Annotated in this window: 59 protein-coding genes, 1 tRNA gene and 1 pseudogene (2 of these 61 cut by a window edge); 32 read left to right on the top strand and 29 right to left on the bottom strand. The window is 75.6% G+C overall.

What is annotated here, in order from left to right; genetic code table 11:
* Both D1781_RS05900 and ychF read right to left on the bottom strand, forming a co-directional pair.
* Positions 1-298: the start of an L-serine ammonia-lyase gene (locus D1781_RS05900; RefSeq protein WP_119481278.1), read on the bottom strand. 1,118 nt of this gene lie to the left of the window's left edge; 298 of the gene's 1,416 nt are visible here — the first part of the coding sequence; its start codon is at positions 296-298; the stop codon falls past the left edge of the window.
* Between the two features lie 152 nt (positions 299-450).
* Positions 451-1,521, bottom strand: a complete 1,071-nt coding sequence (ychF, locus tag D1781_RS05895) for a redox-regulated ATPase YchF (protein ID WP_119481277.1) — start codon at positions 1,519-1,521, stop codon at positions 451-453.
* Positions 1,522-1,565: 44 nt separating this feature from the next.
* Between ychF and D1781_RS05890 the strand changes: the two genes are divergently transcribed.
* Both D1781_RS05890 and D1781_RS05885 read left to right on the top strand, forming a co-directional pair.
* Positions 1,566-2,891, top strand: a complete 1,326-nt coding sequence (locus tag D1781_RS05890) for an MATE family efflux transporter (RefSeq protein WP_233551035.1) — start codon at positions 1,566-1,568, stop codon at positions 2,889-2,891.
* Positions 2,892-2,951: 60 nt separating this feature from the next.
* Positions 2,952-3,557: an exonuclease domain-containing protein gene (locus D1781_RS05885; RefSeq protein ID WP_119481768.1), complete on the top strand. Its 606-nt coding sequence runs from the start codon at positions 2,952-2,954 to the stop codon at positions 3,555-3,557.
* Here the strand turns inward: D1781_RS05885 and D1781_RS05880 are convergent.
* Both D1781_RS05880 and D1781_RS05875 read right to left on the bottom strand, forming a co-directional pair.
* Complete coding sequence (locus tag D1781_RS05880) at positions 3,554-4,747, bottom strand: MFS transporter (RefSeq protein ID WP_158590014.1); 1,194 nt, start codon at positions 4,745-4,747, stop codon at positions 3,554-3,556. The genes D1781_RS05885 and D1781_RS05880 overlap by 4 nt on opposite strands.
* Positions 4,744-5,328 (bottom strand): ArsR/SmtB family transcription factor, encoded by a 585-nt coding sequence (locus D1781_RS05875; RefSeq protein WP_158590013.1) that lies wholly within the window; start codon positions 5,326-5,328, stop codon positions 4,744-4,746. The genes D1781_RS05880 and D1781_RS05875 overlap by 4 nt, the downstream gene beginning before the upstream one ends.
* Positions 5,329-5,419: 91 nt before the next feature.
* Between D1781_RS05875 and rmuC the strand changes: the two genes are divergently transcribed.
* Positions 5,420-6,700, top strand: coding sequence for a DNA recombination protein RmuC (rmuC, locus tag D1781_RS05870; RefSeq protein ID WP_119481274.1), 1,281 nt, complete (start codon positions 5,420-5,422; stop codon positions 6,698-6,700).
* Positions 6,701-6,820: 120 nt separating this feature from the next.
* Here rmuC and glpX read toward each other — a convergent pair whose 3' ends face one another.
* Positions 6,821-7,798 (bottom strand): class II fructose-bisphosphatase, encoded by a 978-nt coding sequence (gene glpX / locus D1781_RS05865; protein ID WP_119481273.1) that lies wholly within the window; start codon positions 7,796-7,798, stop codon positions 6,821-6,823.
* 118 nt (positions 7,799-7,916) lie between these two features.
* On the opposite strand from glpX, the gene fbaA reads away from it, so the two are divergent.
* Positions 7,917-8,945: a class II fructose-bisphosphate aldolase gene (gene fbaA / locus D1781_RS05860; protein WP_119481272.1), complete on the top strand. Its 1,029-nt coding sequence runs from the start codon at positions 7,917-7,919 to the stop codon at positions 8,943-8,945.
* A gap of 6 nt (positions 8,946-8,951) precedes the next feature.
* On the opposite strand, the pseudogene D1781_RS17880 reads toward fbaA, so the two are convergent.
* Both D1781_RS17880 and D1781_RS05850 read right to left on the bottom strand, forming a co-directional pair.
* Positions 8,952-9,386: pseudogene (locus D1781_RS17880) on the bottom strand (DUF6264 family protein); the annotation flags it as partial.
* Positions 9,332-10,384: a 4-hydroxy-3-methylbut-2-enyl diphosphate reductase gene (locus tag D1781_RS05850; protein WP_119481270.1), complete on the bottom strand. Its 1,053-nt coding sequence runs from the start codon at positions 10,382-10,384 to the stop codon at positions 9,332-9,334. The pseudogene D1781_RS17880 and the gene D1781_RS05850, both read right to left, overlap by 55 nt.
* A 23-nt stretch (positions 10,385-10,407) precedes the next feature.
* Between D1781_RS05850 and xseA the strand changes: the two genes are divergently transcribed.
* The 7 genes from xseA (at position 10,408) to D1781_RS05815 (ending at position 16,842) form a co-directional block, all read left to right on the top strand.
* Positions 10,408-11,664 (top strand): exodeoxyribonuclease VII large subunit, encoded by a 1,257-nt coding sequence (gene xseA / locus D1781_RS05845; protein WP_119481269.1) that lies wholly within the window; start codon positions 10,408-10,410, stop codon positions 11,662-11,664.
* A 10-nt stretch (positions 11,665-11,674) separates the two neighbouring features.
* Entirely contained in the window at positions 11,675-11,887 is a 213-nt protein-coding gene (locus D1781_RS05840; protein ID WP_119481268.1) for an exodeoxyribonuclease VII small subunit, read from the top strand.
* Positions 11,884-12,543 carry a DUF4245 domain-containing protein gene (locus D1781_RS05835; protein WP_158590012.1) on the top strand — a complete coding sequence of 220 codons (660 nt, stop codon included), beginning with the start codon at positions 11,884-11,886 and terminating at the stop codon, positions 12,541-12,543. Before D1781_RS05840 ends, D1781_RS05835 begins: the two co-directional genes overlap by 4 nt.
* Positions 12,540-13,151: a carbonic anhydrase gene (locus tag D1781_RS05830; RefSeq protein ID WP_119481266.1), complete on the top strand. Its 612-nt coding sequence runs from the start codon at positions 12,540-12,542 to the stop codon at positions 13,149-13,151. The genes D1781_RS05835 and D1781_RS05830 overlap by 4 nt, the downstream gene beginning before the upstream one ends.
* Positions 13,152-13,188: 37 nt before the next feature.
* On the top strand, positions 13,189-14,589 hold the full coding sequence (locus D1781_RS05825) for a class II fumarate hydratase (protein ID WP_119481265.1): 1,401 nt from the start codon (positions 13,189-13,191) through the stop codon (positions 14,587-14,589).
* Between the two features lie 154 nt (positions 14,590-14,743).
* The gene (locus D1781_RS05820; protein WP_119481264.1) at positions 14,744-16,063 is read left to right on the top strand and encodes a Mur ligase family protein; all 1,320 of its coding nucleotides are present in this window, start codon (positions 14,744-14,746) and stop codon (positions 16,061-16,063) included.
* A complete protein-coding gene (locus D1781_RS05815) occupies positions 16,060-16,842 on the top strand; it encodes a hypothetical protein (RefSeq protein WP_158590011.1) in 783 nt (260 codons plus the stop codon). The genes D1781_RS05820 and D1781_RS05815 overlap by 4 nt, the downstream gene beginning before the upstream one ends.
* Before the next feature lie 29 nt (positions 16,843-16,871).
* On the opposite strand, the gene D1781_RS05810 is transcribed toward D1781_RS05815, so the two are convergent.
* The 7 genes from D1781_RS05810 to uppS all read right to left on the bottom strand — a co-directional run bounded on the left by D1781_RS05810 (position 16,872) and on the right by uppS (position 23,349).
* Complete coding sequence (locus D1781_RS05810; RefSeq protein WP_119481262.1) at positions 16,872-17,633, bottom strand: hypothetical protein; 762 nt, start codon at positions 17,631-17,633, stop codon at positions 16,872-16,874.
* A 122-nt stretch (positions 17,634-17,755) separates the two neighbouring features.
* Positions 17,756-18,280 (bottom strand): prepilin peptidase, encoded by a 525-nt coding sequence (locus tag D1781_RS05805; RefSeq protein WP_119481261.1) that lies wholly within the window; start codon positions 18,278-18,280, stop codon positions 17,756-17,758.
* Between the two features lie 58 nt (positions 18,281-18,338).
* A complete protein-coding gene (locus D1781_RS05800) occupies positions 18,339-18,659 on the bottom strand; it encodes a hypothetical protein (protein WP_119481260.1) in 321 nt (106 codons plus the stop codon).
* Between the two features lie 297 nt (positions 18,660-18,956).
* Positions 18,957-20,291, bottom strand: coding sequence for a PhoH family protein (locus tag D1781_RS05795; protein ID WP_233551139.1), 1,335 nt, complete (start codon positions 20,289-20,291; stop codon positions 18,957-18,959).
* A gap of 229 nt (positions 20,292-20,520) precedes the next feature.
* The gene (locus D1781_RS05790) at positions 20,521-21,378 is read right to left on the bottom strand and encodes an HAD family hydrolase (RefSeq protein WP_119481259.1); all 858 of its coding nucleotides are present in this window, start codon (positions 21,376-21,378) and stop codon (positions 20,521-20,523) included.
* The gene (locus D1781_RS05785; protein WP_119481258.1) at positions 21,375-22,502 is read right to left on the bottom strand and encodes an aminotransferase class V-fold PLP-dependent enzyme; all 1,128 of its coding nucleotides are present in this window, start codon (positions 22,500-22,502) and stop codon (positions 21,375-21,377) included. Before D1781_RS05785 ends, D1781_RS05790 begins: the two co-directional genes overlap by 4 nt.
* Positions 22,503-22,572: 70 nt before the next feature.
* Positions 22,573-23,349, bottom strand: a complete 777-nt coding sequence (gene uppS / locus D1781_RS05780) for a polyprenyl diphosphate synthase (protein WP_233551033.1) — start codon at positions 23,347-23,349, stop codon at positions 22,573-22,575.
* 60 nt (positions 23,350-23,409) lie between these two features.
* On the opposite strand from uppS, the gene trhA reads away from it, so the two are divergent.
* The gene (gene trhA / locus D1781_RS05775) at positions 23,410-24,159 is read left to right on the top strand and encodes a PAQR family membrane homeostasis protein TrhA (protein ID WP_119481257.1); all 750 of its coding nucleotides are present in this window, start codon (positions 23,410-23,412) and stop codon (positions 24,157-24,159) included.
* Between the two features lie 2 nt (positions 24,160-24,161).
* On the opposite strand, the gene D1781_RS05770 is transcribed toward trhA, so the two are convergent.
* Complete coding sequence (locus D1781_RS05770; protein WP_119481256.1) at positions 24,162-24,383, bottom strand: hypothetical protein; 222 nt, start codon at positions 24,381-24,383, stop codon at positions 24,162-24,164.
* A 65-nt stretch (positions 24,384-24,448) separates the two neighbouring features.
* On the opposite strand from D1781_RS05770, the gene D1781_RS05765 reads away from it, so the two are divergent.
* Positions 24,449-24,853 (top strand): DUF4307 domain-containing protein, encoded by a 405-nt coding sequence (locus D1781_RS05765; protein WP_119481255.1) that lies wholly within the window; start codon positions 24,449-24,451, stop codon positions 24,851-24,853.
* Between the two features lie 121 nt (positions 24,854-24,974).
* A complete protein-coding gene (gene greA, locus D1781_RS05760; protein WP_119481254.1) occupies positions 24,975-25,463 on the top strand; it encodes a transcription elongation factor GreA in 489 nt (162 codons plus the stop codon).
* A 90-nt stretch (positions 25,464-25,553) separates the two neighbouring features.
* On the opposite strand, the gene ilvA is transcribed toward greA, so the two are convergent.
* Positions 25,554-26,789 carry a threonine ammonia-lyase gene (gene ilvA / locus D1781_RS05755; protein ID WP_119481765.1) on the bottom strand — a complete coding sequence of 412 codons (1,236 nt, stop codon included), beginning with the start codon at positions 26,787-26,789 and terminating at the stop codon, positions 25,554-25,556.
* Positions 26,790-26,832: 43 nt separating this feature from the next.
* Entirely contained in the window at positions 26,833-28,035 is a 1,203-nt protein-coding gene (locus D1781_RS05750) for an AI-2E family transporter (RefSeq protein WP_119481253.1), read from the bottom strand.
* A gap of 78 nt (positions 28,036-28,113) precedes the next feature.
* Between D1781_RS05750 and D1781_RS05745 the strand changes: the two genes are divergently transcribed.
* Positions 28,114-29,316 (top strand): winged helix-turn-helix domain-containing protein, encoded by a 1,203-nt coding sequence (locus D1781_RS05745; RefSeq protein WP_233551032.1) that lies wholly within the window; start codon positions 28,114-28,116, stop codon positions 29,314-29,316.
* Positions 29,317-29,342: 26 nt separating this feature from the next.
* Here D1781_RS05745 and D1781_RS05740 read toward each other — a convergent pair whose 3' ends face one another.
* Entirely contained in the window at positions 29,343-30,287 is a 945-nt protein-coding gene (locus D1781_RS05740) for a glycosyltransferase family 9 protein (RefSeq protein ID WP_119481252.1), read from the bottom strand.
* A gap of 84 nt (positions 30,288-30,371) precedes the next feature.
* Between D1781_RS05740 and D1781_RS05735 the strand changes: the two genes are divergently transcribed.
* The 7 genes from D1781_RS05735 (at position 30,372) to D1781_RS05705 (ending at position 36,935) form a co-directional block, all read left to right on the top strand.
* On the top strand, positions 30,372-30,905 hold the full coding sequence (locus tag D1781_RS05735; RefSeq protein WP_119481251.1) for a D-glycero-alpha-D-manno-heptose-1,7-bisphosphate 7-phosphatase: 534 nt from the start codon (positions 30,372-30,374) through the stop codon (positions 30,903-30,905).
* Positions 30,902-31,918, top strand: a complete 1,017-nt coding sequence (locus D1781_RS05730) for a glycosyltransferase family 9 protein (RefSeq protein WP_119481250.1) — start codon at positions 30,902-30,904, stop codon at positions 31,916-31,918. The genes D1781_RS05735 and D1781_RS05730 overlap by 4 nt, the downstream gene beginning before the upstream one ends.
* Positions 31,915-32,943, top strand: coding sequence for a glycosyltransferase (locus tag D1781_RS05725; protein WP_119481249.1), 1,029 nt, complete (start codon positions 31,915-31,917; stop codon positions 32,941-32,943). Before D1781_RS05730 ends, D1781_RS05725 begins: the two co-directional genes overlap by 4 nt.
* Positions 32,940-34,187 carry a glycosyltransferase gene (locus D1781_RS05720; RefSeq protein ID WP_119481248.1) on the top strand — a complete coding sequence of 416 codons (1,248 nt, stop codon included), beginning with the start codon at positions 32,940-32,942 and terminating at the stop codon, positions 34,185-34,187. The genes D1781_RS05725 and D1781_RS05720 overlap by 4 nt, the downstream gene beginning before the upstream one ends.
* Positions 34,184-34,792 carry a D-sedoheptulose-7-phosphate isomerase gene (locus D1781_RS05715; protein ID WP_119481247.1) on the top strand — a complete coding sequence of 203 codons (609 nt, stop codon included), beginning with the start codon at positions 34,184-34,186 and terminating at the stop codon, positions 34,790-34,792. The genes D1781_RS05720 and D1781_RS05715 overlap by 4 nt, the downstream gene beginning before the upstream one ends.
* Positions 34,789-36,147, top strand: a complete 1,359-nt coding sequence (rfaE2, locus tag D1781_RS05710) for a D-glycero-beta-D-manno-heptose 1-phosphate adenylyltransferase (RefSeq protein ID WP_119481246.1) — start codon at positions 34,789-34,791, stop codon at positions 36,145-36,147. Before D1781_RS05715 ends, rfaE2 (D1781_RS05710) begins: the two co-directional genes overlap by 4 nt.
* 80 nt (positions 36,148-36,227) lie before the next feature.
* Positions 36,228-36,935: an SDR family NAD(P)-dependent oxidoreductase gene (locus tag D1781_RS05705; RefSeq protein ID WP_119481245.1), complete on the top strand. Its 708-nt coding sequence runs from the start codon at positions 36,228-36,230 to the stop codon at positions 36,933-36,935.
* Positions 36,936-37,015: 80 nt separating this feature from the next.
* Here the strand turns inward: D1781_RS05705 and pnuC are convergent, their stop codons facing one another.
* Positions 37,016-37,681: a nicotinamide riboside transporter PnuC gene (gene pnuC / locus D1781_RS05700; protein WP_119481244.1), complete on the bottom strand. Its 666-nt coding sequence runs from the start codon at positions 37,679-37,681 to the stop codon at positions 37,016-37,018.
* On the opposite strand from pnuC, the gene D1781_RS05695 reads away from it, so the two are divergent.
* The gene (locus D1781_RS05695; RefSeq protein ID WP_267899785.1) at positions 37,641-38,495 is read left to right on the top strand and encodes a 3-keto-5-aminohexanoate cleavage protein; all 855 of its coding nucleotides are present in this window, start codon (positions 37,641-37,643) and stop codon (positions 38,493-38,495) included. The genes pnuC and D1781_RS05695 overlap by 41 nt on opposite strands.
* A 274-nt stretch (positions 38,496-38,769) precedes the next feature.
* Positions 38,770-40,209: an HNH endonuclease signature motif containing protein gene (locus tag D1781_RS17460; RefSeq protein WP_158590010.1), complete on the top strand. Its 1,440-nt coding sequence runs from the start codon at positions 38,770-38,772 to the stop codon at positions 40,207-40,209.
* A gap of 1 nt (position 40,210) precedes the next feature.
* Here the strand turns inward: D1781_RS17460 and D1781_RS17455 are convergent, their stop codons facing one another.
* Both D1781_RS17455 and D1781_RS05685 read right to left on the bottom strand, forming a co-directional pair.
* Positions 40,211-40,369 (bottom strand): hypothetical protein, encoded by a 159-nt coding sequence (locus D1781_RS17455; RefSeq protein WP_158590009.1) that lies wholly within the window; start codon positions 40,367-40,369, stop codon positions 40,211-40,213.
* An 84-nt stretch (positions 40,370-40,453) separates the two neighbouring features.
* The gene (locus tag D1781_RS05685) at positions 40,454-41,548 is read right to left on the bottom strand and encodes a glycosyltransferase family 9 protein (RefSeq protein ID WP_119481243.1); all 1,095 of its coding nucleotides are present in this window, start codon (positions 41,546-41,548) and stop codon (positions 40,454-40,456) included.
* A 131-nt stretch (positions 41,549-41,679) separates the two neighbouring features.
* Here D1781_RS05685 and D1781_RS05680 point away from each other — a divergent pair, with 131 nt between their 5' ends.
* Genes D1781_RS05680 through D1781_RS05660 form a run of 4 tightly spaced genes read left to right on the top strand, consistent with a single transcriptional unit; the run spans position 41,680 to position 45,610 of the window.
* Positions 41,680-43,059: an aldehyde dehydrogenase family protein gene (locus tag D1781_RS05680; RefSeq protein ID WP_119481242.1), complete on the top strand. Its 1,380-nt coding sequence runs from the start codon at positions 41,680-41,682 to the stop codon at positions 43,057-43,059.
* Entirely contained in the window at positions 43,056-44,516 is a 1,461-nt protein-coding gene (gene rfaE2, locus D1781_RS17450) for a D-glycero-beta-D-manno-heptose 1-phosphate adenylyltransferase (RefSeq protein WP_158590008.1), read from the top strand. Before D1781_RS05680 ends, rfaE2 (D1781_RS17450) begins: the two co-directional genes overlap by 4 nt.
* Positions 44,509-45,381, top strand: coding sequence for a glycosyltransferase family 2 protein (locus D1781_RS05665; protein WP_119481240.1), 873 nt, complete (start codon positions 44,509-44,511; stop codon positions 45,379-45,381). The genes rfaE2 (D1781_RS17450) and D1781_RS05665 overlap by 8 nt, the downstream gene beginning before the upstream one ends.
* A gap of 31 nt (positions 45,382-45,412) precedes the next feature.
* The gene (locus tag D1781_RS05660) at positions 45,413-45,610 is read left to right on the top strand and encodes a DUF2795 domain-containing protein (protein ID WP_119481239.1); all 198 of its coding nucleotides are present in this window, start codon (positions 45,413-45,415) and stop codon (positions 45,608-45,610) included.
* 79 nt (positions 45,611-45,689) lie between these two features.
* Here the strand turns inward: D1781_RS05660 and D1781_RS05655 are convergent, their stop codons facing one another.
* A complete protein-coding gene (locus D1781_RS05655) occupies positions 45,690-46,262 on the bottom strand; it encodes a LemA family protein (RefSeq protein ID WP_119481238.1) in 573 nt (190 codons plus the stop codon).
* Between the two features lie 79 nt (positions 46,263-46,341).
* Here D1781_RS05655 and D1781_RS05650 point away from each other — a divergent pair.
* A tRNA-Leu gene (locus D1781_RS05650) sits at positions 46,342-46,415 on the top strand.
* A 39-nt stretch (positions 46,416-46,454) separates the two neighbouring features.
* Here the strand turns inward: D1781_RS05650 and D1781_RS05645 are convergent.
* Positions 46,455-47,045: a GNAT family N-acetyltransferase gene (locus tag D1781_RS05645; RefSeq protein WP_119481237.1), complete on the bottom strand. Its 591-nt coding sequence runs from the start codon at positions 47,043-47,045 to the stop codon at positions 46,455-46,457.
* Between the two features lie 268 nt (positions 47,046-47,313).
* Positions 47,314-47,559, bottom strand: coding sequence for a hypothetical protein (locus D1781_RS05640; RefSeq protein WP_119481236.1), 246 nt, complete (start codon positions 47,557-47,559; stop codon positions 47,314-47,316).
* 301 nt (positions 47,560-47,860) lie between these two features.
* Between D1781_RS05640 and D1781_RS05635 the strand changes: the two genes are divergently transcribed.
* Both D1781_RS05635 and D1781_RS05630 read left to right on the top strand, forming a co-directional pair.
* Positions 47,861-48,433: a hypothetical protein gene (locus D1781_RS05635; RefSeq protein WP_119481235.1), complete on the top strand. Its 573-nt coding sequence runs from the start codon at positions 47,861-47,863 to the stop codon at positions 48,431-48,433.
* Positions 48,434-48,606: 173 nt separating this feature from the next.
* Positions 48,607-49,209, top strand: coding sequence for an amidase domain-containing protein (locus tag D1781_RS05630; protein ID WP_119481234.1), 603 nt, complete (start codon positions 48,607-48,609; stop codon positions 49,207-49,209).
* A gap of 15 nt (positions 49,210-49,224) precedes the next feature.
* Here the strand turns inward: D1781_RS05630 and D1781_RS05625 are convergent, their stop codons facing one another.
* From D1781_RS05625 to D1781_RS05615, 3 genes are all read right to left on the bottom strand, one after another.
* Positions 49,225-49,908, bottom strand: coding sequence for an NADPH-dependent F420 reductase (locus D1781_RS05625; protein WP_119481233.1), 684 nt, complete (start codon positions 49,906-49,908; stop codon positions 49,225-49,227).
* On the bottom strand, positions 49,905-51,110 hold the full coding sequence (locus D1781_RS05620) for an MFS transporter (protein WP_199706400.1): 1,206 nt from the start codon (positions 51,108-51,110) through the stop codon (positions 49,905-49,907). Before D1781_RS05620 ends, D1781_RS05625 begins: the two co-directional genes overlap by 4 nt.
* 136 nt (positions 51,111-51,246) lie before the next feature.
* Positions 51,247-51,969 carry an SDR family oxidoreductase gene (locus tag D1781_RS05615; RefSeq protein ID WP_119481232.1) on the bottom strand — a complete coding sequence of 241 codons (723 nt, stop codon included), beginning with the start codon at positions 51,967-51,969 and terminating at the stop codon, positions 51,247-51,249.
* A gap of 130 nt (positions 51,970-52,099) precedes the next feature.
* Between D1781_RS05615 and D1781_RS05610 the strand changes: the two genes are divergently transcribed.
* Positions 52,100-52,588 carry a MerR family transcriptional regulator gene (locus D1781_RS05610; protein ID WP_119481231.1) on the top strand — a complete coding sequence of 163 codons (489 nt, stop codon included), beginning with the start codon at positions 52,100-52,102 and terminating at the stop codon, positions 52,586-52,588.
* Here D1781_RS05610 and D1781_RS05605 read toward each other — a convergent pair.
* Both D1781_RS05605 and cofG read right to left on the bottom strand, forming a co-directional pair.
* Positions 52,519-54,024, bottom strand: a complete 1,506-nt coding sequence (locus tag D1781_RS05605) for a flavin-containing monooxygenase (protein WP_119481230.1) — start codon at positions 54,022-54,024, stop codon at positions 52,519-52,521. The two genes, D1781_RS05610 and D1781_RS05605, sit on opposite strands and share 70 nt — an antisense overlap.
* On the bottom strand, positions 54,021-55,289 hold the 3' portion of the coding sequence (gene cofG / locus D1781_RS05600; RefSeq protein WP_119481229.1) for a 7,8-didemethyl-8-hydroxy-5-deazariboflavin synthase CofG. It continues 1,155 nt past the right edge of the window; 1,269 of the gene's 2,424 nt are visible here — the last part of the coding sequence; the start codon falls outside the window, past its right edge — the gene reads right to left on this strand; the stop codon is at positions 54,021-54,023. Before cofG ends, D1781_RS05605 begins: the two co-directional genes overlap by 4 nt.

The raw sequence follows: 55,289 nt of genomic DNA, 5'->3' as shown, positions 1-55,289 counted from the left end.
CCTGCAGCCGCGCGTACTCCTCGGGCAGGACCGTCTCCGGGTCGGTGCCGGCGAGGCCGGCGAGCACGGCCTCGAAGGTGCCGTGCCCGCGCCCGGTCGCCGCGAGCGAGCCGTGGAGGTGGACCGCGACCGTCGCGACCCGGTCGAGCACCCCGTCGGCGGTCAGGCGTGCGGCGAACGCGGCGGCGGCCCGCATCGGGCCGACCGTGTGGGAGCTCGACGGCCCGATCCCGACCCGGAACAGGTCGAACACGCCGAGCCGCGCAGGGGCGGCGGCGTCGACCGCGATGTCGGACATCCCGTCAGTCCAGCACGATTCCGCGTCCGCGGCTGCGCCCCGACCGGAGGCCGTCAGGCCCCGCGCAGGTCCGGAGGACCGCTCTGCTCACGCTTCTGGACGCCGCAGCGGCGATGCCGCGTCCAGAAGCGTGAGCACGACGACAGGCGGGGTCAGCCGTGGCGCCACTCGACGACGTCGCCGTCCTGCATGACGTACTCCTTGCCCTCGATGCGGGCGCGGCCCCGGGCGCGCGCCTCCGCGATCGACCCGGCGTCGACGAGGTCCTGGAAGCCGATGACCTCCGCCTTGATGAACTTCTTCTCGAAGTCGGTGTGGATCACGCCGGCGGCCTCGGGCGCGTGCGCGCCGCGGCGGATCGTCCACGCGCGGGACTCGTCCGGCCCGGCGGTCAGGTACGTCTGCAGCCCGAGGGTGTCGAACCCGATGCGCGCGAGCTGGTCGAGCCCGCTCTCCTCCTGGCCCGTGGAGGCGAGCAGCTCGGCGGCGTCCTCCGGGTCGAGGTCGATCAGCTCGCTCTCGATCTTCGCGTCCAGGAACACGGCCGGCGCCGGGGCGACGAGCGCCGCGAGCGCGGCCTTGCGGGCGTCGTCGGTGAGCACGGCCTCGTCGACGTTGAAGACGTAGAGCACGGGCTTCGCGGTCAGCAGCCCGAGGTCCTTGATCGGCGCCGTGTCGATGCCGGAGGCGCTGAGCCGGGTGCCCGCGTCGAGCGCCTTCCGCGCGGCGCGGATGGTGTCGAGCACCTCCTGCGGGGTCTTCTTCCCGCGCACCTCCTTCTCGACCCGCGCCTCGGCGCGCTCGAGCGTCTGGAGGTCGGCGAGGATCAGCTCCGTCCCGATCGTCTCGAGGTCGCCGGCCGGGTCGACGCCGCCCGCGACGTGGACGACGTCGGGGTCGGCGAACCCGCGCACGACCTCGGCGATCGCGTCGGCCTCTCGGATGTTCGCGAGGAACTGGTTGCCGAGCCCCTCGCCCTCGCTCGCGCCCTTCACGATCCCGGCGATGTCGACGAAGGACACCGCGGCGGGCACGACCTTCTTCGAGTCGAACAGCCGGGCGAGCACGGCGAGCCGCGGGTCCGGCAGGTCGACGACGCCGACGTTCGGCTCGATCGTCGCGAACGGGTAGTTCGCCGCGAGCACGGTGTTCTTCGTCAACGCGTTGAAGAGCGTCGACTTGCCGACGTTGGGCAGGCCGACGATGCCGATGGTGAGAGCCACGGCCGACAACCGTAACCGGGCGGCGGGGTCGGTACGGTCGGCGGGTGGTCGTGCTGCGCTCCCCGCACGACCGGTCGATCGCCGCGCTCGCGGTGCCGAGCCTCGGCGCGCTGCTCGCCGAGCCGCTGTTCGTCGCGACGGACACCGCCCTCGTCGGGCACCTGGGGGCCGCGCAGCTCGGCGGCCTCGGCGTCGCGGGCGCGATCGTGCAGACGGCGGTCGGGCTGCTCGTGTTCCTCGCGTACGCGACGACGCCCGCGGTGGCGCGGCGGCTCGGCGCGGGCGACCGGGCGGGGGCGATGCGCGCGGGGGTCGACGGCCTGTGGCTCGCGCTGGGGCTCGGGGTGCTCCTCGCCCTCGCGGGGGCGGTCGGCGGCCCGGCGCTGATCGGGCTGTTCGGGGCGTCGGCGGCGACCTCGGCCGCGGCGGCGGCGTGGCTCGGCATCGCGGTCTGGGGCCTGCCCGGGATGCTCGTGGTCGTCGCGGCGACCGGGTTCCTCCGCGGCCTGCAGGACGCGCGGACGCCCCTCGTGGTGGCGGCCGCAGGGTTTGCGGCGAACGCCGTGCTGAACGCCCTGCTGATCCACCCCGACGGGCTCGGGGTCCGCGGCTCGGCGCTGGGCACAGTGCTCGCACAGACCGCGATGGGCGTCGTGCTCGCCGCCGTCTGCGCGGCGCGGGCGCGGCGGGAGGGCGCCGGGCTCGGACCCGGGCTCGGCGGGGTGGTCGGGGCGGCGCGGGCCGGCGGGTGGCTGCTGCTCCGCACGCTCGCGCTCCGCATCGCCCTCGTCGGCACCGTGGTCGCGGCGACCGCGCACGGCACGAGCGCGCTCGCGGCGACCCAGGTCGTCTTCTCCCTCTCCTCCGTGCTCTGGCTCGCGCTCGACGCGCTCGCGATCGCCGGGCAGGCGCTGATCGCGCACGCCCTCGGCTCGGGGGACGCGGCGGAGGCGCGGGCCGTGCTGCGCCGGCTGCTCGAGCTCTCGGCGGCGGCCGGGGTCGTCCTCGGGCTCGGCACCGCGGCGGTCGCGCCCGTGGTCGGCCGGGTCTTCACGGCCGACGCGGCCGTGCTCGCCGCGGTGCCGGCCGGCGTGCTGGTGCTGGCGGTCGCGATGCCGCTCGGCGCGGTCGTGTTCGCGCTGGACGGCGTGCTGATCGGCGCGGGCGACGGCAGATACCTCGCCCTCGTCGGGCTCGCGAACCTCGTCGTCGCCGTGCCGCTGCTCGTCCTCGTCGCGGCGCTGCCGCTGGCGCCGGCGGCCGCCGTCGCGGCCGTGCAGGCCGTGTTCGCGGTCGCGTACATGGCGGCGCGCGCCGTGACCCTGCTCCTCCGCGTCCGCACGGGCCGCTGGGCGCGCGTCGGCGCGTGAGGCGGCGCCGCGGCGGGGCGGATGACACCGGTGTCGGAGGGCGCTGCCAGCATCCCGTCCGTGCCACTGGACTTCGCCGCGATCGACTTCGAGACGGCGGGCCCCTCCGCCGCGTCCGCCTGCTCCGTCGGGGTGGCGGTCGTGGAGGACGGCCGGGTGGTCGACCGCGTCGGCTGGCTGATCCGGCCGCCGGCCGGGCACGACGTGTTCAGCGACTGGAACATCCGCATCCACGGCATCACGCCCGACCGCGTCGTCGACGCGGCCGGCTGGGCCGAGCAGCTCGACGACCTGCTCGGCGCGATCGGGGATCGGCCGGTGGTCGCGCACAACGCGCGCTTCGACATGGGCGTCGTCCGCGCCGCCTGCTTCGCGTCCGGCGTCCGCACGCCGCCGCTCGACTACTTCTGCAGCCTCCGGGTCGCGCGCCGCACGTACGCGCTCACCTCCTACCGGCTGCCCGTCGCCGCGATGGCGGCGGGGTTCGAGGACTTCGCGCACCACGACGCCCTCGCGGACGCCGAGGCCTGCGCCGCGATCGTCGTGCACGCCGCCCGCCGCCACGAGGTCGACACCGTGGACTCCCTGCTGACGGCGGTGGGCGACCGGCTGACGCGGCTCGAGCCGCAGGCGCCGCAGTCGCACGTGCCGATGGCCTTCGCCTAGGCCGGCAGCGGGACCGGCCGCTCCCGGCCGCGCAGCAGCCACAGGCCCGTGGCCGCGCAGACGACTGCCACCGCGGCGACGACCCACCCGTAGGGCACGGCCGCGACGAGCCCGGCGCCGACCGCGATGGAGACCGTCTGCGGCACCGATGACGCGACCTCGACCGCGCCGAACGCGCGCCCGAGCAGCGCCCGCGGCGTGCGCAGCTGCACGAGCGTCTCGGCGCCGATGATCAGCCACGGCAGGGCGGCGCCGAGCAGGACGGCGCCGCCGAGCGCGCCGGGGACGCTCGCCGGCAGGGCCCAGCACGCGCAGCCGAGTCCGAGGCCGACCCCGCCCACGGCGGTCAGCGCCGTCTCCCCGATCCGCGGCAGGAGCCCGATGGCCAGGACGCCGCCGATGACGGCGCCGACGCCCTGCGCCGCCTGCGTCACGCCGACGAACGCGGCCGGCCGGTGCAGCCCCTCCACGATGAGGGCGAACCCGGCGCTCTCGAGGAAGCCGACGACGAGCAGCACGAGCCCGAGCGCGACCGTGGTCCGCCGCAGCGCCGTCGTGGTCGCGAGGTGGTGGAACCCCGCGCCGAGCGATCGGAGGGGGTGCGCGGCCGGCGCCTCCCGCGGCGACTCCTGCACCCGCAGCGCCAGCAGCGCCGCCGCGGCGAGCACGAAGGTGACGGCGTCGAGCACCGCGACCGCGCCGGCGCCGAGGACCGCGAAGAGCCCGGTCCCGACCGCCGGCGCGACGATCCGGAGCCCCTCGCGCAGCGACCGGGCGAGCGCGTTCGCGCGGCCGAGCAGGGGCGCCGGCACGACGTCGGGCAGCAGGGCGGACGAGCCGGCGCCGAGCAGCACGGCGGAGCACCCGTAGCCGGTCATCACCAGCCAGACCAGCCACACGTCGTCCGCGTCGCGGACGAGCAGCAGGAGGAGCACCAGCGCCGCGCTGACGAGGTTGCCGGCCACGAGCAGCGGGCGCCGCGGCAGCCGGTCGACCGCCCACCCGGCGAGCGGCGCGAGCACGGCGGGCAGCGAGAGGAAGAAGAAGGTGAGCCCGGCCAGCGACACCGAGCCGGTGAGCTGCTGCACCCAGACCGCGGCGACGAGCCAGAGCGCCGAGTCGCCGAACGCGGACACCGTCTGGCCGCCGATGACGAGCCGGGCGTCGCGGTCCCCGAGCAGCGCCCTCACCGCTCCTCCTCCATCGGGTACGCGAAGAGCAGCAGCTCGACGGGGACGGCTCCCGCCGGACGAGCACCGGGATCGGCGAGCCGCTCGCGCCGGAAGGCGAGCAGCCGCTCGGCGAGCTCCTCGTGGAGGGCGTCGAGCTCCTCGGCCGTCAGCCAGTAGAGGTACTCGTCGTCGATGGAGGCGCGCCGCCAGTCCTCGGCCCAGGTCGCGCGTGTGGCGCGCCAGCGGTCGTAGCGGGCGAGCTGCGCGGAGCGCAGCAGCCGGGCCACCTCGGCGCCGGCGCGGCGGGTCGCGGGGTCGCCCTCGTCCGGGTCGAGGCTGAGGCCGAGCCGGGTCATCCGCCAGGGCCGACGCCGCCCCGTGCCCTCCCCCGTCTCCTCGACGAACCCGTGCTTCGCGAGCTGCCGCAGGTGGAAGGAGCACGAGCTCGGCGACTCCCCCACGAGCTCGGACGCCTCGGTCGCCGTCAACGGGCCGCGCAGGGTCAGCTGCTCGATCAGCGCGAGCCGGACGGGATGCGCGAGCGCGCGCAGGGTGCCCACGTCGTCGACCAGCCGGGGCCGCTCCTGCTCATCGGTCATGCGGGCCACCGTACTCTCGAAACGACTCTTTCGAAAGACTCGCTTCGACGTTCGGCTTTTGATGTCGGCGGCCGCTGCCACGATCCGTCGCATGGAACCGCTGCTCGCGCTCGGCGCGCTCGTCGTCGGCCTCGTGGTGGGCGCGCTCGTCGGCCTCCTCGCGGCTCGCCGGCGCCCGGGCGAGGACCCGGCCGTCGTCGCCGGCCGGCACGAGGCGGCGCTCCTCCGCGCGCGGGCGGAGGGCGACGCCGTCGCCGCCGACCTGCGGACGGAGCTCGCCGCGTACGAGGCGACCATCGACGGGCTGCAGCGCGAGCTCGCGGCCGCCGAGCGGCGGGCGCAGGAGGAGCGGGCGTCGCGGTCGGCCGAGGCGGAGGCGCGGCGGCAGCGCGAGCAGGAGGAGTCCCGCGTGCTCGCGGCCCTCGCGCCGGTGCAGGAGACGCTGCGCACGGTGCAGGGCAAGGTGAGCGAGCTGGAGCAGCAGCGCGCAGCGCAGTACGGCGCGCTCGAGCAGCAGCTGCTCGCGACGCGCGCCTCCAGCGAGCAGGTGCGCTCGACCGCGGAGTCGCTCGCCGCGGCGCTGCGGCACAACTCCATGCGCGGCGCCTGGGGCGAGACGCAGCTGCGGCGCCTCGTCGAGAGCGCCGGCCTCACGAACCGCGTCGACTTCGACCTGCAGGTGTCGACGACGACCGACGAGGGCACGCGCCGACCCGACCTCGTCGTGCGCCTGCCCGAGGGCAAGGCGATCGCCGTGGACGCGAAGGTGCCGCTCGCCGCCTTCATCGAGGCGAACGAGATCCCGCCCACCGCCGTGGGCGCCGAGGCCGCGCGCCGCGACGCGCTCATGAAGGAGCACGTGAAGGCGGTCCGCGCGCACATCGACGCCCTCGCCTCGAAGGGCTACTGGACCGACTTCCACTCCCCCGAGTTCGTGGTCGCATTCCTCCCCTCCGAGTCGCTGCTCTCGGCGGCGCTCGCGGCGGACCCGTCGCTGCTCGACCACTCGTTCTCGAAGCGGGTCGCCCTCGCGTCGCCCGTGAACCTCTGGGCCGTGCTGAAGACGGTCGCCTACACGTGGACGCAGCAGGAGCTGACGGAGGACGCGCACCGCCTCTTCACGCTGAGCCGCACGCTCTACGACCGCCTGGCGGTGCTGGCGCAGCGCGCCGAGAAGCTGCGCGGCGCGCTCGAGCGCACGGTCACGACCTACAACGAGTTCGCGGCGACGCTCGAGTCCCGGGTGCTCGTCACCGGGCGGCAGATCAACCGGATGGACGAGTCGAAGATCCTCGGCGAGGCCGCGCCGCTCGACGCGGTGCCGCGCCCCTTCACCGCGCCCGAGCTCGCGGCCGCGGGCGACGCCGCCTGAACCGCCTCGGAGCGATCGAGCAGGACGATCTCGCTCCAGCAGGACCGGATCGCCCGTGCGGTCCTGCTGGAGCGACGAGGTCCTGCTCGATCGCTCGGGCTCGGGCTCGGGCCCGCGGGCTCAGAGCCAGCGGTCGGCGAGGTGGTCGGAGGTGATGCGGCGCAGGGTGCCGGAGCGGCTGCGGAGCAGGATCGACTCGGTCCGGATGATCGGGCCCTTCCGGCGCACGCCCTCCACGAGCCCGCCGTCGGTCACGCCGGTCGCGATGAACATCGTGTTCCCGCCCTTGACCAGGCCCTCCGCGTCGTAGATCCGGTCCATGTCGAGCCCCGCGGCGATCCCGCGCTGCCGCTCCGCGTCGTCCTTCGGGGCCAGCTTCGCCTCGATGAACCCGCCGAGCGCCTTGATCGCGCAGGCGGTGACGACCGCCTCCGGGCTGCCCCCCACGCCGATGCACAGGTCGATCCGGGTCTCGTAGCGGGCCGCGTTGATGCCGCCGGCGACGTCCCCGTCGAGCAGGATCCGGGTGCCGGCGCCGGCCGCGCGGATCTCCTCGATCAGCTCCGCGTGCCGGGGCCGGTCGAGCACGGCCACGACCATGTCGGCGACCGGCTTGCCCTTCGCCTTCGCGAGCTCGCGGATGTTCTCCGCGACGGTCTGCTCCATCGAGATCACGCCGATGCCGTGGTGGTCGGCGACGAGCTTGTCCATGTAGAAGACGCTGGAGGCGTCGAGCATCGTGCCGCGGTCGGAGACCGCGATCATCGACAGCGCGTTCTGCCGCCCCTGCGCCGTCATCGACGTGCCGTCGATCGGGTCGACGGCGATGTCCGCCTGCGGGCCGCGCCCGGTGCCCACGTGCTCGCCGTTGAAGAGCATCGGCGCGCGGTCCTTCTCGCCCTCGCCGATCACCACGACGCCGTCGAACTCGACCGTGCCGAGGAACGCCCGCATCGCGTCCACCGCGGCGCCGTCGGCGGCGAGCTTGTCGCCCTTGCCGATGAACGGCACCGCGCGGATCGCCGCCGCCTCCGTCGCCCGCACCAGCTCCATCGCCAGGTTGCGATCCGGGCGTGCCACCAGGTCCGACTCAGCCATCGTCCGCTCCCTCCACATCGGCCTCCGACGCTACTCGCCGGGGCCGTGCGGCAGCCGATCACTAGAGTGAGGGCGGCCAGCCGCGCTGCCGCGGCACGATCGAAGGCAGGAGCGCCCGATGCCCGTCGCCACCCCCGACCAGTACGCCGAGATGCTCGACCGCGCGAAGGCGGGCGGCTTCGCCTACCCCGCCGTCAACGTGTCGTCCTCGCAGACGATCAACGCCGTGCTGCAGGGCCTCACGGAGGCCGGCAGCGACGGGATCATCCAGGTCACGACGGGCGGCGCGGACTACTTCGCCGGGCACACGGTGAAGAACCGCGCGGCCGGCGCCCTGGCGATGGCGCGCTTCGCGACCGAGGTCGCGAAGAACTACCCGATCACCGTCGCGCTGCACACGGACCACTGCCCGAAGCCGGCGCTCGAGGGCTTCGTGCTGCCGCTCATCGCGGCGAGCGAGGAGCAGATCAGGGCCGGCGGCGAGCCGATCTTCCAGTCGCACATGTGGGACGGCTCGGCCGTGCCGCTCGACGAGAACATCGAGGTCGCGAAGGACCTCCTCCCCCGCATGAAGGCGATCAACGCGATCCTCGAGGTCGAGATCGGCGTCGTCGGCGGCGAGGAGGACGGCGTCCAGCACGAGGGCACGAACGACGCGCTCTACACGACGCTCGGCGACGTCGAGAAGGTCGTCGACGCGCTCGGCCTCGGCGAGGACGGGCGCTACATCGCGGCGCTCACCTTCGGCAACGTCCACGGCGTCTACAAGCCCGGCAACGTGAAGCTGCGGCCCGAGCTGCTCGGCGAGATCCAGGCCGGGCTCGCGGACCGGTACGGCCACGGCCCGAAGCCGCTCGAGCTCGTCTTCCACGGCGGGTCCGGCTCGACGGACGAGGAGATCGCGCAGGCCGTCGCGAACGGCGTCGTGAAGATGAACATCGACACGGACACGCAGTACGCGTTCACCCGCTCCATCGCCGACACGATGTTCCGCAACTACGACGGCGTGCTCAAGGTCGACGGCGAGGTCGGGAACAAGAAGGTCTACGACCCGCGCGCCTGGGGCAAGACCGCCGAGACCGCGATGGCGGCCCGGGTCGTCGAGGCCACGCGCCAGCTCGGCTCCGCGGGGCAGTCGCAGGGCTGAGCGGGGTCAGCCCGCGCGGAGGTGGGCGGTGAACGCCGGGTCGAGCGCCGCGGCGACCACCACGAGGATCAGCGTCAGGACGGCGCACGAGAGCCCGAGGACGAGCGGGATCCAGAACGCCGTCCGGTGCGCGCGCAGGCGCGGCACGGCCAGCGCGATCGCCAGCACGAGGCCGAGCACGTTCACCGCGGCGACGACGAGGCCGACGGTCGTGGCGACGCCCGTGCTCGTGTACTCGCCGTAGCCGGCCTCCCGGAAGACGCCGTCGAGCACCGACCCGAGGTCGCGGGAGAGCGCGACCGTCCGCGTGACGTCGATCAGCCCGATGACGAGCAGGCCGACGGTGGCGACCGGGTCCCAGGTCGGCGCGCGCCGCGCCTCCCCGGTCAGCTGCGGCCGCCGAGCGCCCGGGGGTCGCGGTTGCCTGAGGCGTCGCGGCGCAGCTCGCGGGGCAGGGAGAAGACGAGGTCCTCCTCCGCGGTGCGCACCTCCTCCACCGTGCCGTAGCCGTGCTCGGCGAGCACCGCGAGCAGGTCGCGGACGAGGCGCTCCGGCACGCTCGCGCCGCTCGTCACGCCGACGGTCGAGGCGCCCTCGAGCCAGGCGGGGTCGAGCTCGCTCGCGTCGTCGATGCGGTAGGAGGCGCGGGCGCCGCCGTCGAGCGCGACCTCGACGAGGCGCACCGAGTTCGAGGAGTTGGCGCTGCCGACCACGAGCACGACGTCCGCGTCGCGGGCGATCTTCTTCACCGCGACCTGGCGGTTCTGCGTGGCGTAGCAGATGTCGTCCGAGGGCGGGTCGGCGAGGTTCGGGAAGCGCGTGCGCAGGCGGCGGACCGTCTCCATCGTCTCGTCGACGGAGAGGGTCGTCTGCGAGAGCCAGACCAGGTTGTCCGGGTCGGCGACCTCGACGGTGTCGGCCTCCTCCGGCGAGCCCACGAGCGTGGTGCGCTCGGGCGCCTCCCCCATCGTGCCCTCGACCTCCTCGTGGCCGTGGTGGCCGATGAGGAGGATGTGCCGGTCGTCGCGCGCGAAGCGCACGGCCTCGCGGTGGACCTTGGTGACCAGCGGGCAGGTCGCGTCGATCGCCTGCAGGCCGCGGTCGGCGGCCGCGCGGACGACGGCCGGGGCGACGCCGTGGGCGCTGAAGACGACGTGGGAGCCGGTCGGCACCTCGTCGACCTCGTCGACGAACACCGCGCCCTGCTCCTCGAGGCGCTTCACGACGTGCACGTTGTGCACGATCTGCTTGCGCACGTAGACGGGCGAGCCGTAGCGCTCGAGCGCCTTCTCGACGGCGACCACGGCGCGGTCGACGCCGGCGCAGTAGCCGCGCGGGGCGGCGAGCAGCACACGACCGGACCCGGTGACGGACCCGTCGACTACCGTGGACGCGGTCGACGGACTCGCGGGAAGACCGAGCTCGACCGGGGGGACCACGCGAGGATTCTAGGAGCGTGCGCATGAGCGACGGCGTCGGGACGGCGGAGACGCCCTGGTCGGTGGGCGTGCTCGGCGACAAGCTGAAGGGCTGGATCGACCGGCTCGGGCAGGTCTGGGTCGAGGGCGAGATCACCCAGTGGGGCGTCCGCGGCGCGAACGTCTACGGCAAGCTCAAGGACCTCGAGCGGGACGTGACCGTCTCCTTCCAGATCTGGTCGAGCGTGAAGTCGCGGCTGCCGGCGGACCTCAAGCAGGGCGACCGCGTGATCGCGCTCGTCAAGCCGGACTACTGGCTGAAGGCCGGCTCGATCTCGATGCAGGTCTTCCAGATGAAGCACGTCGGGCTCGGCGACCTGCTCGAGCGGCTCGAGCTGCTGCGGCGCACGCTCGCGGCGGAGGGCCTGTTCGACCCCGCGCGCAAGCGCCGGCTCCCGTTCCTCCCGCACCGGATCGGCCTCATCACGGGCAAGGACTCCGACGCGGAGAAGGACGTGATCCGCAACGCGCAGCTGCGCTGGCCGAGCGTCGACTTCCGCGTCGTGCACGCCGCCGTGCAGGGCGACCGCACGGTGCCGGAGGTGCTCGCCGCGCTCGCGGCCCTCGACGCGGACCCCGAGGTCGACGTCATCGTCATCGCCCGCGGCGGCGGCGACTTCCAGAACCTGCTCGGGTTCAGCGACGAGCGGCTGCTCCGCGCGGTCGCCGCGGCCCGGACGCCGGTCGTCAGCGCGATCGGCCACGACAACGACCGGCCGCTGCTCGACGACGTCGCCGACCTGCGCGCCTCCACCCCGACCGACGCGGCGAAGCGCGTCGTGCCGGACGTGACCGACGAGCTGAACGGCGTCAGCCAGGCCCGCGCGCGCATCCGCAACCGCCTGACGCAGACGGTGCGGATGGAGGCGGACCGGGTCGCGTCGCTGCGGCAGCGTCGCGTGCTCGCGGACGGCGGCTGGATCGTCGACAGCCGCGCCGACGAGCTGACCCGCTGGGCCGCGCGGTCCGCCGAGCTGGTCGACCGCGCCGTCGACGCGGCCGAGCGGCGGCTCGCGGAGGCCCGCGGGCACCTGCGCGCGCTCTCCCCCCTCCGCACGCTCGAGCGCGGCTACGCGATCGTGCTCGGCGGCGACGGCGCGGCGCTGCGGCACGTCGCCGACGCCCCGACCGGCACGCCGCTGACCGTGCGCGTGGTCGACGGGGCGGTCGCCGCGACGAGCGAGGGCGCCGTCGACCGGGAGCCCGCCGACCGGGCCGAGCCGGTCGGAGCCCGCTCGTAGACTGCCGGGCATGACCGACCCGGCACCCACCGACATCGACTCGCTGTCGTACGAGGCCGCCCGGGACGCGCTGATCGCGGTCGTCGATCAGCTCGAGCGGGGCGGCGCCACCCTCGAGGAGTCGCTGGCGCTCTGGGAGCGCGGCGAGGCGCTCGCGACCCGCTGCGAGACGTGGTTGACGGGCGCGCGGGCGCGGCTCGACGCCGCGCGCGCCGAGTCGTGAGCGACCCCTCCGGCCGGGTCGTCGCGGAGCTGGGCCGGCCCGAGACCCCCGAAGAGACCGCCGAGCGCAAGGCGCGCGACCGCGTCCTGCGGCGGTCGCGGCAGAACTGGCGCAACCTCGTCGGCTCGCTCGTCGCGTGCGTGCTCCTCGTCGCCGCGATCGTGCTGATCGTGCCGCGCGGCGACCAGCCCGTGCAGCGGGACGTCGACGTGCAGCAGGTCGCGCAGCAGTACGGCGACACCGCCGGCCGGCCGCTGATCGCCCCCGCGGTGCCCGCCGGCTGGAAGGCCAACGCGGCGGAGCTGCGGGGCAGCGGCGACGGCTCCTCCTGGTACGTCGGCTGGGTGATCGACGGCGCCGAGTACGCCGGGCTCACCGAGGGGCTGCCCGGCACCGACGACCTGCTGGCGACGACGATGCAGCGCGCCCGCCCCACCGGCACGACCACGATCGGCGGCCTGCCGTGGCGGGTGTACGACCGCAGGGAGCTCGGCCGCGACGCCGGTAACGTCGCCTACGGCCTCGCGACGCGGATCGGCGGCGTGCTCGTCGCCGTGTACGGCACGGCACCGGAGCGCGAGATCCGCGACCTCGCCGCGAAGGCCGCCGCGAGCGCCGAGGCCCGTGGACTGGAAGGCGGAGGGACCCTGCCGTGAGCACCGAACGAGCGGCGACCGCGGCCTGGCAGCGCCTCGCCGACGGCAACGAGCGCTTCGTCGCCGACCGGCCGGAGCACCCGCGGCAGGACGCGCACCGGCGCGCCGAGCTCGCCGAGGGCCAGCGACCGGTCGCGACGATCCTCGGGTGCAGCGACTCCCGCGTCGCGGCGGAGGTGCTCTTCGACCAGGGGCTCGGCGACCTGTTCGTGATCCGGAACGCCGGCCAGGTGGCGAGCGCCTCCGCGATCGCCTCGGTCGAGTACGCGGTCGGCGTGCTCGGCGTGCCGCTCGTCGTCGTGCTCGCCCACGACCGCTGCGGGGCCGTGCAGGCGGCGATCGACGCCTCCGCGCCCGACGCGCCGCCGCTGCCGCCCCTGATCGCGGCCCACATCCAGGCGATCCGGCCGGCCGTGCGCGCGGCGCACGACGGCGACGCGGCGGCCGTCGGCGAGGCGCACCTCGAGTCCACGGTGGCGTCGCTGCTCGCCGCCTCCGACCTGCTGTCCGCCACGGTGGCGGACGGTACCGTGGACGTGGTCGGTGCGAACTACCGCCTGGCGGAGGGCCGCGTCGAGCGGCGCTTCGCGGTGGGCGCCACGTCCTGACCCGACCGGTCGACCCTCCCCACGGCGAAGGAGCCTGATGACGTCCGACGACGCTGCCTACCGCATCGAGCACGACACGATGGGCGAGGTGCGCGTCCCCCGCGACGCGCTCTGGGCGGCGCAGACGCAGCGCGCCGTCGAGAACTTCCCGATCTCGGGGTCACGGCTCGAGGACGCGCAGGTCGTCGCGCTCGCGCGCATCAAGCGGGCGGCGGCGATCGTCAACGGCCGCCTCGGCGTGCTGCCGACGGACGTCGTCGACGCGATCGTCGGCGCCGCCGACGAGATCGTCGCGGGCGAGCACCTCGACCAGTTCCCGGTCGACGTCTACCAGACGGGCAGCGGCACCTCCTCGAACATGAACATGAACGAGGTGCTCGGGTCGCTCGCGACGCAGCGCCTCGGCCGCCCCGTGCACCCGAACGACGAGGTGAACGCCTCCCAGTCGTCGAACGACGTGTTCCCGACCTCGGTGCACCTCGCGGCGACGGAGGCCGTGCAGACCGTGCTCGTGCCGGCGCTCGAGCACCTCGCGACGGCGCTCGAGGAGAAGGCGACGGCGTGGGCGCAGCTCGTGAAGGCGGGCCGCACGCACCTGATGGACGCGACGCCCGTGACCTTCGGCCAGGAGTTCGGCGGCTACGCGCGCCAGATCCGGCTCGCGCTCGACCGCATCGCCGCCATGGTGCCGCGCCTCGCGGAGGTGCCGCTCGGCGGCACCGCGACCGGCACGGGCATCAACACGCCCGCGGGCTTCTCCCCCGCCGTCATCGAGATCCTCGCCGAGACCACCGGCCTGCCGATCGTCGAGGCCGCGGACCACTTCGAGGCGCAGGGCGCCCGCGACGGACTCGTCGAGGCGTCCGGCGCGCTGAAGGTCCTCGCCGTCAGCCTGACGAAGATCTCGAACGACCTCCGCTGGATGGGCTCCGGGCCGAACGCCGGGCTCGGCGAGCTGCACATCCCGGACCTGCAGCCGGGCTCCTCGATCATGCCGGGCAAGGTGAACCCGGTCATCCCGGAGGCGACCCTCATGGTCGCCGCGCGGGTGATCGGGAACGACGCGACGATCACCTGGGCGGGCGCCTCCGGCGTCTTCGAGCTCAACGTCGCGATCCCGGTGATGGGCACCGCGCTGCTCGAGTCCGTCCGCCTCCTCGCCGCGGTCTCGCACCTGCTCGCGGACAAGGTCCTCGCGGGCCTGGCCGTGAACGAGGAGCGCGCCCGCGCCCTCGCCGAGTCCTCCCCCTCGATCGTGACGAAGCTGAACCGGGCGATCGGCTACGAGGCGGCCGCGAAGGTCGCGAAGCACTCGGTGGCGCAGGGCATCACCGTGCGGCAGGCCGTGATCGACCTCGGCTTCGTCGAGCGCGGCGAGGTGACGGAGGAGCAGCTCGACACGGCGCTCGACGTCCTGTCGATGACGCGCCCCGGCTGACCTGCATCCCGCTCGTGCCCTCGATCCGACCGGCGTGAACACGACCTGACCGGCCGGGGCACGCGCGGCGGGTCGGCCGTCAGGGCGGGCCGACCTCCGCTACACGCCGTGCGGAACGGCGACGCGGCGCTCCTCCTCGGGTAGAACGGCGGGCATGGCGCACCGGCGAGCCCCGCTGCTCCGCCGCGCTCGGCGCCGGAGCGGCCCCGTGCGCCGCCGGGCGGCGGTGCTCGCGGGCCGGGCGACGGCACTGCTCGTGCACCTCGTCCGCCCCGGCGGCGGCACCGCGATCCCCGGCCGCGTCGCCCTGCGGCTCGCCCCCGACCTGGTGGGGCACGTGCTCCGGCAGCCGCCGCTCGGCGTGGTGGTCGTGTCGGGCTCCAGCGGGAAGTCGACGACCGCGGCGCTCGTGCGGGCGATCCTCGAGCGGCACGGCCTGACCGTGCTCGCCAACCGGCGGACCGCGAACATCCCGCACGGCATCACCGCGGAGCTGCTGCCGCAGATCGACGGTGCTGCGCGGACCACCGCCGACGTCGCGGTCGTGGAGGTCGACGAGGGCTACGCGGGCGCGGTCGCCGCGGACGCCGCCGCACGAGTGGTCGTGCTGCTGAACGTGATGATCGACCAGCTGCACCGCTGGCAGGAGCCGGAGCTCGTCGCCGCCTACCTCCGCCGGGCCGCCGAGGCGGCGACGGGCGCGCTCGTGGTGAACGCGGACGACCCGCTCGTCGCCGCGATCGGCCGGGACCGGGAGTTGGCCGGGGCGGTCGTCCGCCGCTTCGGGCTCTCGGCCGCGGTCCGCGCGGCGCTGCCGCATCCGCCCGGCTCCGCGCCCGACTTCTCCGGCCCCGCGGTCGAGACGGCGGCCGACGCGGTCGTCGAGCGCGTGGACGGCGACCGGGCCGAGGTGCGGACCGAGCGCGGGCGCGACGTCCTCCGCCTGCCCGGTCGCGGCGCCCACGTCGCCGTGGACGCGGCCGCCGCGCTCGAGGCCGCGGCGGCCGTCCTCGGCGAGCGCTACGACGAGCGGCTGGCGCGCACCGCGATCGACGCCTCCGCCGCCGTGTTCGGGCGGGAGGAGACCGTGACCGCGCTCGGCGCCGAGGTGGAGCTCGTGCTGACGAAGAGCCCCGCGACGATGCAGGCGAACCTCGACCTGCTCGACCCGCGCGGCGTCTCCACGATGGTCGCCGTCGGCCGCGACATCTTCGACGCCTCGCAGCTATGGCTCGCGGACTGGCGCCCGCTCGAGCACGTGGACCTCGTGTCCGGGTGGCAGGCGTGGGACACCGCGCTCCGGCTCGCCTACGACGAGGTCGCGGTGGGCCGCGTCGACGAGGACCTGGACCGCGCGGTGGTCGCGCACCTGACCGCGCCGCTGCCGGACGGCGTGCGGCGCCGCATCGTGATGACGCCGGAGAGCATGCGCGTCATCCGGCGCCGCCTGCGGCTCGACCGGAGCGCGTCGTGAGCCGTGTCGTCCTGCTCGACCTGCTGCCCGGCGGCATGGACGTCAACGGCGACCGCGGGAACGTGCTGGCGCTCCGGCGCCGGCTCGACTGGGCCCGGATCGACGCGGCGGTGGTCACCGGCGACGACCGGCGCTGGTGGGCCGCCCGCCCGGACCTCGTGCACGTCGGCGGCCCGTCGGTCGCCGGGCAGCGCGCCGCGCTCGCCCGCCTCGCCGGGCAGCGGGCGGTGCTGCACGAGTGGGTCGCGGACGGCGTGCCGGTGCTCGGGGTCGCCGGCGGGTTCCACCTGCTGCTCGACCGCCTCCTGCTGCCGGGCGACCGGGTGCCGGTCGCCGGGCTCGGCCTGCTGCGCGGCAGCAGCCGACCCGCCGCGCGCGTGAGCGGGTTCGCCGTCGTGGAGACCGCGATCGGCCGGGTGCACGGCTACCACAACCTCGGTCAGGAGGCGGAGCTCGACGAGGGGACGGAGCCGTGGGGCCGGGTGCTGCTCGGCGCGGGCAACGCGCCGGGGCGGCCCGACGAGGGCGCCGCGTCCGGCCGGGTCGTCGGCACGAACCTCCACGGCCCGCTGCTCCCCCGCAACCCTCGGGTCGCGGACGAGCTGCTCGGCGTCGCGGCCGCTCGCCGCGGGCTCGACTACCGGCCCGGGGAGCGGCACCGCGCGGTGGACCGCATCGCGGAGCGGGCGAACGCGGTGCTGCACGCCCGCGCGGCCGGCCGCGGCTCCCGCTCCTACGTGCCCGCGAGCGCGGGCACCGGGCTCCGCCGCCCGGTCTGACCGGGCGGGCGCGCGGTCCGCGCCGCCGGTCAACGCACGACGGGGGCGCCCTCCGCCCGCACTCGGCGGCCGCCGTGCTCGGGCTCGTCGTGGACCGCGATCCCGCTCGGCCCGACGGCGACGCGGAGCCCTCCGAGCACGGCGCGGAGCGCGAGGAGCACCCCGGCGACCTCGGCCGCCTCCTCGAGCGTCACCTCGAGGATGAAGAGCGGTGCCGTCTTGCTGAGCCCCCAGGTCTCGACGAGGGTTCCCGCGACGGCCTCGAGCCCGAGCGAGCCGCCGAGGAACACGAGGGCCGCGATCCCGAGCCGCCGCCGGAGCAGCGGTTCGGTGCGGCGGGAGACGAGGACGAGCGCGACGACCCCGACGATCGCGACGGGCAGCCCGAGCGCGACCCACTCGAACGTCCCGCGCACGCCGACCGCGCGAGCGAGGGTGCCGAGCCGCTCGTGGAGGGCTGCGGCCTCGTCGATCGACAGCCAGGCGGCGACGCACGCGAAGACGACGACGTCGACGTGCGGACGGCGGGCGGCGCGGCGGAGGAGCGCGGTGACCGCGAAGGCCGCGGCCAGCGCGGCGAGCAGCACCGTGGAGTACCAGGACCAGACGTTGAGCTCCTGGTTGGCCCAGAACACGCCCTTGGCGTCGACGAGCGCGGAGCCGACCGCCCCGCGTTCGCCGACCGCGTCGCTCGCGAGCGCGAGCACCGAGCCGAGCAGGAGGAGCAGGGCGCCGACGACCGCGACCGGTCGGAGCACCGCGGTGGGGGTCGTCGCCTCGTCGCGATCCATGCGCTGCACCGTAGAGGACCGCCGCGCCGGTCGGCGAGCGCGACGCGGCGCTCGTGCGACGCCGCGCGGCTCGTGCACCGGCGCGCGGCGTCGCACCGGCCGCGGCGGGGTGCACGAGCGGGTCAGGCGAGCAGCAGCACCGTCCAGGCGGCGAGGAGCATCGGCGGACCGAACGGCATCCGGGCGCCCGGGCCGCGGCGGACGAGGACGACGACCGCCGCGATCCCGCCGACGAGGAACGCGAGCACGAGCCAGAGGACGGCGGCGCCGGGAACGGCGGCGCCCGCGAGCGCGCCGAGCAGCGGCGCGAGCTTCACGTCGCCGAGCCCGAGCCCGCCCGTGAGGTGGAGCAGCAGCAGCACGAGCCCGCAGGCGAGCCCGGCGAGGACCGGGCCGGCGGCTGCGGTGCCGTCCGACCACGCCTGCAGCAGCACCGCTGCGAGCACGACCGGGTAGCCGGGCAGCACGAACCGGTCCGGCAGGCGGTGCTCGGCGAGGTCCACCGCGACGAGCCGGGGCGTGACGAGCGCGAGCCAGACGAACCCGAGCAGCACCGGCCGCGCGCCGATCGCCGCGACGGCGACGACGATCAGGCCCGCGACGGGCAGGAGCTCCTCCCGCGGGAGGCGGCGGACGACGGCGAGCACGCCGGGAGGCTAGAGCGCGCGTCGCAGCGGCGGCGCGCGTTCTCCACAGCCCGGCCGATCAGGCCGGTGCGCTCCGCCTCGCCGCGCGGACCAGGACGACGACACCGAGCACGGCACCGATGACGCCCGCGAGCAGCCCGCCCAGCACGATCAGCATGCCGAGGCCGGTGGTTCCTCCGGCGCCGGGCGGCAGCTCGTCCGACACCGACATGGCCGTCGCGAACGCGCTCCACCAGTGGAAGAAGCCCGCTCCGCCGAGCAGGAGGGCGCCGAGCGCCGCTGCGGCGAGCGGTCCTGTGGGCTCGACGACGGAGCGGAGGCGCGGATGCGCCGGCAGCAGCACGGCGAGGTGGCCGATGCTCATGAGCGCCCGCAGCACCGCCCAGACGACCGCGTCGCCGACGCAGTGGGGCAGGTCCCCCGGAGCGCTCGAGCGTCCGGGAGATCTCGGCGAGCGGCGTCGTGGGCGCGAGCTCCTGCGGCAGCCGCACGAGCGTGTCCAGGGTGCCGAGACGACGAGACGACGGGCCAGGGCGAAGGCGAGCGAGCCGCCCGTCCTCCACAGGCCTTCACGGATCCGCAGTTCTGCCGCGACACGCCGGGCCGGAGGGTGCCGGCTGCGGCGTGTCGGGCGAGAACTGCGGATCCGCGGAGGAAGTGCGGATCCGCGACGGGGTCAGGAGAGCTCGTTCGACTCCAGCATCTCCGTGACGAGGGCCGCGATCGCGCTGCGCTCCGAGCGGGTGAGCGTGACGTGGCCGAACAGCGGGTGGCCCTTCAGCGTCTCGATCACGCTCGCGACGCCGTCGTGCCGACCGACCCGGAGGTTGTCGCGCTGGGCGACGTCGTGGGTGAGCACGACCCGCGAGTTCTGCCCGATCCGCGACAGCACGGTGAGCAGCACGTTGCGCTCGAGCGACTGCGCCTCGTCGACGATCACGAACGCGTCGTGCAGGCTGCGGCCGCGGATGTGGGTCAGCGGCAGCACCTCGAGCACGCCCCGCTCGACGACCTCGTCGATCACGTTCTGCGACACGACCGCGCCCAGGGTGTCGAAGACCGCCTGCCCCCAGGGGTTCATCTTCTCGGCGGCGTCGCCCGGCAGGTAGCCGAGCTCCTGCCCGCCGACCGCGTACAGCGGCCGGAACACCATGATCCGGCGGTGCTGCTGCCGCTCGAGCACGGCCTCGAGCGCGGCGCAGAGCGCGAGCGCGCTCTTGCCCGTGCCCGCGCGCCCGCCGAGCGAGACGATGCCGACCTCGGGGTCGGTGAGCAGGTCGATCGCGAGCCGCTGCTCGGCGCTGCGGCCGTGCAGGCCGAACACGTCGCGGTCGCCTCGCACGAGCTTCAGCTCGCCGCGCCTGCCGACCACGCGGGCGAGCGCGCTGCCGCGCTCGGAGGAGAGCACGACGCCGGTGTTGATCGGCAGGCCCTCGGCCTCGGGCGCGGAGGCCCGGTGCTCGTCGTACAGCGCGTCGAGCGCGTCGGCGCCGACCGCGAGCTCCGCGACGCCGCTGTAGCCGGTGTCGACCGCCTGCTCGGCCGTGTACTCCTCGGCGGTGAGGCCGATGGAGGCCGCCTTCACGCGCATCGGCAGGTCCTTCGACACCACCGTGACCTCGAGGCCGTCGTTCGCGAGGTTCTGCGCGACGGCGAGGATGCGCGCGTCGTTGCCGCCGAGCTGCAGGCCGTTCGGCAGCACGCTCATGTTCGAGTGGTTCAGCTCGACGCGGAGGGAGCCGCCCTCGCCGACCGGCACCGGGAAGTCGAGCCGCTCGTGCTGGACGCGGAGCTCGTCGAGGTTCCGCAGCGCCTGCCGCGCGAAGTAGCCGATCTCCGGGTCGTTCCGCTTGCCCTCGAGCTCGGAGATCACCACGACCGGGAGCACGACCGCGTGCTCCGCGAAGCGGAACGGGGCCTTCGGATCGGACAGCAGCACCGAGGTGTCGAGCACGAAGGTGCGCGTCCCGGTGCTCGCCGCCGTGGCGGGCTCGGCCGGGCTCGCCGGCAGGGACTGGGCGGACAGCGCGTCAGGCACGTGGCCTCTTTCCCCCGGGAGAGATCAGCCGACCTCCCCGGATCGCCTTCCCACCGGGACCATGCGCGCCTCCTGTCGTCGCGAGCCGCAGATGCCGTCCCGGACCGGGTGAGGTACCCGATGCGGCACACCGTACGGCACGCCTCCGACGGCCGGTGGACGACGCGAGGACGACGCGAGGACGAGGGATGGACGCGGGGCGTCAGACCTCGGCGCGCGCCGCCGCCCGCTCGGCGAGGAAGGCGACGACCGCGTCGGGGCGGTCGTCGAGGACGCCCGTCGCCGCGGCCTTCACCTCGTCGTCCGCGCCCGCGACGGCCCACGACTCGTCGGCCTCCGCGAACAGCGGCAGGTCGTTGGCGCCGTCGCCGAACGCGACGATCCGGGTGAAGCCGTGCTCCTCCGCGACGCGGCGGACGCCGGTGCCCTTCGTCGCGGTCGACGGCGTGACGTCGAGGACGCCGACGCCGCTCTCGCGGCTGCCCGCGAGCGCCAGCGAGCAGCCCGTGCCCCACGAGATCGCGCGGATCATCCGGGACAGCCGCCGCACGACCGGGTACTCGCCGCGGATGCTGACGAAGAAGCCGCGGTCGTGGTCGACCTCGTCCCAGCCGTCGACCGGCGCGAGCCGCGGGTCGCCCTGCCGGGTCTCGAGGAAGGCGTCCACGCCGCTGGTCTCGGCGCCGCGCACCCAGCTGACCTTGTCCCGGTCGCCGTCGAGCCAGAACACGAGCGGGGTCACGCCCGCCGCGAGCGCCGCGCCGACGAGGGGCGCGAGCGACCGCGCGTCGAAGTGCTCCCACCACAGCGGGCCGCGCTCGGTCGGGTCGACCGCGGTCGCGCCGCCGTAGGCGACGAGCGGCAGCGCGAGCGGCACGCCGTCGAGGGCGGAGAACGCGGTGTGCGGCGAGCGGGCCGTCGCGACGGTGAAGTCGACGCCGTCGGCGATGAGCCGGGCGAGGGCGTCGCGCGTCGCGGGCTCCAGCAGCCCGTCCGGCCCGAGCAGGGTGTCGTCGAGGTCGCTCACCCAGAGGGTGCGGCCGGGCCCGGTGATCGTCATCGGACGGGCCGCACGGCGGTCGCGTAGGCGGACAGGGCGGTGCGGAGCATGGCGATCGTCTCCTCCGTGGTTCCCGCGTGCGGGGAGATCCGCACGCGCCCGTCCCGGATGGTCACCGAGACGCCGTGGTTGAACAGGGCGGCCGTGAGCGCCGTCAGCCGCTCGGGCAGCGGCTCGAGCACGACGATGCCGGCGCGGTCGCCGTCGGCGCGCGGCGAGACCACCGGGACCCCGAACTCGTCGGCGAGCGCGATGACGCGTGCGGCGCGCTCGGCGACGGCGGCGGCCACGGCCGCGGGGCCCGCGTGCGTCAGGTCCTCGAGCGCGGCGGCGAGCCGCGCGGCCGCGACGGGGTCGGGGCGGGAGACCTGCATGCCGGCCGCGCCCTCGGCGGGCGGCAGCACCTCGTCGTACACGACGTCCTCGCCGGTGCCGCCCTCGCCGGAGAGCACCGGGGTCAGCCGGTTCGCGGCGCGGTCGGAGACGGCGAGGAAGCCGGCGCCCCAGCCAGCCCGCAGCCACTTCTGGCCGCCGCACGCGATCACGTCGGCCGCGGACCACGGCAGGTCGACCGCGCCGAGCGCCTGCACGGCGTCGACGATCAGCAGCCGGTCGCCGATCACCTGCCGGATGCCGTCGAGGTCCGCGACCGCGCCCGTGCGCGCGTCGACGGCGCTGACGAGCACCGCCATCGTCGTGCCGGTCAGCGCGTCGCGGACGGCGCCCGGCGTGACGCGCCCGTCGTCGGGCTCGAGCCGCACCGGCGTGACGACCTGCATCGCCTCCGCCGCCCGCTGGGCGGTGAGCGGCAGGGCCGGGTAGTCGGCGCGCGACACGAGCAGGCCGCCCGCGAGGCCGTACACGGCCTGCAGGATCCCCTGCCCGGTCGACGGCTGGAAGGCGATCTGGTCGGCGCGGAAGCCGGTCGCGACCGCGGCCGCGTCGCGCAGCCGCAGGGCGCCCTGCTCGAGCCGCTCCCGCGCGCCGTAGCGGGCGCGCCGCACGAGGTCCTCCTGCGCCGCCGTCTCCGCCAGCACCGCGGCGGAGATCGGGCCGAACGCCGCGAAGTCGAGGTACCCGGGCTCCTCCCCGAAGCCGTCGAGGTAGTCGGTGAGGGCGTCCATGGCGATCACCGAGCGTAGCGGCGCCCGGAAGGCCCCGGTGTCCGGTCGGGCCCGGTCGCGCGGGGCGCCGTCAGGCGCCGTAGCGGCGCTGCCGCTGGGCGTAGGAGCGGAGCGCGCGCAGGAAGTCGACCTCGCGGAGGTCGGGGCCGAGCGCCTCCACGAAGTAGAACTCGCTGTGCGCGCTCTGCCAGACCATGAAGTCGGACAGCCGCTGCTCCCCCGACGTCCGGATCACGAGGTCCGGGTCCGGCTGCCCGGTCGTGTAGAGGTGCGCGGCGATCAGCTCGGGGTCGAGGCGGTCGGAGAGCGTGTCGAGCGTGCCGCCCTCCGCGGCGTGCTCCGCCACGATGCTCCGCATCGCGTGCGCGATCTCGGTGCGGCCGCCGTAGCCGACGGCGAGGTTGATGTGGAGGCCCGGCTTCCCCGCGCCCTGCGCCTCGGCCGTGCGGAGCGCGGCGAGCAGCGCCTCCGGCAGCCCCTCCGTCGTCCCCACGTGCTGGATGCGCCAGCGCGCCGACAGGTCGAGCGCGAGCGTGCCGATGATGTCGAACAGCGCGGTCAGCTCCGCGTCGGCCCGCCCGCGGAGGTTGTCGGTCGACAGCAGGTAGAAGGTGACGTGCGGGATGCGCAGCGCGTCCACCCAGCCCGCGAACTCGACGAGCTTGTCCGCGCCGGCGCGGTGCCCGTGCTCGGCCGCGCCGAGGCCCGCGAGACGCGCCCAGCGGCGGTTGCCGTCGAGGATCATCGCGATGTGCTTCGGCAGCGCCGACGAGCCGAGGTTGTGGCGGAGGCGCCGCTGGTAGATCGAGTAGAAGGGCCGGCGCAGCCGCACCCCTCGTCCCCGCACCCGCCCACGCTACGCCTGAACGCCGGTCCCGGCCCGGGGCTTGCCGACTACCCTCGTCGCATGGCATCGAGGGAGCAGCGCCCGACCGCCGTCGCCGCCGCGACGAGCGCGGAGCCCGCCGCCGAGCCGGCCCACCTCCCCCTCCTCGAGGAGGCCACGGACGCGGCGCACCTCGAGCGGAAGCCGACCTGGCGGGGCTGGATCCACGCGGTCACGGCCCCGATCGCCGCGATCGCGGGCCTGGTCCTCGTCGCGCTCGCGTCGGACGCCGAGGCGCGCTGGGCGTGCGTCGTGTTCGCGCTGACGTCGATCCTGCTGTTCGGCAACTCGGCGCTGTACCACCGGGTGGACTGGTCGCCGAGGGTGAAGCTCGCGCTGAAGCGCGTCGACCACGCGAACATCTTCCTGCTCATCGCCGGCACCTACACGCCGCTGTCGCTGCTGGCGCTGCCGCCGGCCCAGGGCGTCGTCCTGCTCGCCGTCGTGTGGGCGGGGGCCCTGATCGGCATCGCGTTCCGCGTGTTCTGGGTGGGCGCGCCCCGCTGGCTGTACGTGCCGATCTACCTCGGGCTCGGCTGGGCCGCGGTCGTCTACTTCGTGCCGCTGTTCGAGGCGAACGCCGCGATGATGGTGCTGGTCGTCGTCGGCGGGCTGCTCTACACGGTCGGGGCGCTGGCCTACGGCTTCAAGCGCCCGAACCCCTTCCCCGGCCGGTTCGGGTTCCACGAGATCTTCCACACCTGCACGGTGCTCGCGTTCCTCTGCCACTGGACGGCGACCCTGCTGATCGCCCTCCACCCCGTCGCCTGAGGTCAGGACCCGGGCGGGTGCTCCCCCGCGCGGCGCTCGGCGAGCTCGGAGCGGTACCGGATCCGGCGGACGCGGCGGACCATGTCGACGATCAGCGCGAGCGTCGCGAGCGTCACCAGCAGGATCGCGATGAAGCCGACCACGCCGGGCGTGATGCTGGCCTCGTCGAACGGCGAGGACGAGGGCGACGGGGAGGGCGTCGCCGCGAGCAGCAGCGCGAGCACGGTGGTCCTCCTGAAGTAGCCTCGGACCGCACGAATCTACTTCACGGCGGAGGGGCGGAGGACGCGTGACCACCCGCACCACGGCGCTCGAGGAGCGGTACGGCCGCACCGGCGACCGCCGTCGACGACGCCGCATCGGGGCGATCGCGGCCGGCGGGATCGTCGTGCTCGCGGTCGGCGCGTGGGGCGTGTGGACCGGGATCGGCGGCGCGACCGACGCGCTCGAGGTCACGACGACCGGCATCACGGTGACCGGGGACGAGACCACCGACGTGCAGTGGCTCGTGACGGGCCGCTCGGGCACGGCGCTGATCTGCGCGATCGAGGCGCAGGACTCCACCGGCGGCGTCGTGGGGCTCGCGGAGATCACCGTGCCCGCGACCGGGCAGGTGAACCGGACCGGCGAGACGACCGTGCGGACCATTCGCCGGGCGTCGAACGGCTTGATCGATTCCTGCCGGGACGCCTAGACTCCCCCATTCGATCCGCCGCGGCGCGCCGAGGCGCGCGCCCGGCGTCCCGGCCGTCGTCGTCCAGCGCGGCGGACGCCACGGCTGCGCGGGTCGCCGGAAACCGAGACGAGGAACCGTCATGTCCCAGACCAGCAGCGTCACCTGGCTGACGCAGGAGGCCTACGACCGCCTGTCCGCCGAGCTCGAGGAGCTGTCGGGCCCGGGCCGCACCGAGATCGCGAAGCGCATCGAGCAGGCCCGCGAGGAGGGCGACCTCAAGGAGAACGGCGGCTACCACGCCGCCAAGGAGGAGCAGGGCAAGATCGAGGCCCGCATCCGCCAGCTCACCCAGCTGCTCCGCACCGCGGAGGTCGGCCAGCCGGCCGGCGCGGGCGACGAGGTCGCGCCCGGCAACGTCGTCACCGCGTCGGTCGCGGGCAACGAGATGCGCTTCCTGCTCGGCAGCCGCGAGATCGCGGGCGACTCCGGCCTCGACGTCTACAGCGAGGGCAGCCCGCTCGGCGCCGCGATCGTCGGCGCGAAGGTCGGCAGCACCGTCAGCTACACCGCGCCGAACGGCCGCGCCATCGAGGTGAAGATCGTGAAGGTCGACCCGTACGAGGGCTGATCCGGCGCCGCACGACGCACCTCGACCGTCGGGAGCCCCCGCTGGTCGAGGTGCGAGCGCCGGCGAGCCTCGAGACCGCAGCCCGCGCGCTCAGGCCTCGACGACCTGGGGGGCGAAGCCGGCGGACCGGAGGCGCTCCAGCAGCGCGGCCTGGTGCGCCTTGCCGCGGGTCTCGACGCTGATGTCGATCTGGACCTCGCTGATCTGCGTGCCGGTGCCGTGCCGCGTGTGCAGCACCTCGACGACGTTCGCGTTCGCCTCCGCGATCACCGACGAGACGACGGCGAGCTGGCCCGGCCGGTCGGGCAGGCCGATCCGGAGGGTCATGTAGCGGTCGGAGGCGACGAGGCCGCGGCTGATCACCCGCTCCATCATCAGCGGGTCGATGTTGCCGCCGGAGAGCACCGCGACGGTGCTGCCCGGGTCCGGGATCCGCCCGGAGAGGATCGCGGCGACGCCGACCGCGCCCGCGGGCTCGACGACGAGCTTGGCGCGCTCGAGCAGCACGAGCATCGCGCTCGCGGTCTCGTCGTCCGACACGGTCACGACGTCGTCGACGAGGTCCCGCACGATCTGGAAGGTGAGGCGGCCCGGGGTGCCGACCGCGATGCCGTCGGCGATCGTCGGCCGGGTCGCGACGGTCCGGACCTCGCCCGCCTCGAGCGACGTGGGGAAGGCGGCGGCGTTCTCCGCCTGCACGCCGATGATCCGCACGTGCGGCGCGAGCTGCTTGACCGCGGCCGCGACGCCCGCGATCAGGCCGCCGCCGCCGATCGGGACGACGATGGTGCGCACCTCGGGCACGTCCTCGAGGATCTCGAGCCCGACGGTGCCCTGCCCGGCGATCACGTCCGGATGGTCGAACGGCGGGATGAAGACCGCTCCGGTCTCCTCCGCGTACCGCTTCGCGGCCGCGAGCGCCTCGTCGACGACGTCGCCGACGAGCTCGACCCGGGCGCCGTAGTCGCGGGTCGCCTCGAGCTTCGGCAGGGCGACGCCGTTCGGCATGAAGATCGTCGCCGCGATGCCGAGCTCGCGCGCCGCGAAGGCGACGCCCTGGGCGTGGTTGCCGGCGGAGGCGGCGACGACGCCGCGCGCCCGCTCCTCCGGGCTGAGCCGGGAGAGCCGGTAGGAGGCGCCGCGGATCTTGTAGGAGCCGGTGCGCTGCAGGTTCTCGCACTTCAGGTGCACGGCCGAGCCGGTGATGGAGGCGAGGAAGCGGGAGTGCTCCATCGGCGTCCGCGCCGCGACCGGGGCGAGGAAGCGGGCCGCGTCCCGGATGCGCTCGATCGACGGCGCCACCGGCGCATCGGTCGTGTCGGTGATCGCGGCGGCCGCTGCCGGCGTGGTCGCGATCGTGCTCTCCGCGTCAGGCAACGGTGGTCACGTCCTCGGGGTCGGCGGCGCGCTTGCGGCGGCGGCGGGCGGCGCGCCCGCCCTGCTCCGGCTCGCGCGGCAGCGGGTCGGTGGGCGGCGGCGGATCGCCCTTCCAGGCGCCGCCGGCGACGTACTTCACGGCCGAGTTGACCGCGGCGGCGATCGGCACGGCGAAGACCGCGCCGCCGATGCCGGCGATGATCGAGCCCGAGCTCACGACGAGCACGACCGCGACCGGGTGCAGGCGCACCGCGGTGCCCATGAGCAGCGGCTGCAGCACGTGCGACTCGAGCTGGTTCACGCCGATGACGCCGGCGAGCATCACGACGGCCGGGATCGGGCCCGCGTAGACGAGCGCGACGAGCACCGCGAACCCGCCCGTGACGATCGCGCCGACGAACGGAATGAACGCCGCGAGGAACACGAGCACCGCGATCGGCACGACGAACGGCAGCCCGAGGATCAGGGCGACGAGCCCGATCCCGATCGCGTCGATCAGCGCGACGACGATCTGCACGCGCGCGTAGGAGCCGATCGAGATCCAGGCCGCGCGGGCGCCGCCGTCGACCGCGGCGCGGGCCCGCTTCGGGGCGAGGCGCACGACCCATCGCCAGATGCCGGCGCCGTCGATCAGGAAGAACAGGGTCAGGAACAGCGACAGCACCAGGCCGACCGCGATGTCGCCGACCGTCGACGCGCCCGTCAGCGCGCCGGACGCGATGGTCGACCCGTTCTGCTGCACCCACTTCGTCGCGGAGTCGATCGCGTTCTGCAGGTCCGACTCGGAGATGCTGAACGGGCCGCTGCTGAGGAAGCCGAGGAACGAGCGGTAGGCGGTCGCGGTGCGGCTCTGGATGTCGTCGAAGCCCGAGCGCACCGTCAGCACGACGAGCGTGATGAGCGCGGCGACGACGACGAGCAGGCCGAGGAAGGTGACGGCGACCGCGAGCCCCTTCGGCCAGCGGTGGGCGACGAGCCGCGCCTTCACCGGGTTGATGAGGCCGGTGATGAGGATCGCGACGAGCACGGGCACCACGACGACGTGGAGCTGGATCACGACGAAGATCGCCACGGCGACGAGGATCAGCAGCCCGACGATCGGCCACGACCAGGCGCCCGCGATGCGCACGGCCACCGGGACGGCGCGCGCGACGGCGTCCTCCGCGTCCTCCGAGGGATCCGATCGCCTGGCCATCCCGCGAGTCTAGGGAGCCGCTGCACGCCCGCTGGACTGCTCGCGGCGCCCGTCCGCGGCCCCCGCTACGGTTCGAGCGTGGACCGGCTGACCCCGCGGGAGGCGCGGCGCATCGCGCTCGCGGCGCAGGGCTTCGGCCGGGCGCACCCGCCGACGGCCGGGCGCGCCCGGATCGAGACGGTGCTGCACCGGCTGCGGCTGCTGCAGATCGACTCGGTCAACGTGTTCGAGCGCAGCCACCACCTGCCGGTCTTCGCGCGCCTCGGCCCGTACGACCGCGGCCTGCTCGACCGGATGCTGTTCGACCCCGCCGGCGATCGCGTCGAGTACTGGGCGCACGAGGCCGCGTCCGTGCCGAAGGCGGACCTCGAGCTCTTCGCCTTCCGCATGGACCGGTTCCGCGCGAAGCACGGCGACGCGATCGCTGCGCACGCCGACCTCGCGGGCGCGCTGCTGGCGGAGATCGCGGACCGCGGCCCGATCGCCGCGAGCGAGGTCGAGGAGCATCCGAGCGTGCGGCAGGGGCCGTGGTGGGGCTGGTCGGACACGAAGCGCGTGCTCGAGCTGCTGTTCCGGACCGGCGACCTCGTGAGCGCGGGTCGCCGCGGCTTCGAGCGCCGGTACGGGCTGCCCGAGCAGGTGCTCGGCGGCCCCGTCCAGCGGGTCCCGGCGCCGGTCGCCGTCCGGGAGCTGGTGCGGCGCGCGGCGGTCGCGCACGGCGTCGCGGCGCTGCCCGACCTCGCGGACTACCACCGGCTGCGCTCGGACGAGACGCTCGTCGCGGCGCGGGAGCTGGAGGACGCCGGGGAGCTGGTGCCCGTCGAGGTGCCGGGCTGGACCCGTGCCGACGGGCGGCCGCTGCTCGCGTGGCGCCACGTCGACGCGGCACCCCCGGCCCGGCTGCGCGCCGCAGCGCTGCTCTCGCCGTTCGACCCGGTGGTCTGGCAGCGGGACCGCATCCTCCGCCTGTTCGGCTTCCACTACCGGATCTCGATCTACACGCCCGCCGCGCAGCGCGAGCACGGCTACTACGTCCTGCCCGCCCTGGTGGACGACCGCCTCGTCGGCCGGGTCGACCTGAAGTCGGACCGCCAGGCGGGCCGGCTGCTCGTGCAGGCGGCCTGGGCGGAGCCGTCCGCGCCGTCGCCGCCGTCGGAGACCGCCGCCCGGCTCGCGCCGGTGCTGCGCGACGCGGCCGCGTGGCAGGGCCTCGACGCGATCGAGGTGGTCGGCGCCGGCGACCTCGCCCCGGCGCTGGCGGACGTGCTCGCCGCGCGCTGACCCCGGCGGGTCCGGTCCGGACCGGGTCAGGGCAGACGGTCGACCGCCGCGAGCACCTCCGCGGCGGTGACGGCCGCGAGCGCGGGGTCGGGGGCGCCGGCGAAGGCGTCGCCGGCACGGAGGGCCGGGTGGGTGAGCGCGACGTGCGGCCCCGGCGGCGGGCCCCACCGCTCGGGTCCGACGGGACCGAACAGCACCACGGAGGGCGTGCCGTAGGCGGAGGCGAGGTGCCCGGCGCCCGTGTCGGCCGTGACGACGAGGCCCGCGTCCGCGATCAGGGCGACGAAGGCGTCGAGCGTCGTGGCGCCCGCGAGCACCCGCGACTCCGGCAGCCCCGCGAGGCGGGCGACCTCGAGCGCGCGGGGCCGCTCGGCGGCGCTGCCGCTGAAGACGACCTCGCGCCCGCGGGCCGCGAGCGCGGCGGCGACGGCGGCGAACCGGTCGACGGGCCACTGCCGGGACGCGAAGGCGGCACCGACGTGGACGACCGCCGCGGCCGGCGCGGGCGACGGCGTGGCGGACCGCGCGATGCGGACGTCGTGCGGATCCCCCGGCATCCCCGCCGCGGCGACCAGCCGGACCCATCGGACGCGCTCGTGCAGCGCCTCGACCCAGCGCGGACCGGGCTCCCCGGACCGGATCGCATGCCGCACGACGACCCGGGCGCCGAGCGCGTCGACGAGCGCGGCGGACTCCGGTCCGCCACCGTGCAGGTTCACCGCCACGTCGACCTCGCCGGGCGCGAAGGGCAGCGGCCGGTCCAGGCCGCGCGTCGGCACGAGGCCGTCGACCGCCGGGACGAGGTCGACCACCGGCCCCAGACCGGGTGACGTGGCGAGCAGCAGCCGGTGCGCCGGCAGGGCGGCGCGGAGGGCCTTCAGCGCGGGCACGGCGACGAGCAGATCCCCGAGCTGGAGCGCCCGGAGGGCGATCGCGAGGGGCGCGTCCGCCCCCCTGTCCACCTCCGACACGCCCCCATCCTCCCAGGATGAGGTAGGAGTCCGTTGAGTGGACTCTCAGGAACGGCACGCGCCGAACCGATAGCAATACCCCTGATGACCTCCGGAACTCCTGCGGCGGTGCTGTTCGACCGCGACGGCACCCTCGTCGTCGACGTGCCGTACAACGGGGACCCGGAGCTGGTCGCCCCCATGCCGGGCGCGATCGACGCGGTCGCCGCCGTCCGCGCCGCGGGCCTGCCGATCGGCGTGGTCTCGAACCAGTCCGGGATCGCCCGGGGCCTCCTGACGCGCGAGCAGGTCGACGCCGTCAACGCGCGCGTGGACGCGCTCTTCGGCGGCTTCGACACCTGGCAGGTCTGCCCCCACGGCCCCGAGGACGGCTGCGACTGCCGCAAGCCCGCGCCCGGGATGGTGCTGCGGGCCGCGGCGGCGCTCGGCGTCGACCCGGCGCGCACCGTCGTCATCGGCGACATCGGCGCGGACGTCGGAGCGGCCCACGCCGCCGGCGGCACCGCCGTCCTCGTCCCCACCCCCACGACGCGGCACGAGGAGGTGGCGGCAGCGGGCGCGGTCGCGCCCGACCTCGGGACAGCGGTGCGCATCGCGCTCGCCGGGGACGCCGCGTGAGGCGGGTGCTCGTCGCCCGCATGGACAGCATGGGCGACGTGCTGGTGAGCGGACCCGCGATCCGCGCGGTCGCCGCGGCCGCCGAGGTCGTCCTGCTCGCGGGCCCGCAGGGCGCCCCGGCCGGCCGGCTGCTGCCGGGCGTCGCCGAGGTCCGCGTGCTCGCCGCGCCCTGGATCACCCCGACCGACCGCGCGGTCGACGCGGACCTCGTCGCGGAGGTCGCGCGGATCGTCGCCGAGACCGGCGTCGAGGAGGCGGTCGTCCTGACCTCCTTCCACCAGTCGCCGCTGCCGCTCGCCCTCCTCCTCCGCCTCGCGGGCGTCCGCCGCATCAGCGGCGCCTCGGTCGACGCGGCGGGCGGCCTGCTCGACGTCCGGCTCATCCCCGGCGAGACCCTGCCGGAGGACCTGCCCGAGCCCGTCCGCGCGCTGCGCATCGCGGAGGCCGCCGGCTTCCCGCTGCCCGAGGGCGACGACGGCCGCCTCGACGCGCTGCTGCCGGAGCGTCCGGCCGCCGCGGGCGACGGCCCGTACCTCGTCGTCCACCCCGGCGCGGCCGTGCCGGCGCGGGCGTACCCCGCCGACCGCTGCGCCGAGGTCGTGGAGGAGCTCGCCGCCCGCGGGCACCGCGTGCTCGTCACGGGCGGCCCCGGCGAGCGCGAACTGACCGCCGCCGTCGCCGGCCGGCGCGGCGTCGACCTCGGCGGCGCGCTCGGCCTCGCCGAGCTCGGCGCGCTGCTCCGCGACGCCGACGCGGTCGTCGTCGGCAACACCGGCCCCGCGCACCTCGCCGCCGCGGCCGGGACCCCGATCGTCAGCCTCTTCGCCCCCGTCGTCCCCGCCGTGCGCTGGGCGCCGTGGGGCGTCCCGGTCGAGCTGCTCGGCGACCAGCACGCGGCCTGCCGCGACTCCCGGGCGCGGATCTGCCCGATCGCCGGGCACCCCTGCCTCGCCTCCGTGCCGGCGACCGCCGTCGCGGACGCCGCCGAACGACTCGCGGAGGCCGCGCGATGAAGATCCTGCTCTGGCACGTGCACGGCGGCTGGACCGACGCCTTCGTCGCCGGCGGCCACGACTACCTCTTCCCCACGACCCCGGCGCGCGACGGGTGGGGCCTCGGCCTCGGCGGCCGGGACTGGCCGGCCCGGGAGGTGGCGCCCGAGGACGTCGCGGCGGAGGACGTGGACGTCGTCGTGCTGCAGCGGCCGGAGGAGCTCGCCGAGGCGGAGCGGCTGACCGGGCGGCGCATCGGGGTCGACCTGCCGGCCGTGTACCTCGAGCACAACACGCCGAAGGGCGACGTGCCCGTCTCCGTGCACCCGATGGCGGACCGGTCCGACCTCGACCTCGTGCACGTCACGCACTTCAACGCGCTGATGTGGGACACCGGCGCGACCCGCTCCCGCGTGATCGAGCACGGCGTCCGCGACCCCGGCCTGCGCTACACCGGCGTGCGGCCGAGCCTCGCGGCGGTGATCAACGAGCCCGTGCGGCGGTGGCGCGTGACCGGCACCGACCTGCTGCCGCGGTTCGCGGACGTCGCCCCGGTCGAGGTCTTCGGCATGGGCACCGACCTGCTCGACGGCGCCTTCCCGGGCTCCCCCGCGATCGCCGGCCTCGGCGACGTGAAGCCGGCGCAGATGCATCCCGCGCTCGCCGAGCGCCGCGCCTACCTGCACCCGCACCGCTGGACCTCGCTGGGGCTCTCGCTCATCGAGGCGATGCAGCTCGGGATGCCCGTGATCGCGCTGGCGGCGACGGAGGCGACGCGCGCCGTGCCGCCCGAGGCCGGCGCGGTGTCCGCGGACGTGGACGAGCTCGTCCGCGCCGCCCGCCGGCTGCTCGACGACCCCGAGGAGGCGGTCGCCCGCGGCCGGGTCGCCCGCGAGGTCGCGCTCGAGCGGCACGGCCTCGCCCGGTTCCTCGCGGACTGGGACGAGGCGCTCGGAACGGCCCTCGAACGGGGACCCCGCAGAAAGAACCTGGGAAATCAAGGGATTGCGCCCGGCCCGACTGCTCGGCGAGAAGGGCTGAGATGAGAATCGCACTGGTATCCGAGCACGCGAGCCCGCTGGCCACCCTCGGCGGCGTCGACGCGGGCGGGCAGAACGTCCACGTCGCCGCGCTGGCGACCGCGCTCGGTGCGCGCGGGCACGTGGTCGACGTCTACACGCGCCGCGACGACCCGGACCTGCCGGACCGCGTGCCCTTCGCGCCGAACGTCACCGTCGTGCCCGTGCCCGCCGGCCCGGCCGCGCCGGTGCCCAAGGACGAGCTGCTGCCCCTCATGGGCGAGTTCGCCGACTTCCTCGCCGCGACCTGGACCGCCGACCGTCCCGACGTGGTCCACGGCCACTTCTGGATGTCCGGGCTCGCCGCCCTCGACGCGGCCGAGCGGGTCGACCTCGCGCTCGGCGGCCACCTGCCGGTCGCGCAGACGTTCCACGCCCTCGGCGTCGTCAAGCGGCGGCAGCAGGGCACGAAGGACACCTCCCCCGCCGAGCGCGCCTTCCTCGAGCCCGGCGTCGCCCGCCGCGCCGACCTCGTCGTCGCGACCTGCTCCGACGAGGCGTTCGAGCTCAAGGCGTTCGGCGTGCCGTCCTCCCGGATCGCCGTCGTGCCCTGCGGCGTCGACACCGCGCACTTCACGCCGACGGGCCCCGTCGCGCCGCGGACCGACCGCGTCCGCCTCCTCACCGTCAGCCGGCTCGTGCCGCGCAAGGGCGTCGGCAACGCGATCGAGGCGCTCGGCCTGCTCGTGCGGGCCGGGGTCGACGCCGAGCTCGTCGTCGTCGGCGGCGCGGGCGACGCGGACCACCTCGAGACCGAGCCGGAGACGGAGCGGCTGCGCCGCGTCATCGAGGCCGAGGGTCTGCAGGACCGCGTCGTGCTGGCCGGCCGGAAGGGCCACGACGAGCTGCCCGCCTGGTACCGCAGCGCCGACGTCGTCGTCTGCGCGCCCTGGTACGAGCCGTTCGGCATCGTGCCGCTCGAGGCGATGGCCTGCGGTCGCCCGGTGATCGCCACCGGCGTCGGCGGCCTGATCGACACCGTCGTGGAGGACGTCACCGGCCTCCACGTGCCGGCCCGCGACCCCGAGGCGATCGCCGAGGCCGTGACGACGATGCTCGCCGACCCGGAGCTGCGCCGTCGCTACGGGGACGCCGGACGCGCGCGCGCGACCTCCCGCTACACGTGGCGGAGAATCGCAGCGGACACGACGCGCGTCTACGAGCGCCTCGCAGCCCGCAACCAGGTGCGACTCATGACAGGAGAACGATGACCACGACCGAGGTCCGGGACACCCCCGCGGCCGTCGCGGAGCGGCACGTCGTCGCCCTGGGCGCCACGATCGAGGCCCTGCGGGAGGAGTCGCCGCGGCTCGCCCGGTGGGGCACCCTGCTCGCCGACCGGCTGCTCGACGGCGGCCGGCTGCTCGCCGCCGGCAACGGCGGCTCGGCCGCGGAGGCGCAGCACCTGACGGCCGAGTTCGTCGGGCGCTTCGACGGCGACCGCCGCGCCTTCAGCGCGATCTGCCTCCACGCGGACACCTCCGCCCTCACCGCGATCGCGAACGACTACGGGTACGCCGAGTCCTTCGCCCGCCAGGTGACGGCGCACGCCCGCCCCGGCGACGTGCTCGTCCTGCTGTCGACGAGCGGCACCAGCGCGAACCTCGTGCGCGCCGCCGAGGCCGGTCGCGACGCCGGCGCCACGGTCTGGGCGATGACGGGCCCCGGCCCGAACCCGCTGGCCGCCGCGGCGGACGACGCCCTCACGCTGCCCGGCGTCGGCGCCAACGTGCAGGAGGCGCAGCTCGTCGCCGTGCACGCGCTCTGCCGCGTCTTCGACGCGATCGTCCGCGAGCGGCTCGGGGCGACCCGATGAGGACCGTCGTGGTCGGCGACCTGCTGCTCGACGTCGACGTGGAGGGCGAGGTCGAGCGCCTCACCCCCTACGCGCCCGTGCCCGTGCTCGACGTGGTCGCCGAGACGAAGCGCGCCGGCGGCGCCGGCCTCGTCGCGACCCTGCTGGCGCGCGACGGCCACGACGTCGCCCTCGTCACCGCGCTCTCGGACGACGCCCGCGCCGCGGACCTGCCGCCGCTGCTCGGCGGCGTCGCGCTCGTGCCGGGCCGCTCCCCCTCCCCCACCGTCGTGAAGACGCGGATCCGCAGCCGCGAGCAGCCGATCGTCCGGATCGACGAGGGCTCCGGCACGCCGCTGCCGCCCGAGGTGACTCCCGAGATGCTCGCGGCCGTCGCCGGCGCGGAGCTCGTCGTCGTCGCCGACTACGGGCGCGGGCTGCTCGAGCAGCGCGCGCTCCGCGACGCGATCCAGGAGGCGGCGACCCGCGTGCCGGTCGTCTGGGACCCGCACCCGAAGGGCGCGACGCCGGTCCCGGGCGTCGTCGTCACGCCGAACCTCGGCGAGGCGCGCGGCTTCTCGGGGCTCGAGGGCTCCGGCGTGCCGTTCGCGGACGAGGCCGCCCTCCGCCTGCTGGCCGACTGGGGCTGCGCCGCCGTCGTGATCACGATGGGCTCGCGCGGCGCCCTGCTGCGCACCTCCGCCACCGGCCTGCCGCTCGTCGCGGCCGCGCCCGAGGTCCGCGACGCGGACGTCAACGGCGCGGGCGACCGGTTCGCCTCCGCGATCGCGGTCGCGCTCGGCGAGGGCCTCGCCCCGAAGGACGCGCTGCAGCGCGCCGTCGCCGCGACCGCGGGCTTCCTCGCGGACGGCGGCGTCGCGACGCTCGAGGCGGCGCCCGCCGTGCCGCTGCCCTCCGCCGACCGCGACGCGCTCGCCGTCGTCGAGCGGGTCCGGGCGGCGGGCGGCACCGTCGTCGCGACGGGCGGCTGCTTCGACCTGATCCACGCCGGGCACGCGAAGACGCTCTCCGCCGCCCGCGCGCTCGGCGACTGCCTGATCGTGCTGCTGAACTCGGACGACTCCGTCCGCCGGCTGAAGGGTCCCGAGCGGCCGCTGATGCCGCAGGAGGACCGCACCGACCTGCTCAGCGCGCTCGAGGTCGTCGACGGCGTGGTCGTCTTCACCGAGGACACCCCGGTCGAGGCGATCCGCCGCGTGCGGCCCGACATCTGGGTCAAGGGCGGCGACTACAACGCGGAGGACCTGCCCGAGGCGGCCGTCATCAAGGAGTGGGGCGGCCGCGCCGTCACCGTGCCCTTCTTCCCCGGCCGCTCGACCACGAGGCTCGCCGCCGCGATCCAGCGCGTCTCCTAGCGCGCGGCGCGGTCCGCGCCTCCGCACCTCATCCGCTTCCCTGCTCCACCGCGGCGCCGCCGCACGACCGAAGGACCTCCATGCCCACCGCCTCCACCACCCTCACGCCGGTCGGCCGCACGCTGATCACCGGCGGCGCCTCCGGCCTCGGCCTCGCCGTGGCCGACGCGGTCGCCGCCGCGGGCGGCACCCCGATCGTCGTCGACCTGAACGTCGAGGGCAGCGCCTACACCGCCTACCAGGGCGACGTCACCGACACCCGCGGCGTCGAGGCGCTCGTCGCCCGCATCGCCGAGGAGCAGGGCGGCCTCGACGCGATCGTCACCGCGGCGGGCATCGACAAGCCCGGCCGCCTCGACGAGATCCCGGGCGACGTCTGGGAGCGCGTGGTCGCCGTGAACCTGCTCGGCACCGTCGCCGTCGTGCGCGCCGCCCTGCCGGCCCTGATCGCGAGCCACGGCCGCGTCGTCACGGTCTCCTCGTCGCTCGGCGTGCGCGCCGTCTCGGACGCGACCGCGTACTCCGCCTCGAAGTTCGGCGTGATCGGCTTCAGCCGCGCCCTCGCGGCGGAGACCCGCGGCCAGATCGGCGTCACCACGCTGATCCCGGCCGGCATGAAGACGCGCTTCTTCGACGGCCGCACGGCGCAGTACGCGCCGGGCGAGGACGCGAACCTGAATGACCCGGCCAACGTGGCCGCGGCGGTCGTCTTCGCGCTGCAGAGCCCGCGCGGCTCCGAGGTGCGCGAGATCTCGGTCATGCACGAGGAGGAGCCGAGCTGGCCCTGACCTCCTTCTGATCTTCTCCTCCTGCATCCGGGGAACCGGCGCCTCCGGCGCTGGTTCCCCAGATGTGGGAAGAGACCGGGTCAGCCCTCGACGACGACCGCCGAGGACGGACGCACGCGCTGGCCGCGCCAGACGAAGAAGCCCCACAGCGTGAAGGCGCCGTAGACGACGTACATGAGGCCGGAGGCGTAGTAGCCGGCCGAGAACAGCAGGGGCACGCCGACGACGTCGACGGCGACCCAGATGAGCCAGAACTCCACCCAGCCCTTCGCCATGCCATAGGTCGCGAGCAGCGATCCCGTGAAGATCCAGGCGTCGCTCCACTGCGGCGCGTAGGAGCCGAGGGCGGTGAAGATCGGCGTCAGGATCGCGGTGCCGCCGACCAGCGCGACCACGAGCAGCAGCCGCTCCCGGGCGGACGCCCAGTGCGGCGTGATCGTGGTCGTGCCCGCGTCGTCGCGCCGGGTCCAGCGGTACCAGCCGTAGACGCTGACGACGATGAACATCACCTGCCGGCCCGCCTGCCCGAGCAGGTTCACCGGGTTCGGGGTGCCGAAGACCGCGCCGAGGAACACGGTGAACAGCAGCGCGTTGCCGGCGATGCCGACCGGCCACGCCCAGACCTTCCGGCGCATCCCGCCGAGCGCGGACAGCAGCCCGAAGACGTTGCCGAGCACCTCGCGCCAGAGCAGGTGCTGGCTGCCGATGGTGATCTGCGCGTCGAACAGCCAGTGCACGAGGTCCACGCCGGTGCAATGCCGCGCGGTGGCCGGGAATTCCCGCTGTGGATCCGATCAGCGCCCGGAGAGTCTGAACGCCTTCGAAGGCGGGGTTCCTACTGTGCGGCTCGTGCTCCTGCAGGCGGCGTTGAACGGACGGCGGTCGAGGTCGGAGCACGCGGGGGTGCCGATCTCCCCGGCGGAGCTGCAGGCGGACGCCATCGCCTGCGGCGCGGCCGGAGCGCGCGCCTTCCACGTGCACCCGAGGGACCCGGAGGGGGTCGAACGGCTCGACCCGCAGTGGGTCGACGCGGCCGCGAACGCCGTGCACGACGTGAGCCGGTGGCCGGTGAGCGTGAGCACCGGTGCCTGGATCGAGGGCGACCAGCACCGCCGCGTCGCCCTGCTCTCGCGCTGGACCGGCCCGGACGCCGCGAGCGTGAACGTCTCCGAGGACGGCGCCATCGAGACGATTCGCGCGCTGCTCGGCGTCGGCGTGCGCGTGGAGGCGGGGGTCTGGAGCGTCGAGGACGCCGAGCTGCTCGCGCGCAGCGGCCTCGCGGACCGCACCGAGCGGGTGCTCGTGGAGCTCGGCGACCTGCCCGTCGGGGACGTGGCGGCCGTCGCGGACGGCATCCACGCGGTGCTCGACCGCATCGACCTCCTGTCCCCGCGCCTGCAGCACGGCGAGGACGAGACCGCGTGGCCCGCGCTCGAGGACGCGCTGCGCCGCGGCGTCGATACGCGGATCGGCCTGGAGGACGTGCTCGTGCTCCCGGACGGCTCCGTCGCCCCGGACAACGCGGCCCTGGTCGCCGCAGCGATGGAGCTCGCCCGCTGACGCCCGGCCCGCCGGTGGAGGTGCGAGCGCAGCGAGCCTCGAGACCACCCCGAGCCCGCGCGATGGTTTCGGCACGGGCGCGGAGCGCCCGGCTCAACCACCGTGTCCCGCCGGTCGAGGTGCGAGCGCAGCGAGCCTCGAGGCCATCCCGCTGCGCCCTCCTCCCTCGCCCCGCCTCGCTGGTCGAGGTGCGAGCGCAGCGAGCCTCGAGACCATCCCGAGCCCTTCCCATCGCCCGGAAGGAGTGTCGGACCCCTCCTCTACATTCGGAGACGTGTTCGAGGAGTTCCGTGACGACGAGCCCCCGCGGGTGTGGACCCGCGAGGAGATCGACGCGTGGGACGCGCTGGCCGAGGAGGAGCGTCGCGCGCAGCTGCCGCCGGACGAGCGGTACCGGGAGCAGTTCGGCGCCGACGCCGTGCCGGACGAGGCCTGGCTCGCCGCTGCACTGACGGAGGACGCGGCCGTCTACACGCAGGACCTCGCCGTGCAGGCCGCGCAGGTGCAGAACATCGCCGAATCGAACCGGATCGCGGCGCTGCTGACCGCGTACGAGCGCGCCATGATCGACCTCGCCCACCGGTTCGGCGCGTCCTACGGCACCCGTGCGGGACTCGGTGCGCAGGCGTTCTTCCGTTCCTTCGGCCTCCAGACCGGCGCGCATCCGGCTGCGGTCGCCGGTGAGGTCGACAGCGGCGTCACCCTCCGCGACCGGCTCCCGCAGACGTGGGCGATGTTCCGGGCCGGGAAGGCGTCCTGGAACCGGATGCGGACCGTCGTCCGCGAGGCGGAAGGGCTCGACGCCGAGCACTGGGCCGCGTACGACGAGGTCGCCGCGGTCAAGGTCGTTTCCTCGACGCGGCTGAGGGACGACCTCCGCAAGGCGCGGGCGCGGCTCGATGACGAGGCCGCCGCGAAGCGCGCCCGCACCACGCACGAGCGCCGCCGCACGAGCCTCGAGCTCGGCCACGACGGCGGCGTCGCCTTCGTCGCCGAAGGGCTCGCCGCCGACTGGGTGCCGATCAACGACGCCCTGCACAGGGCGGCCGTCGGCGCGCACGGCCTCGAGGGCGAGACCCGCGGGATCGCGCAGCTCCGGCACGACATCGCCCTCGACATCCTGCGCAACGGACTCGAACAGCACGCGGCCGAGGGCGCGCTCGTCCCGCAGCGCAAGCCGGTTCAGGTCCAGCTGATCCTCACCGTCCCAGCACTCGCCTGGCTCGGCAAGACGAAGGAGCAGGCGCAGCTGACCGGCTACGGACCCATCGACCTCGAGACCGCGAAAGCCCTCGCCGGCACGGCGACCTCCTTCATCCGCGTCCTGACCGACCCCGTGACGGGTGTCCGGCTGACGATGGATCGCAAGGTCTACGCGCCGCCGGCGGACCTCGCCCGGTGGGTGAAGATCCGCGACGGAAGGTCCCGGTTCCCGGGCTCGACGACCGCGCCGCACCTGGCCGACATCGACCACGCCCGGGAATGGCAGCACGGCGGCACCACCGACGCCGCCAACCTCGTCACCCTCGGCCGCACCGACCACAACCTGAAGTCCGCAGGCCTCTTCACCGAGGGCTCGGTCGAGGACGACGGCACGGTCGGCTGGAACGAGACGTGGGGTCACCACTTCGCGGACCCGCCGAACGACCCGCTCGACCCCGCACCACCGGACCTGCTGCCCCCTCCTGCCGACGAGGGTCCCTGCCCGTTCTGACTCAGCGGTGCTCGTCGCCGCGGCGCGCCTTGTTCTCCATCGCGGCGTCGCCGCTGCGCTGCTGCACGCGCCGGCTGCGGACGGCGAGGACGACGATGCTCACGCCGATCACCAGGATCATCAGCACGAGCACGACCGGCAGAGCGATGTCGATGGCCACACGGCAGGGTCTCGCGCCGAGGGCGGGGCTGCCGCTCCGGGACGCCGATCCCCAGCGGACGCACACCGCGTCCGCCGTCGATGCTCAGTCCGCGAGCAGTGCCCGGACGTCCTCGAGCACGGCGGACACCTCGACGTCCGCGACGTAGGACGGGTCGTGCTCGCAGCGCGGCTCGGTCCAGCCGACCTGCATCGCGTTCCGCCCGCATACGGGGCAGTGCATGATCCGGCCGAGCTGGATCCGGTGCCGACCGCGGCCGAACGGCATCGCGTTGATCACGTTCCCGAAGATGAAGATCCCGACGGTCTTCGCGCCCGCCGCCTGGGCGAGGTGGCGCGGCCCGCTGTCGTTCGCCAGCACGACCGAGGCCTCCGCGAGCACGCCCACGAGCCCCGGCAGGTCGAGCTCCCCGGCGATCGAGCGCACGCGTCCGCGCTGCTCCTCCGGCAGCGCGGCCCGCGCGGCCGCCACGACCTGCGCCGCCAGCGGCACCTCCGAGGCATCCCCGACCACGACCACCTGCACGCCCTCGGCCGCGAGCGCGGCAGCGGCCGCGCCGAAGCGCTCGGTCGGCCAGTGCCGGCGCGGGTCGGTGGCACCGGGATGGACGACCACGGTCGGCCCCCCGCCGAGCGCGCCGCGGGCCGCCGCGCGCTCCTCGGCGAGCACGGGCAGGTGCGGCTCGAGGTCGACGGGCTCGGCGCCGGCCAGGCCCGCGACCTCGAGCCAGCGGAGGACCTCGTGCTGGAAGTAGTCGTAGTGGACGACGCGGTCGAGGCGCTGCGCGTCCGGCGTCGCGGTGCCGACGGCGTACCGGGCGCCGAGCCGCGCGACGAAGGGGTTGGCGTTCCGGCCGCCGCCGTGCAGCTGCACCGCGAGGTCGTACCCGCGCGCGGCCTGCTCGGTGAAGAACGCGGCGGCATGCTCCTCGTCGGTCTCGTCGCCGCGGACACCGGCGATCGGCGGCAGCGGCACGACCTCGTCGACGACGCCGCGACCGGCGAGCAGCACCGCGTGGGCGGGAGCGCCGAGCAGGGTGATCGACGCCTCCGGGTACGCGGCCCGGAGCGCCGCGATCGCCGGCAGCGCGAACACGAGGTCGCCGAGGGCGCCGCCCCGCAGCACGGCGATGTGCGTCACGTCGGGGAAGCGCGGGGCGAGCGGGGCGACGGCGGGCACCGGGCAATCCTGCCGGGCGGCTCCCCGACGGCTTACGGCGGACACTCAGCCGCCCCCGGGGGCGCGTCGGTACCGTGATCGGGCGCGAGGCACCCGGCCGGCGCATCGCTCCGAGAGGATGCCGCCGCCGCATGCCCACCGCCGTCTCCGCCCGCACCATCGAGATCACGGACCCCGCGAGCGACGAGCCGGTCGGCTCGCTGGTCGCCGCGACCGACGAGGAGGCGGCGGAGGGCGTCGCCCGCGCGGTCGCCGCGTTCCCCGCCTGGGCCGCGACTCCCCCCGCCGAGCGCGGGCTGCGGCTCCGCGCCGCGGCGCAGGCGCTGGCCGCCCGCGCGGACGAGGTGGCGGCGATGAACGTCCGCGAGACGGGCAAGTCGCCCGGCGACGCGAAGGGCGGCGTGGAGGCGGCGGTCAACACGCTGCTCCAGTACGCCGAGCTCGGCCCGGTCCACCGCGGCAAGCGCCTCCGCGGCGCGTGGGACGCGATCGACGTCGCGACGCCGCAGCCGCGCGGCGTGGTGCTCGCCCTCACGCCCTGGAACGACCCGGTCGCCGTCGCCGCCGGTCTGCTCGGTGCCGCGATCGTCTCCGGCGACACCGTGGTGCACAAGCCGAGCGAGCGCTGCCCGCACACCGGCGCCCTCCTCGACGAGGTCCTCGCCGCGGCGCTGCCGGAGGGCGTGCTCGTCCACGTGACGGGCGACGGCGCCACCGGCGCGGCACTGGCCGCGGACCCCCGCCTCGCCGTGATCGCCCACGTCGGGTCGACCGCGACGGGCCGCTCGCTCGCCGCGGCCGCGGTCCCGAACGACGTGCACGTGATCCGCGAGAACGGCGGCAACGACCCGCTCGTGGTCGACGCCGACGTCGACCCGGTGTGGGCCGCGTCCCAGGCCGCGCTCGGCGCCTTCGCGAACGCGGGCCAGATCTGCACCTCCGTCGAGCGCGTGTACGTGCACCGCGCGGTCGCGGAGCCCTTCCTCGCCGCGCTCGTCGCCGAGGCGGACGCCTGGACCGAGCGCTCCCGCCAGCCGCTCGTCGACCGCCGCATGCGCGACGCCGTCGCGGCGCAGGTCGAGGACGCGGCGGCCGCGGGCGCGACCGTGCTCACCGGCGGCCGCGTGCCGGACGGCGCCGGCGTCTTCTACCCCGCGACCGTGCTGACGGACGTGCCGGAGGGCGTCTCGGTGCTGACCGAGGAGACCTTCGGCCCGGTCGCGCCGGTCGTCGTCGTCGACGACTTCGAGACCGGGCTGCGCCTCGCAGGCGCCGACAAGTACGGCCTCGCGGCGACGGTGCTCACGAACGACATGACGCACGCCCACCGCGCGGCGGCGCTCCTCCCGGTCGGCACCGTCAAGGTCAACGCGGTCTTCGGCGGCGCACCCGGCGGCAGCGCGCAGCCGCGTGCGGGCAGCGGCTCCGGCTTCGGCTACGGCCCCGAGCTGCTCGACGAGATGACCACCACCACGGTCGTGCACCTCGGCCTCCCCGGCGGCGCCGCGTGAGCGGGCGTCAGGACGACGCGCTCGTCGACCGGGTCCTCGGCTTCTCCGGCGGCCCGGTCGTGGTCGTCGGCGACCTGCTGCTCGACCGCTGGATCACCGGCACCGCGGACCGGCTCAGCCGCGAGGCGCCGGCCGCGGTGGTGCAGGTCGGCGGTCGCGACGACGTGCCCGGCGGCGCCGCCAACACGGCCGTGAACCTCGCGGCGCTCGGCGCCGACGTCCGCATCGTCGGATCGATCGGCGCGGACGAGGCCGGGGACGTGCTCGTGGCCCTGCTGCGGGCCGCCGGCGTCGACACGGGGGGCGTCGTGCGGCTCGAGGGCCTCCCGACCACTGTGAAGACCCGGATCTGCGTCGCCGGGCAGGTCCTCCTCCGCTTCGACGAGGGCCGGAAGCTGACGGACGAGGAGGCGGGGGCCGTGGCCTCGCGCCTGCCCGCCGCCATCGCCGACGCCGGCGCGGTGCTGGTCTGCGACTACGACATGGGCGTCGCCGGCGGCGCCGTCCGCACGGCGCTCGGCGCCGTCGAGCGGACGGCGCCGCTCGTCGTCGACGCGCACGACCTGCTGCCGTGGTTCGCCCTGCATCCCGACGCCGTCACGCCGAACGCCGGCGAGACCGAGCGGCTGCTCGGCCGGCCGCTCGGCGCGGACCGCGTCCGCACCGCCACCGACGCGGCGGGCGAGCTGCACGTGCGCACCGGGGCGACGGGCGTGATCGTCACGCTCGACCGCGACGGCACCGTGGTGCACGCGGACGGCGCGACCTCCCGCACCCTCGCGAAGCCGGCGCCCGACGCGAACACGAACGGCGCCGGCGACACCTTCGCGGCGGCGCTCACGCTCGCGCTCGCCTCCGGGCTCGACCTGCACGGCGCGGCCCGGTTCGGGCAGCTCGCGGCCGACGTCGTCACCCGCACGCCGGGCACGGGCGTCTGCACGGCCGCGGACCTGGTGGCGTCGCTGCGCGACGGCGCGCGGCTCCTCGACGAGGACACGCTCGTCGCCGCGCTCTCCGCCGAACGCGTCACGGGCAAGCGGATCGTGTTCACGAACGGCTGCTTCGACGTGCTGCACCGCGGGCACACCGCCTACCTCAAGCAGGCGCGCGCCCAGGGCGACATCCTCGTCGTCGCGGTGAACGACGACGACTCCACGCGTCGGCTGAAGGGGCCCGGCCGGCCCCTCAACCCCGCCGCCGACCGCGCCGGGCTCGTCGCCGAGCTGAGCTGCGTCGACTACGTGACCGTGTTCTCCACGGACACCCCGATCGCGCTGATCGAGCGCATCGAGCCGGACGTCTACGCGAAGGGCGGCGACTACGTGCCCGAGATGCTCGAGGAGACCGCGGTCGTGGAGGCGCACGGCGGCGAGGTCCGGATCCTCGACTACGTCAGCCCGCACTCCACCACCGACCTGATCGCCCGGGTGCGCGCGGCGGGGGTCGCGGATGCGTAGCCGCCGCACCGCCCGCGACTGGGCGAAGCCGGTCGAGCTCCCCGAGCCCGTCGTCGACGTGCTGCTGCCGACCTCCGGCCGCATCGCGGAGCTCGCCGTCGTGCTCGCCGGCCTGGCCGCCCAGGACGACCCGGCGTTCCGGCTGACGATCAGCGACCAGTCCGACGACCACGCGATGGCGGAGGCGCCCGCGGTGCAGGCGATGCTCCGCGTGCTCGCCGCGCAGGGCCGCGAGGTCCGCGTGCTGCAGCACCTCCCCCGGCTCGGGATCGCGGAGCACCGCGCCTTCCTGCTCGCACAGGCGACCGCCCCCTTCGTGCTGTTCCTCGACGACGACGTGTGGCCCGAGCCCGGGCTGCTCGCGACGCTGCACGCCGCGATCGAGTCGCTCGGCTGCGGCGTCGTCGGCGCCGCGCAGCAGGGCCTGTCCTTCCTCGACGACGTGCGCCCGCACGAGCAGGCGCCGTTCGCGACCTGGCCGGACCGCGTCGAGCCCGAGCGCCTCCGCCCCGACTCCCCCGGCACCGAGCGGTGGACGCTGCACAACGCCGCGAACCTCGTGCACATCGCCGCCCGCACCGAGCTGCCGGAGCAGGGCTGGGTGCCGTACCGCGTCGCGTGGCTGGCCGGGTGCGTGCTGTACCGCCGGGAGGCGCTCGTCGAGGTCGGCGGGTTCGACTTCTGGCGGGAGCTGCCGCCGGAGCACGGCGGCGAGGACGTCGTCGCCCAGTGGCGCGTGATGGAGCGCTTCGGCGCGGCGGGCGTGCTGCCCTCGGGTGCCGTGCACCTCGAGGCGCCCACCTCCATCCCGGACCGGACCGTGGACGCGGTGCACGCCGTGTTCGAGGAGAGGGCGGCCGGCTGACGCCGGTCGCGACAGCAGGAAGGAGCACGACATGGCCGACATGCCGAACCCGATCGAGGTGCAGAAGCACCTGGGCGGGATGGACTACCCCGTCACGAAGGACACCATCCTCTCGACGGCGAAGGGCTCCGGGGCGAGCCAGGACATCCTGGACGCGCTGGGCAACATCCCGGACCGCGAGTACGACGGGCCGAACGCGATCAGCCACGAGCTGTCCGCGAACAACTGACCCCGACCGACGAAGGGCCCCTCCGTATCGCGGAGGGGCCCTTCGTCGCACCCGGTCGAGGCCGGATCGGCGGTGCCGGTCAGAACTGCACGCGGGGCGGCTGCGACACCGCGGCGAGGTCGCCGACCTCGAAGAACTCGCGGCGGCCGAAGCCGAGCCGGCGGGCGAAGAGGTTGTTCGGGAACACCTGGATCCGCGTGTTGAACTCGCGGACGCCGCCGTTGTAGAAGCGGCGCGAGGCCTGGATGCGGTCCTCCGCGTCGGCGACGTCGCCCTGCAGCTGGAGGAAGTCCGGGCTCGCCTGCAGCCTCGGGTACGCCTCCGCCACGGCGAAGACCGAGCGCAGCGCCTGCTGCATGTGGCTCTCGGCCGCGCTCGCCTCCGCCGGCGTCGACGCGGCCAACGACTCGGCGCGGGCCTTCTCGACGGCGTCGAACGCGGTGCGGTCGTGCGGCGCGTAGCCGCGGACGGCCTCGGTGAGGTTCGGGATCAGCTCGGCCCGCTGCCCGAGCTGCGCGGTGATGTCCTTCCACGCCTCCTCGACGCGCACCCGCAGGGTGACGAGCGAGTTGTAGGTGACCCACAGGTAGAGGGCGAGCAGGACCACGAGCAGCACGACGACGGCCATCGAGATCCAGGTCGCGGTTCCCATGAGCGGAAGCCTAGAGCCGCCGCGCGGGTCGCTCGCGGCCTCGGGGCGCCCTGCCAGCGGCCCGCTAGCGTGGGCGCACGCCCCCGTAGCCCAATCGGCAGAGGCAGGCGACTTAAAATCGCTTCAGTCTGGGTTCGAACCCCAGCGGGGGTACCCGGGCTCCGTGGACCGGTCCCGCAGCGGCGACCAGCGTCACGGCTCCGCGTGCGCCGGCGGCACGACGATGCGCATCACGGTCTTGCGCTTCCCGAGCCGGCGCTCGAAGGTGAAGCCCGCCTTCTCGAACATCGACCTCGTGCCGTTGTGGAGGAAGGAGGACGAGGTCGCCTTCCCCGGCACGGGCTCGTTCGGGAACGAGACGACCTCTCCGCCTCCTGCCCGGCCGATCAGGTGCAGGGCGCCGTCGAGCGCCTCCCTGGCGACACCCGCCCGCCGGTGGTCGCGGTCGACGAAGAAGCAGGTGATCCGCCAGGGCGCCGGCCTGGACTCGCCCGCGTCGTACTCCTTGCGGTGGTGGATGTTCGGCACCTCGGCGGGGCTGCCGTACTCGCACCAGGCGATGGCGTCGTCACCGTCGAAGACCAGGGCGGCGTGCGCCACGCCCTCCTCGACCAGCCGTCGCTTGAACGTCGGCCGGTCGAACCCGTCCTTCGCCGTGCGGTCCGTGTCGGCGTGGAAGTAGGAGCAGTAGCAGCCGCCCCAGACGCCGTCGTGCTTCTGCGCCAGCGCGAGCCAGGCGGGGAAGGTGTCCGCGTCCAGCGGCCTGATCCTGTCCAGCCCCACGGGTCCTCCTCGCTGCCGAGGCCACCTCACCGCCGCGGCGCGGCGCAGTCAAGAGCGCGGAGCGTGCCGGCCCCTCCCGCCACGCCGGGGTGCCCCGGCGTCGCGAACGGTGCAGCACGGCGACGGCGGGTTCGGGCTCCTGATCGTGACCGAGGACGAGCAGCGGCACACCAATCGGGCGCGGTGGATCCCCCTCCGGCGGCGTGCCGCAAGACCTGCGGCTGCTCGACCTGTGCAGCACGCTGTCGCAGCCGTGGGGAGGCGGTGGCTACCCGTCGCCGCGGGGCTCGGTGCCGAACCGCTGCTGCGCGCCCTGCTTGCTGAGCCCGTAGAGCGCGCCGATCGACTTCCAGGTCGCGCCCGCGGCGCGCGCGTCGCGGACCGCCTCGGCCTCCAGCTGCTCCAGACGCTCGCGGGCGCGCCGGACGGAGTCCAGGCGGGTCAGCGGATCGGGATCCCGCCGCAGCGTCTCGACGGCCCGGTCCAGCGCCGCCGTCGGGGACTTCCCACTCACGCGAGCGAGCGTAGCGAGCGGGGCGTCACGTCAACCCCGAGTTGCCCGAAGCGTCAAGAGCGGGTTGACTCGGGGAGGAGCGCCGCAGCGCTCGCGGCACCGGAGGGAGGGGCGACATGGCGAAGAAGAAGGACAAGAAGAAGAAGGACAAGAAGGGCAAGAAGAAGAGCAAGAAGTAGCTCGCCCGTGGAGCACCCGTCGCCGCGCGACGGGTGCTCCGGCGCGTCCGGGGCCGGGAACGAGGCGGGGAGCGGGGTCACGGAGGGCGACAGCAGGAGCGGTCGGTCGATAGGTTCGGCCCGTGCTGCACCGTCGCCCCGCACGGCTCGTCCTCGCCGGGCTGCTGGCGATCGCCCTCGTCGCCGCCGGGCTGGTGCTGAGCCTCGGGCCGGACCGCGAGGCGACCCGCGCCTACTCGAGCCGGCACACCTTCACGTCCAGGGTCCTGGACCTCTGCGTCGACGCGACCGCCCGCGGCACCGCGACGGGCCACCGCATCGGCCGGGGTCCCTTCGCCCGATGGACCGACGTGCGCCTGACCGACCCGACGATCACCGCGACCGGGTACGCGCTCGAGCGCGGGCGGTGCGACCGGACCCGTCACGTCTCGCTCGAGGCGACGCTGCAGCAGACGTGGTCCGGCCCCGGCGGCTCGGGCGCGTCGATCCGGACGGACGTCGGGCCCGCGACGCGCACCCTCTCGCAGTTCAACAGCGGGAACCCCGTGCGGCTGCCGGACCGCGTCTTCCCCGGCGTGGTGCTGGCGGCCGGCTATCCCGTCGAGGGCGAGATCATCGTCGAGGCGCGGGTGCTGAGCGGCAGCGAGGGCTTCGGGTACCGCAGCGGGTTCACGCTCGATCCCGCCGCGGGCTGAACTCGTCCGCGGCTCCCGCCCGTGGTCGGATCGCGCGGCTCCGCGCTCTCGACGCGGAAGCGGGAACCGGGCTCGCACGCGAGCACGCGGCCGATCCCGACGGCCACCCCTCATCGGTGCGCGGCGCGCGTCGTGCCCGTGCCGTCTGGTCCCGGTCGCGCTAGGGTCGCGCGATGCGGCGCCGGTCCTGGGTCATCGCCGGCGCCACGGCGCTCGTGCTGATCGCCGGCGCGGCGCCGATCGCCTGGCGGGCCATCCCCCACGTCCCGCCGTCGGACGCGCGGCCGTCGTCGCCGTCGATCGCGCGCGAGCTCGCCTACGTCGAGCGGTACTGGCAGCACCGCAACCCCGAGTACGGCGACTTCGGCGGCACGGACTGCGTCAACTTCACGAGCCAGGCCCTGCACGCGCGCGGCTGGGCCATGAGCGCCCAGTGGGGCACGTCGAGCACCCTCGGCCGGCGCGCGGCGACCCGCACCTGGGTGAGCTCGACCGCGATGATGCGCTGGCTCGCGTCGCGGCCCGATCTCGCCGCCCCGCTCGACGACCGGCACCGCGGCGAGGTCGCGGTCGGCGACGTCGCGCAGTTCGACTGGGACGCCAGCGGCGACCGGGACCACACCGCCGTCGTCTCCCGAGTCACCCCTCGAGCGGACGGGTCCGTCGAGATCGACGTCGCGGAGCACTCGCCCTCCGGCCTCCACGACTCCGTCGACACGCTGATCGCCCGCCACGGCGGGCGCGGCACCGTCCACTACTGGCACCTCCGCGCGTAGCCGCCCCGCCGACCGCTACCACGTCGCGGCGGCGAGGTCGTGGACGAGCGCGTCGCGGCTCCGGCCGTCGACCGCGTGGCGCCACACCGGCGTCCCGGGGCCGAAGCGCCAGGAGTCGCGGAGGGGGCCGGCGTGCACCGCGTCGAAGCCGAGGTCGTCGGCGAAGCGGGTGACCGCCTCGACCGCCGCCGCGGAGTCGCCGGCCACGGCGAGCGCCTTCCGGTCGAGCGCTCCCGCCGGGCGGGCGAGCCGCACCAGCGCGGGCAGCTCGTCCTCCGGGACGCGGATCACGGGTCGGGCGTGGAACTGCACGTGCGTGAACGCGGCCACGACCGTCGCGCCGGGCAGCTGCGCCTGCCGCAGCTCGTGCACGGTCCTGCGGCCGGAGTCGACCTCCGGGATGATCCCGTCCCGCCGGACCATGTGGTTGTTGTTGTCGACGACGACCTTGCCGGTCAGCTCCCGAACGGGCAACGGGGTGGCGGGGCCGTACGGGAACGCGAGGAAGGCGAGGTCGGCGGCGTCCGCCGCTTCCCCGGCCCGAGCGGCCCGGGCACGGGGCCCGAGCCGCCGGGCGAAGCCTTCGAGGGTCGCCGGGCCGCGCGAGTTCGCGATGACGACGTCCCAGCCGGCGGCGATCGCCGCGGCGGCGAGCACGGAACCCGCCTGGCCCGCGCCGAGGATGCCGAGGACGCTCACCGCCGCGCCCGCAGGCTCGTGAGCACGAGTGCGCCGAGGATCGCGGCGACCCCGCCGCCGAGCAGCGGGCCGCTGACGGCGACCTGATCGACCAGCACGCCTCCGACGAAGGCGCCGACGGCGATCGCGAGGTTGCAGACGGTCACGATGACGCCGCCGATCTGCTCGAGGCGGGCGGGCTCGGTCCGTGCACCCCAGCTCAGCACCGTGGTCGGCACGCCGCCGAAGCCGAAGCCCCAGAGCGCCGCCGCGGCGAACAGGCCGGCCGTCGTGTGCCCGGCGACGAGCACGCCGAGCATGCCGACGCCGAGGACCGCGGGGAACAGCAGCACGCCGACCCGCGGCGCGCGGTCCGCGAGCGGGCCGCTCGCCGTCGTGCCGAGGAGGTTCGCGACGCCGAACACGAGGAGCAGGATCGCGAAGCCACCCGCGTCGATGCCGGAGAGCGCCTGCGCCGCGGGGCGGACGTAGGTGAAGCCGGCGAAGTGCCCGCTGAAGATCAGGAGCACCGCGAGCAGGCCGCCGAGGACGACGCCCGAGCGGAGCACCGAGCCGAGCGCCCGCAGGCCGGAGCCGGGGGCGGGCCGGACGTGCGGGAGGGTCGCCGCCTGCACCAGCAGGGCGAGCAGGGCGACGCCGGCGCCGAGCAGGAACACGGCTCGCCAGCCCCAGACGCCGGCGAGCCAGGCGCCGAGCGGCACGGCGGCGACGGTCGCCACGGCGACGCCCGAGTTGATCACCGTCAGCGCGCGGCCGACGTGATCCGGGTGCACGAGGTTCGCCGCCATCGCGGTGGCCATCGCCCAGAAGCCGCCGAGCGCGACGCCGAGCAGCAGCCGCGCGGCGAGGACGACGACGAGGTTCGGCGCGACGGCGACGACCACGTCGGAGAGCACCGCCAGGACGGTGAGCCCGAGCATGACCCGCCGTCGGTCGGCCCGCGGCAGGACCGCGGAGATGAAGAGGGCGGACAGCGCGCCCGCGAAGGCGGTGACACTCACCGCCAGACCCGCCTCCCCCACGGACACGGCGACCCCGCGCGCGAGCAGCGGCAGCAGGCTCGCGGGGAGGAACTCGGACATGACGATCGCGAAGATGCCGAGCCCCAGCGAGACGACGCCCGCCCAGGACGCTCGTCCCGTCGTGGGCGGCGCGCTGGGCGCGGCGGTGTCGGCGGGATCGGCTGATCGGGTGTCGGACAATTCGGATCCTCTGCTTCTCGAGGCCCGGCCCAGCGCGCGATGGACGCCTGGGACCGGGCTCCTGCAAGCGTCGGATCCGCCGCGACCCCGATCCAGATCCCCCGTCGGACCGGGGCCCGGCAGGACCCCCGCTCCGCTAGGCGCCGAGCAGCTGCGTGATCCGCTCGTAGAACTCGGCGGGGTCGCCCGACACGGACTGCTTCACCATGGCGGTCCAGTCGTCGACGATCACCTCGATTGCGTCCGACCCGAGGGCGTCGAGGGAGGCGCGCGGCACGTCGCGCGGGTCGATCATCGGCCCGTCGTAGCCGGCCGTGATGTCGGTCTCGGCGGCGCCGAGCAGGACGCCCTGCACGAGCGTGCCCTGCGCCGCGAGCTCGAGGCGCACGGCGTTCGTCATGTTCCACTCGGCCGCCTTCGCGACCGCGTAGGCGCCGCCGCGCGGAGCGGCGAACCAGGACAGCGCCGAGAGCACGTTCACGACCGCGCCGCCGCGGTTGCCGGCGAGCACCGGGGCGAAGGCCCGGATCACGTCGAGCGTGCCCCAGAGGTGCGTGTCCATCTCCCGGTGCGCGTCGACGAGGTCCCCGGTGACGAGCCCGGCGCCCGTCGAGATGCCCGCGTTGTTCACGAGCACGGTGACGTCGGGCGCGGCGGCCGCCGCGGCGGCGATCGACCCGCGGTCGAGCAGGTCGAGGCGCAGCGGCACGACCCGGTGGTCGGCGAGGTCCAGGGCCTCGGGACGGCGGGCCGTCGCGTAGACGCGGCGCGCGCCGCGCTCCAGCAGCTCGAGGACGTACTGCCTGCCGATGCCGCGGTTGGCTCCGGTGACGAGGGCGATCTGGTCGGTGACGTTCATTGCGGTGCCGTGTTCCTGTCGATGTCGGTTCCGTGGCGCCGGCGGGCCGGTGGGCTCGTCGGCGGCGGCTACCGTAGGACCTGACGTCGGCGTCAACGTCAAATCGGGGACGCCCTGGCAGGAGGCAGTGGTGCGGATCGGCGAGGTCGCGAGCCGGGCGGGGGTCAGCACCCGCGCCCTCCGGTACTACGAGGAGCAGGGGCTGCTGACGTCGGAGCGCACCGGCGGCGGCCAGCGGGTCTACCCCGACTCGGCGGTCGAGCGGGTGCGGCTGATCCAGCAGCTCTTCGCGGCCGGGCTCCCGAGCCGCACGGTGCTGCGGCTGATGCCCTGCATCGAGACCGGGCAGGGCTCCCCCGAGGCGTTCGCGCTGATGGCGGCGGAGCGCGAGCGGATCACCGCGCTGATGACCGACCTGACGGCGGCGCGGGACGCGCTCGACCGGATGATCGACATCGCGAACCACCCGACGCCGGAGCACTGCCCGGCCCTCCGCGAGCCCGCCTGGTCGCCCTACGACGGCGCCGCGGAGGCGGCGGGCGTCGACCCTCAGCCGGTCGAGGCCGGGCCCCGCGCCCCCGAGCTCGCGCTCGCCGGGGCCGGGCGGCGGACGCGGTAGGGCGCCGGGTCGAACACGCCGTTCCGCTCGCGGAAGGAGGTCGCCGTGCCCGGCCAGAGCACGGTGAGGCGGCCGCTCGCCGGGTCCCGGTAGCGGGTGTCGCAGGTCGTCCAGACGGTGCCCTCGGCGCGGGCGTCGACCTCCGCCGTGTACGCGGCCGTCGCCGCCTCCGTCACCGCGAGGACGGCGCCGTCCCCGCCGTGGGCGAGCGCGCCGAGCACGTACGCGATCTGCGACTCGATCACGTGCACGGCGGAGTTGTGGCCGAGCGCAGCGTTCGGGCCGTCGAGCACGAACAGGTTCGGGAAGCCGGGCACCGCGACCGTGGCGTAGGCGCGCATCCCGTGCCGCCAGGCCGCCGCGAGCGTGCCGCGCTCCCCGACCACGGCGTCGGCGAGGGGCGGGCGCGCCATCACGAAGCCGGTCGCGAGCACGAGCGCGTCGAGGTCCGCGCTGCGCCGACCGGAGGCCGCGACCGCGACGCGCCCGTCGAGCCGGGCGAGGGCGCTCGGCTCGAGCACGGCGCCGCCGCGGACGAAGGCGGGGTACCAGTCGTCGCTCAGCGCGATCCGCCGGCAGCCGACCGCATCGGCCGGCCGCAGCGCGTCGCGGAGCGGGCCCGGCGGCACCTGCGCCGCGAGGTGCGCGAGTGCGCGGTCGCGCAGCGCGGCCTGCTCCGGGGAACCGGCCAGCCGGGCGGCGAAGACCGCCTCCTGCTCGGCGAAGAGCGCGGCGCGGTGCGCACGGCGATGCGCGTCGTCCCGCGCGAAGGCGGCCCGTTCGGCGGGCGGGTAGGCGCGGTCCTCGCGCGGGAGCACCCAGGGGGCGCTGCGCTGGAGCACGACGACCTCGGCGCCCCGTTCGACGAGGCGCGGCACGAGCTGCACCGCGGAGGCGCCCGTGCCGACGACGCCGACCCGACGGCCGGCCACCTCGAGGCCCGCCGGCCAGCGGGCCGTGTGCACCACGGGACCGGGGAAGGTCGGGAGGCCAGGCAGCGGCGGCGTCCACGGCTCGGCGAGACGGCCGACCGCGAGCACGAGCACGTCGGCGGTCAGGCGCGACTCCCCCGCCTCGACGCGCCAGACGGCGTCGTCCGCGTCCCACGCGGCCGACCGCACGGTCGTGCCGAGCCGGATGCGGTCCGCGACCGGCCGGGCGCAGCGCTCGAGGTAGGCGCGGACCTCCGGCCCGGAGGGGTAGCGCCGGCTCCAGCCGGCCTCGGGCGCGAACGAGAAGGAGTAGAGGTGCGCGGGGATGTCGCAGGCGACCCCCGGGTAGGTGTTGTCGTGCCAGGTGCCGCCGACGCCGTCCCGCCGCTCGAGCACGACGACGTCGTCCTCCCCCGCCGCCGCGAGCCGCAGCGCGAGCCCGATGCCCGCGAAGCCCGCGCCGACGACGCAGACGCGGACGTGCTCGGTCGCGGCGCCGCTCACGAGGCGACGGGCAGCAGGCGCCGCGCGGCCTCCCCGGCGACCGGGAGCACCGGGGCCCGGTGCGCGCGGACCGCGGCGACCCGCTCCGGGTCGGCACGGCCGTAGGTCGTCGTCCGCTGCACGACCGTCCGCCCGAGCCCGGCGGCGACCGCGTCGACGTCCGGGACCGCGATCGACCGGCCGGCCTCCGCTCCCGCGTCGGGGTGGGCGGCGCCCGGCAGGAGCAGGCCGCCGAGGTCGTCCGCGCCGCCGGCGAGCACGCTCCGGGCGCCGTCGAGCCCGATCTTCGGCCAGGCGGCCTGCACGTGGTCGATGCGGCCGCGCAGCAGCAGTCGCGCGACCGCGTGGACGGCGCGGACCTCCCGCGGCGAGGGGCCGCGGCGGCTGCCCGCAGGGACCCCGACGGGCGAGTCGGCGGGGACGAACGGCATCGCGATCAGCTCGGTGAACCCGCCCGTGTCGTCCTGGATCGCCACGAGGCGCCGGAGGTGCGCGACGACCTGCAGCGGCGTCTCGAGATGGCCGTGGACCAGGGTCGCCGTCGAGCGGAGGCCCGCGCGGTGCGCGGCGCGGACCACGGCTACCCACCGGGCGACGGAGGGGTCGGTGCCGCCGGAGAGCGCCGCGCGGATCCGGTCGTCGAGGACGCGGGCGGCGGTGCCCGGCACGCTCCCGACGCCGGCGGCGCGCAGCTGCCGGAGGAACGCCTCCGGGGAGGTCCCGGCGCGGTTCGCGCCGTCGAGCACCTCCGCGGGCCGGAAGGCGTGGACGTGGATGCCGGGCGCGCCGGCCTTCAGCGCGCGGACGAGGGCCGGGAACGCCTCGCCGGGCAGCGCGGGGTGGAGCGGCCCCTGCACGCACACCTCGGTCGCGCCGGCCGCCCACGCCTCCGCGGCGAGCAGCGCGACGTCGTCCGCGGCGAGGCCGCCGCGCCGCCCCTCCGGGTCCCAGCGGGTGCCGTCGAGGTTCCGGTTCGCGACGAAGGTGAGCACGTCGCCGGTCGTCGCCGCGCGCGCCCGGTCCGCCGCTGCGGCGAGCGCCTCGAGGTCGTCGCCGTCGGCCGAGAGGAGCGCGGCCCAGTCGTCGTCGGCGAGCCCGTCCGGGTCGTCCTCGGCGCGCCCGACGAGGCGGTCGAGCGACGCGGGCGCGCGCGGGACGGCGAGCCGGACCGGGGCGCCCGCCTCCGCGGCGAGGCCGGTCGCATCGGCGTGGGCGTCGACCGCGGCGCGGAGGGCGGGGTCGATCCACTCGTCGCCGAGCCAGCG

Source organism: Amnibacterium setariae (assembly GCF_003581425.1).
In the GTDB taxonomy this organism is placed as follows: Bacteria; Actinomycetota; Actinomycetes; order Actinomycetales; family Microbacteriaceae; genus Amnibacterium; species Amnibacterium setariae.
This window is presented reverse-complemented; position numbering and strand designations above follow the sequence as displayed.

Coding starts and splice junctions, on each gene's coding strand:
- D1781_RS05875 (WP_158590013.1), bottom strand. CDS start 5,328: ATGACCGATGAGCAGGAGCGGCCCCGGCTGGTCGACGACGTGGGCACC.
- rmuC (WP_119481274.1), top strand. CDS start 5,420: ATGGAACCGCTGCTCGCGCTCGGCGCGCTCGTCGTCGGCCTCGTGGTG.
- glpX (WP_119481273.1), bottom strand. CDS start 7,798: ATGGCTGAGTCGGACCTGGTGGCACGCCCGGATCGCAACCTGGCGATG.
- fbaA (WP_119481272.1), top strand. CDS start 7,917: ATGCCCGTCGCCACCCCCGACCAGTACGCCGAGATGCTCGACCGCGCG.
- xseA (WP_119481269.1), top strand. CDS start 10,408: ATGAGCGACGGCGTCGGGACGGCGGAGACGCCCTGGTCGGTGGGCGTG.
- D1781_RS05840 (WP_119481268.1), top strand. CDS start 11,675: ATGACCGACCCGGCACCCACCGACATCGACTCGCTGTCGTACGAGGCC.
- D1781_RS05825 (WP_119481265.1), top strand. CDS start 13,189: ATGACGTCCGACGACGCTGCCTACCGCATCGAGCACGACACGATGGGC.
- D1781_RS05820 (WP_119481264.1), top strand. CDS start 14,744: ATGGCGCACCGGCGAGCCCCGCTGCTCCGCCGCGCTCGGCGCCGGAGC.
- D1781_RS05810 (WP_119481262.1), bottom strand. CDS start 17,633: ATGGATCGCGACGAGGCGACGACCCCCACCGCGGTGCTCCGACCGGTC.
- D1781_RS05790 (WP_119481259.1), bottom strand. CDS start 21,378: ATGACGATCACCGGGCCCGGCCGCACCCTCTGGGTGAGCGACCTCGAC.
- D1781_RS05785 (WP_119481258.1), bottom strand. CDS start 22,502: ATGGACGCCCTCACCGACTACCTCGACGGCTTCGGGGAGGAGCCCGGG.
- trhA (WP_119481257.1), top strand. CDS start 23,410: ATGGCATCGAGGGAGCAGCGCCCGACCGCCGTCGCCGCCGCGACGAGC.
- greA (WP_119481254.1), top strand. CDS start 24,975: ATGTCCCAGACCAGCAGCGTCACCTGGCTGACGCAGGAGGCCTACGAC.
- D1781_RS05750 (WP_119481253.1), bottom strand. CDS start 28,035: ATGGCCAGGCGATCGGATCCCTCGGAGGACGCGGAGGACGCCGTCGCG.
- D1781_RS05735 (WP_119481251.1), top strand. CDS start 30,372: ATGACCTCCGGAACTCCTGCGGCGGTGCTGTTCGACCGCGACGGCACC.
- D1781_RS05725 (WP_119481249.1), top strand. CDS start 31,915: ATGAAGATCCTGCTCTGGCACGTGCACGGCGGCTGGACCGACGCCTTC.
- D1781_RS05720 (WP_119481248.1), top strand. CDS start 32,940: ATGAGAATCGCACTGGTATCCGAGCACGCGAGCCCGCTGGCCACCCTC.
- D1781_RS05715 (WP_119481247.1), top strand. CDS start 34,184: ATGACCACGACCGAGGTCCGGGACACCCCCGCGGCCGTCGCGGAGCGG.
- rfaE2 (WP_119481246.1), top strand. CDS start 34,789: ATGAGGACCGTCGTGGTCGGCGACCTGCTGCTCGACGTCGACGTGGAG.
- D1781_RS05705 (WP_119481245.1), top strand. CDS start 36,228: ATGCCCACCGCCTCCACCACCCTCACGCCGGTCGGCCGCACGCTGATC.
- D1781_RS05695 (WP_267899785.1), top strand. CDS start 37,641: ATGGTGATCTGCGCGTCGAACAGCCAGTGCACGAGGTCCACGCCGGTG.
- D1781_RS05680 (WP_119481242.1), top strand. CDS start 41,680: ATGCCCACCGCCGTCTCCGCCCGCACCATCGAGATCACGGACCCCGCG.
- D1781_RS05665 (WP_119481240.1), top strand. CDS start 44,509: ATGCGTAGCCGCCGCACCGCCCGCGACTGGGCGAAGCCGGTCGAGCTC.
- D1781_RS05660 (WP_119481239.1), top strand. CDS start 45,413: ATGGCCGACATGCCGAACCCGATCGAGGTGCAGAAGCACCTGGGCGGG.
- D1781_RS05655 (WP_119481238.1), bottom strand. CDS start 46,262: ATGGGAACCGCGACCTGGATCTCGATGGCCGTCGTCGTGCTGCTCGTG.
- D1781_RS05630 (WP_119481234.1), top strand. CDS start 48,607: ATGCGGCGCCGGTCCTGGGTCATCGCCGGCGCCACGGCGCTCGTGCTG.
- D1781_RS05615 (WP_119481232.1), bottom strand. CDS start 51,969: ATGAACGTCACCGACCAGATCGCCCTCGTCACCGGAGCCAACCGCGGC.